General features: G+C 42.3%; 67 protein-coding genes, 1 pseudogene and 2 riboswitches. Of the genes and pseudogenes, 9 read left to right on the forward strand and 59 right to left on the reverse strand.

The window, feature by feature from the left end; genetic code table 11:
* Window positions 1-175 precede the first annotated feature (175 nt).
* The 8 genes and pseudogenes from ACXADE_RS12100 to ACXADE_RS12135 all read right to left on the reverse strand — a co-directional run bounded on the left by ACXADE_RS12100 (window position 176) and on the right by ACXADE_RS12135 (window position 5,459).
* Window positions 176-826, reverse strand: a complete 651-nt coding sequence (locus tag ACXADE_RS12100) for a hypothetical protein (RefSeq protein WP_474980720.1) — start codon at window positions 824-826, stop codon at window positions 176-178.
* A gap of 47 nt (window positions 827-873) precedes the next feature.
* Window positions 874-1,362, reverse strand: a complete 489-nt coding sequence (locus ACXADE_RS12105; RefSeq protein WP_474980721.1) for a GNAT family N-acetyltransferase — start codon at window positions 1,360-1,362, stop codon at window positions 874-876.
* A gap of 71 nt (window positions 1,363-1,433) precedes the next feature.
* The gene (locus ACXADE_RS12110; RefSeq protein WP_474980722.1) at window positions 1,434-2,318 is read right to left on the reverse strand and encodes an NAD(P)-dependent oxidoreductase; all 885 of its coding nucleotides are present in this window, start codon (window positions 2,316-2,318) and stop codon (window positions 1,434-1,436) included.
* A 100-nt stretch (window positions 2,319-2,418) separates the two neighbouring features.
* Entirely contained in the window at window positions 2,419-3,225 is an 807-nt protein-coding gene (locus ACXADE_RS12115; protein ID WP_474980723.1) for an MBL fold metallo-hydrolase, read from the reverse strand.
* A 49-nt stretch (window positions 3,226-3,274) separates the two neighbouring features.
* Window positions 3,275-3,604, reverse strand: coding sequence for an HIT domain-containing protein (locus ACXADE_RS12120; RefSeq protein WP_474980724.1), 330 nt, complete (start codon window positions 3,602-3,604; stop codon window positions 3,275-3,277).
* A gap of 66 nt (window positions 3,605-3,670) precedes the next feature.
* Window positions 3,671-4,044, reverse strand: a pseudogene (locus ACXADE_RS12125) (glyoxalase superfamily protein).
* A gap of 153 nt (window positions 4,045-4,197) precedes the next feature.
* Window positions 4,198-4,638 (reverse strand): NUDIX domain-containing protein, encoded by a 441-nt coding sequence (locus tag ACXADE_RS12130; protein WP_474980725.1) that lies wholly within the window; start codon window positions 4,636-4,638, stop codon window positions 4,198-4,200.
* A gap of 542 nt (window positions 4,639-5,180) precedes the next feature.
* A complete protein-coding gene (locus tag ACXADE_RS12135) occupies window positions 5,181-5,459 on the reverse strand; it encodes a hypothetical protein (protein ID WP_474980726.1) in 279 nt (92 codons plus the stop codon).
* 18 nt (window positions 5,460-5,477) lie between these two features.
* On the opposite strand from ACXADE_RS12135, the gene ACXADE_RS12140 reads away from it, so the two are divergent.
* On the forward strand, window positions 5,478-5,711 hold the full coding sequence (locus ACXADE_RS12140; protein ID WP_474980727.1) for a hypothetical protein: 234 nt from the start codon (window positions 5,478-5,480) through the stop codon (window positions 5,709-5,711).
* Between the two features lie 9 nt (window positions 5,712-5,720).
* On the opposite strand, the gene ACXADE_RS12145 is transcribed toward ACXADE_RS12140, so the two are convergent.
* The 9 genes from ACXADE_RS12145 to ACXADE_RS12185 all read right to left on the reverse strand — a co-directional run bounded on the left by ACXADE_RS12145 (window position 5,721) and on the right by ACXADE_RS12185 (window position 12,978).
* Window positions 5,721-6,227 carry a GNAT family N-acetyltransferase gene (locus ACXADE_RS12145; protein ID WP_474980728.1) on the reverse strand — a complete coding sequence of 169 codons (507 nt, stop codon included), beginning with the start codon at window positions 6,225-6,227 and terminating at the stop codon, window positions 5,721-5,723.
* 115 nt (window positions 6,228-6,342) lie between these two features.
* Entirely contained in the window at window positions 6,343-6,720 is a 378-nt protein-coding gene (locus ACXADE_RS12150) for a DUF1761 domain-containing protein (RefSeq protein ID WP_474980729.1), read from the reverse strand.
* A 15-nt stretch (window positions 6,721-6,735) separates the two neighbouring features.
* Entirely contained in the window at window positions 6,736-7,680 is a 945-nt protein-coding gene (locus ACXADE_RS12155) for an AraC family transcriptional regulator (RefSeq protein WP_474980730.1), read from the reverse strand.
* Between the two features lie 363 nt (window positions 7,681-8,043).
* Window positions 8,044-8,565 (reverse strand): NUDIX hydrolase, encoded by a 522-nt coding sequence (locus ACXADE_RS12160; RefSeq protein WP_474980731.1) that lies wholly within the window; start codon window positions 8,563-8,565, stop codon window positions 8,044-8,046.
* A 157-nt stretch (window positions 8,566-8,722) separates the two neighbouring features.
* Window positions 8,723-9,460, reverse strand: a complete 738-nt coding sequence (locus ACXADE_RS12165; protein ID WP_474980732.1) for an ABC transporter permease — start codon at window positions 9,458-9,460, stop codon at window positions 8,723-8,725.
* On the reverse strand, window positions 9,457-10,197 hold the full coding sequence (locus ACXADE_RS12170; RefSeq protein ID WP_474980733.1) for an ABC transporter ATP-binding protein: 741 nt from the start codon (window positions 10,195-10,197) through the stop codon (window positions 9,457-9,459). The genes ACXADE_RS12165 and ACXADE_RS12170 overlap by 4 nt, the downstream gene beginning before the upstream one ends.
* A 195-nt stretch (window positions 10,198-10,392) precedes the next feature.
* The gene (gene ytxJ / locus ACXADE_RS12175) at window positions 10,393-10,746 is read right to left on the reverse strand and encodes a bacillithiol system redox-active protein YtxJ (protein ID WP_474980734.1); all 354 of its coding nucleotides are present in this window, start codon (window positions 10,744-10,746) and stop codon (window positions 10,393-10,395) included.
* 42 nt (window positions 10,747-10,788) lie between these two features.
* On the reverse strand, window positions 10,789-10,938 hold the full coding sequence (locus ACXADE_RS12180) for a glycine zipper domain-containing protein (protein WP_474980735.1): 150 nt from the start codon (window positions 10,936-10,938) through the stop codon (window positions 10,789-10,791).
* 1,167 nt (window positions 10,939-12,105) lie between these two features.
* On the reverse strand, window positions 12,106-12,978 hold the full coding sequence (locus ACXADE_RS12185) for an AraC family transcriptional regulator (RefSeq protein ID WP_474980736.1): 873 nt from the start codon (window positions 12,976-12,978) through the stop codon (window positions 12,106-12,108).
* 269 nt (window positions 12,979-13,247) lie between these two features.
* Here ACXADE_RS12185 and ACXADE_RS12190 point away from each other — a divergent pair, with 269 nt between their 5' ends.
* Entirely contained in the window at window positions 13,248-13,448 is a 201-nt protein-coding gene (locus ACXADE_RS12190; RefSeq protein WP_474980737.1) for a hypothetical protein, read from the forward strand.
* Window positions 13,449-13,511: 63 nt separating this feature from the next.
* Here the strand turns inward: ACXADE_RS12190 and ACXADE_RS12195 are convergent, their stop codons facing one another.
* From ACXADE_RS12195 to ACXADE_RS12285, 19 genes are all read right to left on the reverse strand, one after another.
* Entirely contained in the window at window positions 13,512-14,423 is a 912-nt protein-coding gene (locus ACXADE_RS12195) for a branched-chain amino acid transaminase (protein WP_474982223.1), read from the reverse strand.
* 139 nt (window positions 14,424-14,562) lie between these two features.
* Window positions 14,563-14,823 (reverse strand): hypothetical protein, encoded by a 261-nt coding sequence (locus tag ACXADE_RS12200; protein ID WP_474980738.1) that lies wholly within the window; start codon window positions 14,821-14,823, stop codon window positions 14,563-14,565.
* Between the two features lie 202 nt (window positions 14,824-15,025).
* Entirely contained in the window at window positions 15,026-16,582 is a 1,557-nt protein-coding gene (locus ACXADE_RS12205) for a sodium:solute symporter family protein (protein WP_474980739.1), read from the reverse strand.
* Between the two features lie 293 nt (window positions 16,583-16,875).
* Window positions 16,876-16,984: riboswitch (SAM riboswitch) on the reverse strand.
* 55 nt (window positions 16,985-17,039) lie between these two features.
* Window positions 17,040-17,564, reverse strand: coding sequence for a DUF2268 domain-containing putative Zn-dependent protease (locus ACXADE_RS12210; protein ID WP_474980740.1), 525 nt, complete (start codon window positions 17,562-17,564; stop codon window positions 17,040-17,042).
* 292 nt (window positions 17,565-17,856) lie between these two features.
* Window positions 17,857-18,495: a hypothetical protein gene (locus ACXADE_RS12215; RefSeq protein WP_474980741.1), complete on the reverse strand. Its 639-nt coding sequence runs from the start codon at window positions 18,493-18,495 to the stop codon at window positions 17,857-17,859.
* A complete protein-coding gene (locus ACXADE_RS12220) occupies window positions 18,492-19,535 on the reverse strand; it encodes a FecCD family ABC transporter permease (protein ID WP_474980742.1) in 1,044 nt (347 codons plus the stop codon). The genes ACXADE_RS12215 and ACXADE_RS12220 overlap by 4 nt, the downstream gene beginning before the upstream one ends.
* Window positions 19,528-20,544 (reverse strand): FecCD family ABC transporter permease, encoded by a 1,017-nt coding sequence (locus ACXADE_RS12225; protein ID WP_474980743.1) that lies wholly within the window; start codon window positions 20,542-20,544, stop codon window positions 19,528-19,530. Before ACXADE_RS12225 ends, ACXADE_RS12220 begins: the two co-directional genes overlap by 8 nt.
* Before the next feature lie 53 nt (window positions 20,545-20,597).
* Window positions 20,598-21,581: an ABC transporter substrate-binding protein gene (locus ACXADE_RS12230; RefSeq protein WP_474980744.1), complete on the reverse strand. Its 984-nt coding sequence runs from the start codon at window positions 21,579-21,581 to the stop codon at window positions 20,598-20,600.
* A 587-nt stretch (window positions 21,582-22,168) separates the two neighbouring features.
* Entirely contained in the window at window positions 22,169-23,053 is an 885-nt protein-coding gene (locus ACXADE_RS12235) for an EamA family transporter (protein WP_474980745.1), read from the reverse strand.
* Window positions 23,054-23,220: 167 nt separating this feature from the next.
* A complete protein-coding gene (locus ACXADE_RS12240) occupies window positions 23,221-23,592 on the reverse strand; it encodes a hypothetical protein (protein WP_474980746.1) in 372 nt (123 codons plus the stop codon).
* On the reverse strand, window positions 23,567-24,121 hold the full coding sequence (locus ACXADE_RS12245) for an acyl-CoA thioesterase (protein ID WP_474980747.1): 555 nt from the start codon (window positions 24,119-24,121) through the stop codon (window positions 23,567-23,569). Before ACXADE_RS12245 ends, ACXADE_RS12240 begins: the two co-directional genes overlap by 26 nt.
* A gap of 205 nt (window positions 24,122-24,326) precedes the next feature.
* A complete protein-coding gene (cidR, locus tag ACXADE_RS12250) occupies window positions 24,327-25,211 on the reverse strand; it encodes a cidABC operon transcriptional activator CidR (protein WP_474980748.1) in 885 nt (294 codons plus the stop codon).
* Between the two features lie 400 nt (window positions 25,212-25,611).
* The gene (locus ACXADE_RS12255) at window positions 25,612-25,809 is read right to left on the reverse strand and encodes a hypothetical protein (protein WP_474980749.1); all 198 of its coding nucleotides are present in this window, start codon (window positions 25,807-25,809) and stop codon (window positions 25,612-25,614) included.
* A 203-nt stretch (window positions 25,810-26,012) separates the two neighbouring features.
* Window positions 26,013-26,384, reverse strand: a complete 372-nt coding sequence (locus ACXADE_RS12260; RefSeq protein WP_474980750.1) for a SecDF P1 head subdomain-containing protein — start codon at window positions 26,382-26,384, stop codon at window positions 26,013-26,015.
* 135 nt (window positions 26,385-26,519) lie between these two features.
* On the reverse strand, window positions 26,520-27,362 hold the full coding sequence (locus ACXADE_RS12265) for a nucleotidyltransferase domain-containing protein (protein WP_474980751.1): 843 nt from the start codon (window positions 27,360-27,362) through the stop codon (window positions 26,520-26,522).
* Window positions 27,363-27,686: 324 nt separating this feature from the next.
* Window positions 27,687-28,787 carry an NADH:flavin oxidoreductase gene (locus ACXADE_RS12270; protein ID WP_474980752.1) on the reverse strand — a complete coding sequence of 367 codons (1,101 nt, stop codon included), beginning with the start codon at window positions 28,785-28,787 and terminating at the stop codon, window positions 27,687-27,689.
* 178 nt (window positions 28,788-28,965) lie between these two features.
* Window positions 28,966-30,510, reverse strand: a complete 1,545-nt coding sequence (locus ACXADE_RS12275; RefSeq protein ID WP_474980753.1) for a bifunctional metallophosphatase/5'-nucleotidase — start codon at window positions 30,508-30,510, stop codon at window positions 28,966-28,968.
* 183 nt (window positions 30,511-30,693) lie between these two features.
* Window positions 30,694-31,902, reverse strand: a complete 1,209-nt coding sequence (locus ACXADE_RS12280) for a Bcr/CflA family efflux MFS transporter (protein WP_474980754.1) — start codon at window positions 31,900-31,902, stop codon at window positions 30,694-30,696.
* A 156-nt stretch (window positions 31,903-32,058) separates the two neighbouring features.
* Window positions 32,059-33,045 carry a Gfo/Idh/MocA family protein gene (locus ACXADE_RS12285; RefSeq protein WP_474980755.1) on the reverse strand — a complete coding sequence of 329 codons (987 nt, stop codon included), beginning with the start codon at window positions 33,043-33,045 and terminating at the stop codon, window positions 32,059-32,061.
* 246 nt (window positions 33,046-33,291) lie between these two features.
* A riboswitch (SAM riboswitch) is annotated at window positions 33,292-33,395 on the forward strand.
* A 157-nt stretch (window positions 33,396-33,552) separates the two neighbouring features.
* On the opposite strand from ACXADE_RS12285, the gene ACXADE_RS12290 reads away from it, so the two are divergent.
* Window positions 33,553-34,602 carry a homocysteine S-methyltransferase family protein gene (locus ACXADE_RS12290; protein ID WP_474980756.1) on the forward strand — a complete coding sequence of 350 codons (1,050 nt, stop codon included), beginning with the start codon at window positions 33,553-33,555 and terminating at the stop codon, window positions 34,600-34,602.
* 70 nt (window positions 34,603-34,672) lie between these two features.
* On the opposite strand, the gene ACXADE_RS12295 is transcribed toward ACXADE_RS12290, so the two are convergent.
* Complete coding sequence (locus tag ACXADE_RS12295) at window positions 34,673-34,933, reverse strand: hypothetical protein (protein WP_474980757.1); 261 nt, start codon at window positions 34,931-34,933, stop codon at window positions 34,673-34,675.
* Window positions 34,934-35,080: 147 nt separating this feature from the next.
* Window positions 35,081-35,539: a nucleoside deaminase gene (locus tag ACXADE_RS12300; protein WP_474980758.1), complete on the reverse strand. Its 459-nt coding sequence runs from the start codon at window positions 35,537-35,539 to the stop codon at window positions 35,081-35,083.
* A 206-nt stretch (window positions 35,540-35,745) separates the two neighbouring features.
* Between ACXADE_RS12300 and ACXADE_RS12305 the strand changes: the two genes are divergently transcribed.
* Window positions 35,746-36,132 (forward strand): DoxX family protein, encoded by a 387-nt coding sequence (locus ACXADE_RS12305; RefSeq protein ID WP_474980759.1) that lies wholly within the window; start codon window positions 35,746-35,748, stop codon window positions 36,130-36,132.
* Between the two features lie 627 nt (window positions 36,133-36,759).
* Here the strand turns inward: ACXADE_RS12305 and ACXADE_RS12310 are convergent.
* A complete protein-coding gene (locus ACXADE_RS12310) occupies window positions 36,760-37,089 on the reverse strand; it encodes a DUF4257 domain-containing protein (RefSeq protein ID WP_474980760.1) in 330 nt (109 codons plus the stop codon).
* A gap of 219 nt (window positions 37,090-37,308) precedes the next feature.
* A complete protein-coding gene (locus tag ACXADE_RS12315; protein WP_474980761.1) occupies window positions 37,309-37,587 on the reverse strand; it encodes a hypothetical protein in 279 nt (92 codons plus the stop codon).
* Window positions 37,588-37,948: 361 nt separating this feature from the next.
* On the opposite strand from ACXADE_RS12315, the gene ACXADE_RS12320 reads away from it, so the two are divergent.
* A complete protein-coding gene (locus ACXADE_RS12320) occupies window positions 37,949-38,656 on the forward strand; it encodes a GntR family transcriptional regulator (protein WP_474980762.1) in 708 nt (235 codons plus the stop codon).
* An 88-nt stretch (window positions 38,657-38,744) separates the two neighbouring features.
* Entirely contained in the window at window positions 38,745-39,959 is a 1,215-nt protein-coding gene (locus tag ACXADE_RS12325) for a M24 family metallopeptidase (RefSeq protein WP_474980763.1), read from the forward strand.
* A 163-nt stretch (window positions 39,960-40,122) separates the two neighbouring features.
* On the opposite strand, the gene ACXADE_RS12330 is transcribed toward ACXADE_RS12325, so the two are convergent.
* The 13 genes from ACXADE_RS12330 to ACXADE_RS12390 form a co-directional block, all read right to left on the reverse strand.
* Window positions 40,123-41,160 (reverse strand): HAAS signaling domain-containing protein, encoded by a 1,038-nt coding sequence (locus ACXADE_RS12330; RefSeq protein WP_474980764.1) that lies wholly within the window; start codon window positions 41,158-41,160, stop codon window positions 40,123-40,125.
* Entirely contained in the window at window positions 41,147-41,491 is a 345-nt protein-coding gene (locus ACXADE_RS12335; RefSeq protein WP_474980765.1) for a PadR family transcriptional regulator, read from the reverse strand. The genes ACXADE_RS12330 and ACXADE_RS12335 overlap by 14 nt, the downstream gene beginning before the upstream one ends.
* Window positions 41,492-41,643: 152 nt before the next feature.
* Complete coding sequence (locus tag ACXADE_RS12340) at window positions 41,644-42,588, reverse strand: ribose-phosphate diphosphokinase (RefSeq protein WP_474980766.1); 945 nt, start codon at window positions 42,586-42,588, stop codon at window positions 41,644-41,646.
* Between the two features lie 67 nt (window positions 42,589-42,655).
* Window positions 42,656-43,441 carry a putative hydro-lyase gene (locus ACXADE_RS12345; RefSeq protein ID WP_474980767.1) on the reverse strand — a complete coding sequence of 262 codons (786 nt, stop codon included), beginning with the start codon at window positions 43,439-43,441 and terminating at the stop codon, window positions 42,656-42,658.
* Window positions 43,442-43,525: 84 nt separating this feature from the next.
* Window positions 43,526-44,179, reverse strand: coding sequence for a DUF429 domain-containing protein (locus tag ACXADE_RS12350; RefSeq protein WP_474980768.1), 654 nt, complete (start codon window positions 44,177-44,179; stop codon window positions 43,526-43,528).
* Between the two features lie 122 nt (window positions 44,180-44,301).
* Window positions 44,302-44,958 (reverse strand): class F sortase, encoded by a 657-nt coding sequence (locus ACXADE_RS12355; protein ID WP_474980769.1) that lies wholly within the window; start codon window positions 44,956-44,958, stop codon window positions 44,302-44,304.
* A 78-nt stretch (window positions 44,959-45,036) separates the two neighbouring features.
* Window positions 45,037-46,398, reverse strand: coding sequence for a copper amine oxidase (locus ACXADE_RS12360; protein WP_474982224.1), 1,362 nt, complete (start codon window positions 46,396-46,398; stop codon window positions 45,037-45,039).
* 188 nt (window positions 46,399-46,586) lie between these two features.
* Entirely contained in the window at window positions 46,587-47,117 is a 531-nt protein-coding gene (locus tag ACXADE_RS12365; protein WP_474980770.1) for a P-loop NTPase family protein, read from the reverse strand.
* A 16-nt stretch (window positions 47,118-47,133) separates the two neighbouring features.
* A complete protein-coding gene (locus ACXADE_RS12370; protein ID WP_474980771.1) occupies window positions 47,134-47,949 on the reverse strand; it encodes a lipid II flippase Amj family protein in 816 nt (271 codons plus the stop codon).
* A 137-nt stretch (window positions 47,950-48,086) separates the two neighbouring features.
* The gene (locus ACXADE_RS12375) at window positions 48,087-48,584 is read right to left on the reverse strand and encodes a GNAT family N-acetyltransferase (protein ID WP_474980772.1); all 498 of its coding nucleotides are present in this window, start codon (window positions 48,582-48,584) and stop codon (window positions 48,087-48,089) included.
* Between the two features lie 188 nt (window positions 48,585-48,772).
* Entirely contained in the window at window positions 48,773-49,153 is a 381-nt protein-coding gene (locus ACXADE_RS12380) for a VOC family protein (RefSeq protein WP_474982225.1), read from the reverse strand.
* Window positions 49,154-49,284: 131 nt separating this feature from the next.
* Window positions 49,285-50,088, reverse strand: a complete 804-nt coding sequence (locus ACXADE_RS12385; protein ID WP_474980773.1) for an anti-sigma factor — start codon at window positions 50,086-50,088, stop codon at window positions 49,285-49,287.
* Window positions 50,081-50,647 (reverse strand): RNA polymerase sigma factor, encoded by a 567-nt coding sequence (locus ACXADE_RS12390; RefSeq protein WP_474980774.1) that lies wholly within the window; start codon window positions 50,645-50,647, stop codon window positions 50,081-50,083. The genes ACXADE_RS12385 and ACXADE_RS12390 overlap by 8 nt, the downstream gene beginning before the upstream one ends.
* 206 nt (window positions 50,648-50,853) lie before the next feature.
* On the opposite strand from ACXADE_RS12390, the gene ACXADE_RS12395 reads away from it, so the two are divergent.
* Both ACXADE_RS12395 and ACXADE_RS12400 read left to right on the forward strand, forming a co-directional pair.
* Entirely contained in the window at window positions 50,854-51,843 is a 990-nt protein-coding gene (locus tag ACXADE_RS12395) for a glutathione S-transferase family protein (protein WP_474980775.1), read from the forward strand.
* Window positions 51,840-52,346, forward strand: coding sequence for a GNAT family N-acetyltransferase (locus ACXADE_RS12400; protein ID WP_474980776.1), 507 nt, complete (start codon window positions 51,840-51,842; stop codon window positions 52,344-52,346). Before ACXADE_RS12395 ends, ACXADE_RS12400 begins: the two co-directional genes overlap by 4 nt.
* Before the next feature lie 44 nt (window positions 52,347-52,390).
* On the opposite strand, the gene ACXADE_RS12405 is transcribed toward ACXADE_RS12400, so the two are convergent.
* Window positions 52,391-52,708, reverse strand: coding sequence for a hypothetical protein (locus tag ACXADE_RS12405; protein ID WP_474980777.1), 318 nt, complete (start codon window positions 52,706-52,708; stop codon window positions 52,391-52,393).
* Between the two features lie 13 nt (window positions 52,709-52,721).
* Entirely contained in the window at window positions 52,722-53,051 is a 330-nt protein-coding gene (locus ACXADE_RS12410; protein ID WP_474980778.1) for a hypothetical protein, read from the reverse strand.
* Window positions 53,052-53,356: 305 nt separating this feature from the next.
* Between ACXADE_RS12410 and ACXADE_RS12415 the strand changes: the two genes are divergently transcribed.
* Window positions 53,357-53,542 (forward strand): hypothetical protein, encoded by a 186-nt coding sequence (locus tag ACXADE_RS12415; RefSeq protein ID WP_474980779.1) that lies wholly within the window; start codon window positions 53,357-53,359, stop codon window positions 53,540-53,542.
* A gap of 38 nt (window positions 53,543-53,580) precedes the next feature.
* Here ACXADE_RS12415 and ACXADE_RS12420 read toward each other — a convergent pair whose 3' ends face one another.
* The 4 genes from ACXADE_RS12420 to ACXADE_RS12435 all read right to left on the reverse strand — a co-directional run bounded on the left by ACXADE_RS12420 (window position 53,581) and on the right by ACXADE_RS12435 (window position 56,218).
* Window positions 53,581-53,973, reverse strand: a complete 393-nt coding sequence (locus ACXADE_RS12420; protein ID WP_474980780.1) for a hypothetical protein — start codon at window positions 53,971-53,973, stop codon at window positions 53,581-53,583.
* A 103-nt stretch (window positions 53,974-54,076) separates the two neighbouring features.
* Entirely contained in the window at window positions 54,077-54,805 is a 729-nt protein-coding gene (locus tag ACXADE_RS12425; protein WP_474980781.1) for a P-II family nitrogen regulator, read from the reverse strand.
* The gene (locus ACXADE_RS12430) at window positions 54,759-55,529 is read right to left on the reverse strand and encodes a DUF1538 domain-containing protein (protein WP_474980782.1); all 771 of its coding nucleotides are present in this window, start codon (window positions 55,527-55,529) and stop codon (window positions 54,759-54,761) included. Before ACXADE_RS12430 ends, ACXADE_RS12425 begins: the two co-directional genes overlap by 47 nt.
* Complete coding sequence (locus tag ACXADE_RS12435; RefSeq protein ID WP_474980783.1) at window positions 55,526-56,218, reverse strand: DUF1538 domain-containing protein; 693 nt, start codon at window positions 56,216-56,218, stop codon at window positions 55,526-55,528. Before ACXADE_RS12435 ends, ACXADE_RS12430 begins: the two co-directional genes overlap by 4 nt.
* Window positions 56,219-56,600 lie beyond the last annotated feature (382 nt).

Consider the following 56,600-nt stretch of genomic DNA (forward strand, 5'->3'; position numbering starts at 1 on the left):
AAACAAAAACTTAAAAAGACGGATCTATCTTTTTTCCTGTCTCACGTTCTCCATAAACAGCAACCGTTGCTTCACTAACCAAAGCTACATCTATTAACATGATCGTCCAAACACTCATCTAATCTACATCCTTTTCCTATATCCCTCCAAACCACTAGTACACCCATTCATCCAACTACTTTTCTTCACAGGCATCAACCATTAGACAAAGGTTTTGTATTTTGACCAGACGTATCACTTCCTGATCCTCACCCTTCTCAATTTCTACGTGTTTGGTTTGTTGAATCATTTCATTGTAGAAGCCTTTTCCAGCAGGATATTGTCCGTCCCATCGTAAAGGAACGTTATAAACATTAATCGAACCATCTCCGTTGCTACTGTAGGTTACAGAACCATCCACTAAGCGAGTCCCGGACAATTGGATGACATCTTCGGGATACCCGATGCTGGTCGTATCCTCTGGATTCAATTTCTCTCCAGCCGGAATACGCCTCACATTCAATACATCGATATCCTGATGAGGACCAAGCTGCAGCCATACGCGGGCATACTCGATTTGACGGTTTGTAAAATCCGAAAGATCCTGTGAGTCCGCTGGCTGTTGGGTTTCTTCCGCCGGCTCAATATCCGACTGCTGATCTTCTGCAGCTTCCTCTGGTTCTGAAGGCTGTGTTTCGTCTTCTTCTCCTTCAAAGGGTTCCGATGAGGTTTGTTTAACATTCCCCTCTGTTTCCTGGGGTTCCTTTGCCATTTCCGACTCTGAACAGCCGGAAATCATCGCTATCATCAACGCTAAGATAATACCAATCATCCATTCTCTTTTCATCGACTATCCCTCCTTAATATAAAAATCCTTACTGAAGCTCAAGGCTTCTACTCTTGAATCGTGTCTAAAATGGCCATATAGTGGACGAACTTCAGCGTTTCACCATTCATAACAGATGTTTCATAATTACCAGCCAGCTGTTGAAACCCATTTCTCTCTAAGACTTTTCGAGAAGCGATGTAATGATCCGTAGTTTTCGCCATGGCTCTTGTAAAACCCTCTTTCTTCAAATCTACCAGCATGTTATGTAAAGCTTGGTGTGCAATCCCCTGCCCGGTTCGCTTTGCTCGGTCTATATCTATGAAGTTCATTCTACCCAACAACTCGTCCGCCTCATTTCTGATTAAATAGAAATAGGAAATCCCTCTAAACTGTTCATCTAGTAAATTTTTGTGGACTTTTAAAAAATGTTCGAGGTTATAGTAATTGGATCCGCGACTCGGAACCACCTTTTCAAAGTAGGCTCGATTTTCTTTTTCGAACGCAAATAGATCCTCCGCATCTTTTTCCTTTAAACGATTAATAGTAACTTTCATTTCCTCCCACCTTTTCTTCTCCATTTACCATTAAAAAACCTTGAGAACGTTGAACGCTCTCAAGGCTTACTTTACGAAACCGGCGTCATCATTTGATAATACTTGTACAACGCTTGTGTTCCATCATTCTCTCCGCCCGACTCACTCAGTTGATCATATAACTGCTTGGCAAGTTTCAATCCCGGTACTGGAATTTGCATATTTTCAGCAGAATCGATAGCGATTCTCATATCTTTAATGAAATGTTTAACATAAAAACCAGGATCAAAGTTTCCGTCAATCATTCTCGGCCCAAGATTCGACAGGGACCAGCTGCCTGCAGCGCCGAATTCGATGCTGCTCAGTACCTTTTTCGGATCCAGCCCGGCCTTTTCAGCATATGTAATTGCTTCACATACACCCATCATACCAGAGGCTATCGCGATTTGATTGCTCATTTTCGTATGCTGCCCTGCTCCTGCTTCTCCTTGTAAAACGATGTTTCCGCCCATTGCTTGAAAAACAGGCATCAACTCATCAAACTGTTGAGCATCACCACCAACCATAATCGTAAGCTCTCCATTTCTAGCGCCGACATCCCCGCCGGATACTGGAGCATCGTAGGCATAAAGATGATGCTCCTCTGCTTTATTGGCAATTTCAACTGCTAATTCAGGAGATGAAGTAGTCATATCCAATACATAAGATCCTGGTTTGGCATTTTCTAAAATCCCGCCTGCACCAAAATAAACTTCTTCTACATCCCTTGGATAACCGACGATTGTAATGATGATATCGGAAGCTGCAGATAAAGAAGCCACACTTGGCTGCCAGTCTGCTCCTTCAGCTAAAAGATCATCCGCTTTTTCCTTTGTGCGTGTGAATACGTTCAGCTTATAGCCAGCTTTCATCAAATGGCGTGCCATGCTTTTCCCCATAACACCTGCACCAATGAAACCAATGGATTTGCCTGTCATATAAAACATCCTTCCTTGAATGAATTTGTCCCCAGTATAACAATTGCAGCACTATATATTGTTAAATGAATAATATTTCCCCTTGAATAAAAACAGTCTTTCAGCCATTTCCCTGTTCAATGTTTTCTACAATGCTACGGATCATGTGCTTCGAATCATACTCATACTTGGATAAATGTATAATGGCAGGTTTTTTAGGGAACAAGTGATGATCCATTTCTTCTACTGAGAAACCTTTCTCAAATAATCGAGTCACTTGTCCGCTCAACTCTTCTAAATAATCCAGCTTCATCTTCATCGCCTTTTTCCCGTCTTCGATGAAACCTGCATGCTGGCAGAACATTTCCTGAAAATCGAGCGAAAGAATACTCTTTATCGATTTCATCATTGTGGGTATGGATTCTTGTTCCATGATGACTTTCGGTTTGGGATGAATAAAAAGGTCGCCTGAAAATAGCCTTCCGTTATCTTCATCATATAGGACGATGTGATTTTCCTCATGTCCCGGAGTGTGAAGCGGTTTATATGTGTAATGGTTGGATTGGATCGTGTCACGATAAGGTAACGGAGTAAAAGGTTTTCGTGCTCCCCATAACTTTCCCCTATACATGGGCAGGTCAGCTTCCCTTTCACATGAGGGGATAGATTCTTTCTTTATGTAAACAGGTAGCTGTCTTTCTCCGTGAAGCCAATAGGCTGTTCCTGTATGATCCTCATGAAGATGAGTCAAACTTACCAGTTCTATAGGAGTTTGATTATAGAAAGGTATAAGATCCTCAAGCATGCGTGAAGACCCGGTGTCGATCAGCATCCCATCAAGATAAAAGACATAAACGGACATCGAAAAGCCCCCGTAACTCACTTCTCCCAAAGCCGAGGTGACAGGGCCATGTTGAATCAAATTCATTCACAAACGTCCTTCCTATGATAGCGGGGGGACCAACCTCCAACCCATTCTATCTTAACTTATTACCTGAAACGATATGCCAATGCAGATGCTTCGAATCCTGGTACTCTCCTAGATTGGTAAGCACTCGGCACGCTCCCTCTTCTTCCGTAACTAAAGCTGCCACTTTCTTTATGACGTGCATCAATTCAAGGAGCAAGCCTTCATCGTGATCACCTAAAGTGATCAAGGAAGTGATATGCTTCTTTGGAATGGCAACAATATGGGTGGGCCAAAAAGGTCTTGTATGATGATAAGCGAGCACATTTTCGGTCTCCAATACTTTTTTAACCAGCGTTTTTCCACTTAGTACTTCCTCGCAATAGAAATCTTCTGACATATGGATTCTCCTTCCGCCTACTCATTTCGACAAAAGGTATGATTTTCCTTCCAAAGGCTTTTATTCCTAACGATTGTTCTTGCTGCTATTATTCTCAAAAAACACGAGCCGATTGGCAAAGGGGTCCACAACCGTTATTTCTTTTGTTTCCCAAGGCGTATGTTCAAGGATTGGTCGCGAGTGTTTATATAGTTTTGAACGCAAGAAATCCTCGAGTTCCTCCACATTCTCCATTTCAATTCGAAGCGCTGCACCAGGACTGCAATCCCCGTGATGTTCTGAAAGGTGGATGCTGATCCCCCATATGATACCTGCATGTAAAGTGGAAGACCGTCTTCAAACTGATATTCCCAATCTAACGTGAATCCTAAGTAGGACAAATAAAACTCCTTAGCTTTCTCCTCATCAAATATACGGAAAATAGGTGTAGGGTTTTTCATAGGAAATTCTTCTTTCATTAAATGACTCTCCTTCCAATAACTATTATTCATTACAAAAGCTTTTATTTACAAGGAAAACGTATATCCATGTAACTAAATGACGAGATTACGACTGGTTATATTTTACATTAAATAGAATTTCATGAACATCTTTTAGCGTATAAAAGCCCTTCCCCTCTCCGATAAGGCATCATCCAGCCACTTCGGATGCATATTCAATAAAGGTTGAGGTAAGTTTTCTTGTTCGAAGAAGGCAATTTCCACAGATTCTTCTGAACGGCACTTCAATTCTCCCCCGATCCGTTCAGCTAAAAAATAGGTCGTAATAAAGTGCACGTTTTTGCCATTAGGATATTGGAACACTTGAGACTCAGGATCCGAGTAAACGCCAATCAATTGCTTAATGCTAATCTCTAGATTGGTTTCCTCTTTCATTTCCCTGACAGCCGTGTCAGCCACCGTTTCTCCTCTTTCCACATGACCGGATGGTAGTCCCCAGAGTCCCACATCCGCCCTCTTCTGTAGAAGGATTTGACCTTTCTCGTTGAATAAGATAATAGCGACTCCTGCTTTTACTTCATCAATCTTCACCATCATTTGGTTCTCCTTTCCATTAAAAAAAGCCCGAGGGGGAAAATTCAGCGCATCACGAATACACTGAACCTTTCCCCTCGGACCTTTTATGTCAATAGGTGCCTTTTACAGTTATAAAAGATGCAGCCCTCGGTCACAGACCTGTAGATAGCGGAACCCTAGCTGCAGTTTTCCAGTTCAAAACAAAGATATTTTCTTTTATATATACTAAACTAACATATCACAATGAGAATAAGAAGCTTCCTCTTGCATTAATCCCGATAGCGGAAAAAATTCTTGATTGCATCCATACGGATCTGATGTTTACAATCCTCACAGCAAAAAGCACGGGTTTTACTTTCAATATAGTGTCGATATTCTTTGGTTCCTTCATACACACTAAACTCTTGCTTGCAATAGATACAGTGGACTTTATATGTAAGGATGATCAACAGCTCCTAATTACTAATCTATCATAACTTAGAAAGTTCTTTAATGGCTTGAACGATTACTTCGGGTTCTTTTAACTGGGGGAAATGTCCGCTGTTTTCAGCGATGATAGGTTAACTTTCCGAAGACAAGGATAATAAACCCCATTGATTTTCACGTCTTTTCAGGCGAGCCCCCTCACGCATCATTCGGCTTTGCTTTCCACCAGTAATGACATAAACCGGTACCTCAGGAAAGGAATCCACTCGTTCAATTTGCCTTATCGTTTCATCCACATCATTCACTTCATTAAAAGACTGGCTGGATGACCGTTTATCAAAAATGGACAAAATCTTATGTAAAGCTTTTACTACTGGCCCTTGATAATGATTCAGCTCCCGGTCCTTTGACATAAAATTTCCAGGAGTTTCATGCGATTATTCATGTTCTTGTTGAGCATAGCTACAATTGGTATATCGGTTTACAGTCTGATGAATAGAACATTTGCTAATCAGTACGGAGAAATAATATTGGTCCTGCTTGGGGTCCTTTTATCACTTTCAGCCGTTGAACGTTTCAAGGATCGTAGAGGGACATCAGGATTTTTGCATATCGGTGTAGCGATCATCGTTTTCACCTTGGCCTGCATCCTTTTCTTTCGATGAGTCATTCACCTAACCAATTATTCGTGAGTATCGAATCGAAACATAAGATTCATCATCCGAATTGGAATAGGCGGCTCTTTCACTAACCCTCTTAAACCCGGCCTTCTCATAGAAAGGAATCCCCTTCAGATTCCCTTTCTGTACAGAGACCCATTGTTCCCGCGAACCCTTCTCGCGTTGAATTTCGGTTAAATAGCGCAGAAGTCTTGTCCCAATCCCTTCTCCTCGCCTTTTAGGATCCATATAAAATACAAACACTTCACTTTGATGAGAACCGGTCATCCCCCCACCAATAGCTCCAATAACACCTTGTTCGTCCACGGCGACGATGTAACCATCCCATCCATCTCCTTCCTTCAACTCTTTGGATATACGGTCATAGTTATAAAATCGTTTATTATTCCTTGATATATTCTCCAATGTACGAATCCCTTTGTAAGTATCCATGCAACCTTCACGGCACACCCTGGATATCCCCTCAATATCTTCACCCGCTGCTCTTCTAATGACAACCACCTATGCCACCTCCTCTTTTACTTAAATTATATCAATCTCCTCATGAGGCATAAATCTTCTTCGGAGACAAAAAAGGAGAATCATAGATTCCCCGTGATGGTTCATTTCCTTGCTGCTACAAGATGCCGTGAAGGGCACCAAGAATAGTGAAAATAATGAAGTGGTCGCCAATCGCCATTAGAAATGATGATTTAGGCATTAATCCGAACAAGTAATTTTTCCAATAGACAAGTGAAATAAGAGCGCCCACAATCATACCGATGCCTGTTCCCGATAAAAACGAATCGGCATTCACATACTGCGTCAGAACTCCAATGAAAAAAGAACTGATGAAAGCAATGGTAACCGCTGCTATATATTTCGTGGTTCCTCCCGTTTTCACTCCGTCAGCTTCCTGACTCTTTTTTCCTGATAATAAAATGGAATAGTAAACAGAACCGTAGATGATATAAAGCAGGCCACCAACGATGATTGCTGTCCAATTCAATGACATAAACCTCCTCCTCTCTTACATAGGTTCTATCGCAAGTGCAATTGCCCGGATTTTAAAATCCGGGACTAAACTCAACCCTTGCTTATGCGTTTCGATCCATTCGAACGGGTGATTCAAATAACGATAACCGCTTCTCGGAAGCCAATAACTGTATAGTTCAGAGTAGCTCTCGATCAACAGATTCCGGTCTTCATAAGCGACAGGCTTTTCAAACTCATACATCACATGTCTCCCACCTTTGAATGGATAGATTACCTCCTGTTCAGGAACAGGCAAATCAGGATCTATGGCTATCCTGCAGTCATACCGGCTTTTGTCTGGAGGGGTAATGTACGGGTTATTTCTAGGTACACCGAACAGAATGGAACTTTCCGTCATGAGGTCCCTGGCATTCGCCCACTGATAAACATCCTCCCAGGCTTGTTCGACGCCATCTGTATAAGAGCCGATATGCTGGATGTTCACCGTTTGACAAGCCGGCAGATCTTCCACTCTCACCCGACTGAGGTCCAACCACCTGAAATCATTATAAGCTTCCGCACCTCCTCTGTCTTTCTGGATATTGCGTTTAAGTTTAGATTTCTTGCGGTCTTCGTATTTTCGTGGAAAATGGTCCAAGTAGCCGCCATCCCGCCAGTTCTTGGGACTCATTCGAAACGTTTGGTTAAAAGCTTGGGTAAAATAAGAAACCGAAGAAAAACCTGAGAGCGCTGCAATTTCTGTAATACTCCTCTCTCTTTCATATATGATCATATGAGCGGCTTTCTCCATTCGGTTTCGTTTCACGTAAGCGCTAGGACTTTCTCCTACAAGCGCTTTGAATGTCCTTTGAAAATGGTAAATCGAATACGTCGATTCAGCTGCTAAAGTTTCAAGGCTTAACGATTCCATGAGATGATCATCTATGTAATCAAGCACGCTGCTTATTAAAGTTCGTTGTCTTCTTTCATGGTCTTTCATAACATTCATCCTTCGCTTCATATATTCCAATCTTCATTACTAAAACGGTAAACTTCACTATCCATTATCGATCCCCGCTTTCTTACTAAAACGTCCGCTATATTCATTGTAACCTTTCTGTCTATCAATTCTTCAGAAAACAAAAATACCTGCCCTCAAAAATTTGAGGAACAAGTATAGACAAATGACAAAGAGAACAGAAAATCCTTAAAAGATTCCCCAGCTTTTCAAAAGATAATATTGTTTGATATACCTACATTCTTCTATTTCTTAATATCTCCATTCACGTATAAACATGGAGTGCATTTTCCTTCTATGGACCGGAGCGTTCATCCTTATTTTCTTATCGCAAGGGGTGTCTTTTCATGTCTGTTTATGGGCACCTATGGCGTTTCTCATTTCAAATAGTAACGCAATCAAAGATTGATGATAGGGAATGAAAATTCCTTCAGAAATCATCCTGATCATGTCCCCCTCGGTGGCCCATTTCACTTGTTTCACTTCTTTTGTCGGAACACGCAGAGTAGTGATGTCCAGTTCCGTTGTCAGAAGGTAATAATCATCAAATCCTTTATCAAAATTGACAGTTAAGGAGGGACGCGTGTTTTGAAGGTGCAGGGTGTAACCAATCTCTTCTTTAACTTCTCGTTCAGCTGCCTGATGACTCCTTTCACCGGCGATCGCGCTGCCTCCTACGGTGATATCCCACATGTTTTTCCAATCTTCTTTATCCGGATGACGTTGCTGGATGAGCATTTCTCCCTGATTATTGAAAAGACATACGTGTACAACTAAATGATAAGAATCGTGTTCCATCACATTTCCCCGAATCATTTGTTTCCCTGTTAATTTTCTTTCTTTATCGTATATATCCCATGTCTCCATGCACACACTCCTGTCGAAATATTCTACTTCATACTTAAGAAATATATTTCACAGTTCCAGAACTTTTTTCTGAAGAAGCATTGAAAAACTACACTTGTCATATTCAACTGGTGGCATAAACAATTACAGACCCCTCTTCTTAAATTTTCCTTTCCTCTTATTCCCACCTAAAGAAACGATTTGCGATTAAAATTGAGAGACTTGCAAATAAAAAAAGAATGCCGATTTGAGCTATGTCAGAAAAAGAAAATACCCCTCTCCAAACCAACTGTAGAGTATCATGGACATAGTACAACGGTATAAACTTCGCCAGAACTTGAATGGAATCCGGATAGATTTCCATAGGAAGGGTGACTCCTGATAAAAACAACATCATATACATGAGTACGAAAGATAGTCCAAGTCCAGCCCCGATAGTTTTTGATAAACTTGATAGAATAAGACAGAAACTGCAAAAGCCTATAGTTGTAATCCCTACCATTACAAAATAAGTGAAAAGATGAGTGGTTATAGAAACATCAAAAAGAAAATAGGCGATCATTATGATTTCTAATGCACCAACAAAAGCCGCAACCAGAGACTTTAAAATAATGCTTGTGAACATGACCCATGGTCGCAAAGGGGTTCCTTTTAACCTTCGCAACACACCTTTTTCCCGGTCAACCACAAGTTGAAGCCCCACAGTAAATAAACCAATATTCAGGATCATAATAGCTACCATGGCCGATATGTATAATTCAAAATAATCCACCCCCCCATAAGATTCCCCTCCAAAAATATTACCGAAAATGATAAACAGAACAGCGGGTAATAGGAATGTGAATCCCATAGCCATGGGATCCCGGATAAATAATTTTAGATCTGCCTTTAAATGGGAGGAGATCATACTGGTCATGCTCTCAACTCCTCTCTCATTACACCGGTCATATTCATATAAACGTCTTCAAGGGTTCCTTTGTGACCTGGCAGTTTATGTATCAACTCGTTTTGTGTTCCACAGGCAATCAAGCTGCCTTTGTTAAAAATGCCGATACGATCACACAGATATTGTGCTTCTTCCATGAAATGGGTGGTTAAAATGATTGTTTTCCCTTCAGATTTAATAGACTGGATAAGATTCCAAATCTCCCGTCTCACCTCTGGATCCAATCCGGCAGTCGGTTCATCTAGGATGATAATATCCGGGTCATTGATCAAAGCTAAAGCAAAGGAAATACGCTGTTTCCATCCACCAGATAGATGCTTAATAGGCGTATGTATATATTCTTCTAAATGAAGCATGGTGATTAATTCTTCCAAAGGCCGCTTTTTCGTGTAATAAGAAGCAAATAGTTCCAGGACTTCTTTCACCTTGAGTTTTTCATATAAACTGGAATGTTGAAGTTGTACGCCAATTCTTTCTCGTATCTGATAGAAGTCTTTTTGAGAATCTAAACCCAAAACTTTCACAATTCCACTATCCGGTTTCCTAAAGGTTGTAATCATTTCAATTGATGTAGTTTTTCCAGCTCCATTCGGACCTATGATTCCGAAAATTTCTCCTTCTAATAATTTTAAAGATAACTCATTAACTACTTTTTTCTTTCCGTATGTTTTCGTCAATCTATCAGCCTCTACTACTACTCTGGACATCTGATCCCTCCATCTCATATATCTAGGTTCATTTCTAACCTTTCACAATCTGATTGCTTCCAATTATTTCAAAACAACAAAAATCAATCAACCATTTTTTTACATGTAAAATATATTCGTAGATCGAACACTTCTCCATCGTAATGAAGAAAGAGAGCAGTTCAAGAAATTAACCGCTCCCTTTCTATTTAAGTACTAACCCGAAGGTTGACGCCCCGCTTTCTTTAATTGACGCACAGATATTTTAAAATGGGACGTATGCCAAACCACTTGCTGCTGATCGATGAGGAGAATCTGTGGAGATTTATGAGGAATATTCGTAACCTTTGCAATCTGATGGGAAAGGGATCTGTTTTCTATAACCTTTACGAGATAACAATCATATGGCTTTTCCGAATTCTTTTGGAAAGTTCTCAACTGTCTCAAGGCTCTTGTGCTGATCATACAGGAAGTACTGTGCTTATAGACGAAAACCGGCGCCACCTTGGAGCGTTTCCAAATCTCCTGCCAATCCTCTATGGTTGTCATTTCATTAATCCTCTCCATCATAAAACCCTCTCTTTGAAATGTTTTCGACGCATTCTTTAGAACTCATCGCCCGCCAAAGCTCGAAGCAATGACCAAACCTAACACAATGCCAAGCGGAAGAAAAATGGCTAATTGATCCAAAGCTACCCCGACACTTGTTCCAATGGCTACCCCAAGGACGATGCCGACACCACGTGCTTTTGTATGTTTCATAAAGGACTCCTCTCCTGTATCAGCGACTTCAGCCATAACCTTCTTAACCTTTATATTACTTACGAGTCTAATTGGGAAACGTTTCATATTACTCCTTTTAGTTTTGGCTCTGTTAAAGTTTAGTGTTGATATTACTTCAAAAAAGGAACTTCCAATTTTATGGAAGTTCCTTTTTTTATAGTTGGCTTATTCAACGAAAGCTCCCTTTTCTTGAAGACTCAGCTTCGAGATGTTTGTGTGATTCTAGGGGCTCCGGGAAAAGGTTCGCTTTCCATGGGGCGGGCGGTGAGCCTCCTCAGGCTACGCCTTCCGGGGTCTCACCTGTCCCACACGTCCCATAGGAGTCTCACCGTTTCCCTCCGCCCCCTTTCCCTTATAAGTGTCTCGAAGCCACTTTAAAAAGGGTGAGCTTGAATGGTTGAGGTTCGAACATCTGTATGGATTCGTAAGTTTCCAATTCTTCTCCCCTAGGCGGGCAGATCGTGCGTAGTATCAAGCATTTGCGTATGCTAAACGTTAATAGGGTAGAGATGATATCATTCACTTCTCTTACCCATACAAGCTGATTTTTCAAGTAGTGGTTTCGAGATACTTATATGGCAAAGGGCGGAGGGGGATGGCGAGACTCCTATCTTAAGTGTGCAGGCGCCTCGTTCAGCGGCGTATGGACTGGACTGAGCTGGAGGAGATAAAGGAAACACGAAGAACGAAGAGATTCGATGTTGACTTATCGTACAGAAGCGAGGGAAGTCACACTAGCCGCTAGGCGCAGAAACCGGATATCTACGAGGAAAAAAGTGCAGGGTGAGACCCCGCAAGGCGTTAGCCTGAGGAGGCTCACCGCGCTCCCGCGGAAAGCGAGCGATTCCCCTTAGCCCCATACACTCAAAAAACATCTCGAAATCTAGTCTTCAACAATCCTGCCATTTAGGGAAAGGCTCCGTTTCGAAATCATAATCCAGCAAGATTCAATGGTTGGATCGTGGAAGGAGATCATCTAAAGGTTTCAACACTAGGAAATAAATTCCCTTTCACCATCCTATCATTCATTGTCACTTCCATCCGTTGAAGCAAATATCAACACTGAACTTTAATAGAGCCTTATTTTTAAAACCATAATGAATAAACAGAAACTAAAAAGAGCTGCCGAAACAGCTCCTTTATATGTTAGCTTTTCACAACCGGTATCCAAATTTCACAACTTACGGAGGGGGAAGTTAAATCTTTATCTTTAATCGACAAAATCTCAGGTCCTTCGGTTACCTGGTAGGTGGAAGAAGGGAACCATTCCGAATAAATCCTGCCCCAAGTTTCCTGTAGGCTTTCCGGGAATGGACCTGTGGTTTCAAATACGGCCCATGTCAAAGCAGAGACTTCAAGCTTTGAAAAGCCTTTCACTCCTTCCTTGGTGGACGCAACACCAATGTAATGATCCAGCTCCCCTTTCTCCTCCATCCTTTCTTCCGGGAAGTTGGTGGATGCTTGAAGCATCCCTATTGGTTCGACGTTCGAGAGTTTCTTTAATTGATTGATCTTCTCCATCGTTAAGGATTTCCACATTGCGGTTATTTCCGGATTTTCTCCTTCAAATATAATGGGTACCCTTTTCATAATCCCTACGATTGTAAATGCTTCTTTTTGTTCCACACGATAATTCATTGCATTTCCTCCCTTTATTGATAGTTGGAAGGTCATACATGGATAGGCTTTAAAACACCGGCCATTATTTTTTGCTTCTGATGGGGTCACCCCATGCAATTGAAGAAAGGCTTTGGCAAAAGAGTCCGGAGATTGGTACCCGTATTTCATAGCAGCATCAATGACCTTTAGGTTACTATTTTGAAGATCTATAGCAGCCAAGCTCAGTCTCCTGCGCCGTATATACTCCGACACAGGGATTCCAGCCAGAAATGAAAACATTCGTTTAAAATGGTATTCAGAACAACAAGCGAAACGAGCGACTACCTTAAGGTCGATTTCGCTTGTAAGATTTTCCTCGATATACTTCATCGCCTTATTCATATTCTTAAGTGAATCCATGAATATGACCTCCTTTCATCATTAGAATAGCATCGGTAATCTTCATGAACCCGACTTTTCCTGCACCACTTTTCATGGGAAGCGTCCATATGTTTCCTTTTCTATTTAGTCATTATAAAAAGAAAGTAGATTCCAGCGACATTTTTCCAAATTTAAACAAACAGGGTTTACCCAGCTTAAATAAGGTTATTGTTAAGTAGATCGAAACGAAGAATCTGTCGAAGAGGAAGCACCTATGAATAATGGATCATTGTAAAGGTAGGTGGCAAATGAATAAAATACAGAGCTTCATCGTTTTCATCTTTATATTAGCTTTTATGGGATTTGAGGAAAAAATCATCACTTTCATCCAAACCTATATTACCGATCATTATGTATGGACAGGTGTTATTTACTGTATTTTGGGTGGTTTTACTGTTTTTATTCCCTTAGCGCTCTATAAGAAATTCGGCAACGATAAAAATATATAAAAAAGGGGGGCAAACGAAACGCCCCCTCTTTCCTGTGGTAATCTTCACATGATTTCAGCCCTTTCACATTTCTTTCCATTCGTACAATGGCGTACAAAAAGAATGATAAGCTTCCCTGCCCCCACGAACGATTTCGTTGTAAATCTTATATACCTCCAACGTCATTTTTCCCGGTTTTCCATTTCCTATCGGCCTCCGATCGACCTCTACCACTGGTTTGATCCCTATAGCCGTTCCTGTTAAAAACACTTCATCCGCTTCATATAACTCCATTCTCGTTATACTTTTTTCATAAACAGGTAAATGCCACTCTTTCCTGATTATTTCTGTAACTGTCTGCCGAGTGATTCCGGGTAAAATATCATCAGATATAGGTGGTGTAATGATGCTGCCTCTTTTAACAAGGAAGAGATTTTCAGCAGCACCCTCACTGACATACCCTTCTCTAGTCAGGAAAAGAGCTTCATCAAATCCGTTAGAGGCTGCTTCCAAAATGGCTAATGCGGAGTTCATATAACCTGCTGTAGGTTTGGCTTGAGGAGGAATCATATTGCTACCTATTCTTGTCCAGGAAGAGATTCCGACCTTTAAGTATGGTTTAGGTTCATAATCCGTTACGTCGGTATAGATGGCTAAATGGTTGAAAGTGTCTTGTAATGTTGGACGTAAAGTATCTGCCCCCTTGAAGCATATAAGACGAATATAGACATCTTCAGTCACCTGGTTTATCAAAAGCAGCTGCTTGACGATCGCTGTTAATTGCTCGATCGTATAGGGGATATGAATAAAGAGACTGTTTCCCGACTGATGGAATCTTCTCAAGTGGTCATTTAATCTGAAAATGAACAATTGCTTCTGATCCTCGTTCCAAAAAGCACGGATCCCATCTATACAACCCAGCCCATAATTCAGGCCTTTGTTTTTAACACTTATACTCAACGAATGCTCATCCACATACCGATCTTTATCAAACATATAGGCCAAAGCATTCACACCTTTTTAAAACACTATATGCTTCATAAAGTCGACTATACTCATTCGCCAAAAGTACCTGTGACGAAGTCCTGGATACGGAGTGATTTTCCATGGAGACCAGAACGGTCACGCTGACCGATTACGAATGATCATCATCACTTATGAAGCTGTCATCAGAGGAAAAACCATCATGATCCACATCAAATGTATTGTAATAATGGGCATCAGGATTCCCAAGTACAGCTCTTTTTCTCTTATCATAAGTGCGAATGAAATGTAAAATGGAGAATCCAATACCTCCAAACAAAGCTATGTATACTAGAAAATCGGCTTGGTAAAAAAGATAGGTACATATACCTGCCATAGCGATCATCAATAACAAATACTCAACGACTTTCATATCCTCGCCCCTTCCCTTGGAGTTGCTCGGTTTCTCCTAAGTATACGTGCCAGGAAGAAATATGTTTCAGTCGATAAGAACCTCTAGTGATTCAGCCCCCAGAATATTATTTCCTGCCAGAAGCGTTGGATTATTGCTATGCCCATATAAAAAGCAGCAGCCTGTTAAGAGGCTGCCGCTATAAGAAAAAAGTCTATATTCCCTAGCCTATGTTAGATTGACCCTTTTTCACTCCAGGATGATCCTGGGTAGCTCTCATTCTATTCAGCGCTTGTTGTGTTGATTCACTGATGTCTGCTTCGAAATAAGGTTCATATGCTTCCAGAGGCGTTCGCTTTGTAAAGTAAACAGCGAGCAACACACCAATTAATGAGCAGACTACCGCAATGACGAATGGCAATTCATAGCCCAAAGCCTTTGCTGTCACATAAACAACAGAACCTATAATGATTCCTGCATAAGCTCCGGCTCTGTTCATCCTCTTCCAGTACAATCCTAAGAAGACCACAAGGAAGAACGCCGCACCAAAACCTCCATACACATAGACAAATCCCATAGCTAAAAACCACGGTGGATTTATAGCTAGAAGTACGGCTGCCGTTGCTATAGCAAATATACTCAAACGGAGCCAGTTTTTGAACTTACGTTCACTAATCCTTCTTGGTGCTATATTCAAGTATACGTCGTAATACAAAGAAGTCGCGCAGTGCAGGAGCATTGAATTGGCCGTGGAAATAGCAGCGGCACAAATGGCGACCAGTGTAATGCCACCGATGATCGGCGGTGTGTACTCCTGAATCACCAAAGGGATAATATAATCTGTTGTCTTTCCTACAGGGATGCTTGGAACAAGTACTTTTGCTCCTAATCCGATAATGATAAGCGGCCCCATAATGAAAATCAATACGAGGATCGTTCCCATCACCTGCATAATTGCAACCTTCACGTTCTGGGGGGCCAACATTCTAGTCACCCAGTGAGGAGAAGAAGGAGTCCCCAGGGAATTCGATATAAATATGGAGACAAGGGCACCAATCCCGAATGTTCCAAAAGGAGAAAGCAGAATCCCTTCCTCCAGCTCGGGGCCACCTACGTTCGTCGGAGCTGTAGTCGTTGCCAGCGTATCCAGGATGTTTCCTATTCCGCCAGTCAGTGACCAAACCACTCCACTCGCCAGCAGTACTCCGATGGCGATTAAAATCGTATTCAATGTATCTGTTGCTGCCACAGACCAAAACCCACCAACGCTTGTAATTAATATAAAAAGTAAAAAACCAAAAATTGCAATCTTATAATCAATGCCTGTAATACTTGAAAAGACGATTCCGAACCCTGTCACTTGAATGTTGACTAAAAGCAGATAACCGATGAACATGAGAATGCCGACAATCGCCTGTAATATACTCTTATTCTGAAAAGGCTCGAACCTTTGTCGGATAAATTCAGGAAAAGTTCGTGCAGGCTTTTCAGGTCGTCGGATTTTATAGGCGACGATTGGAATCAATGCCCCTCCAAAACACCAGCCGGCGACCCAGCCGATGACTGCCGCTACACCTGAACTATATAAATACCCAGGAACACCGATGACTGACGCCACACTTACCCACGTTGCTGATGTGGTACCGATTCCAAGCAGGAGCCCCATCCGGTGACCACCCGTTGTATAATCATCGATCGATTCTGCTTTTTTTAAGCTTTTAATGTTTGCCCAAATGAGAAAGAGGACATAAAAACTGAATACAACAACATACCAAATCATTCGTTAAACAACTTCCTTCCTAAATCTTATTTGTACTTAAAAAGACGCCCGGTAGCTCCCCAACGCTTAACGCCGGACTTTTCCACTTTGTAGCAGAGGTATGTACCTAACAGGAAGGAAAAAATCATGACTCCCACCCAAACCATCATTGCTAAGACCAATATCATTCACCTCTCCTCACTACTTGTTCATCCAATCGTTCCCTATATCCGGCCTCCTTATTTAAAATAAAAAACCCTTCTCTCAATAAGAGAGAAGGGTTTTAGGCAAACGTTCGATTGCTGTTAAACACTCTCTCATCTCCGGATCCGCTTTTGCGATCCTCTGAAATTGGCACCGTACATGAATCAGCCGGTTGCCGAGGCTTCATAGGGTCAGTCCCTCTGCCTCTCTGGATAAGAAAATTCCAAATATTCAAATGTTCATGGCTTTTATTCTACCATACACTTTCAGGACGTCAATCGGTCTCGGAAAATACCTGGGGGATTTTAAATGACAATAAATAGTATAGCGACGTCCACGTGCTATGATGATACTCATGGCCAACCGTATGTTTCAATCGTTGGTTGTTAAAACACGGAAAGTAGAAAATCGATATCTTCCCTGCTCCTACATTTACTCCTGAAAACTCCATCTCTCCACTTGGAAGAAGACAAACGGTCGTATCTGGGCCAAGCAGGGCATCTGAAGATTTTATCAAAGCTTCAAGAACTGCTTCCTCTGATTCCGAAGCTCTCAGCAATTTGATTTCCTCTTCGACCTTTTCCAACTTTTCTGGTGGAGAATTTATATACCCCTCCACCAGATGAGAGTACTTTCCACTCAAACAACGATCCTTTATCTGGTCCATTACGACCTCATTCCACAACGTCTTCCGTTCCTCGGCACCCCCTATGTCCTTAGCCTTTTTTACAAACTGATCCACGTATTCATAAGCAGAAAATATCTGCATGGATTGCCCGTTGATACTCGTTTCCATCATGTACATTTTTTCTTGGTCTACAGGTTCTTTTTTAAGCTCCTTTTTTTCAGAAGGAACAATACCCGTTGCACCCGGTCAAAATAATGAACAGCGAAACTCCAAAGATCGATAATCGTCGCATAATTCCTCCTTTATCATCATTCGTAAATTTCCATGTCTTTCATTTTCATACGAGATCGTGAAGAATCGGTTTCAAAGCGAACGTAATTTACAGAATAATAAAAGGTGCGATAGATTCTCTGAATCAATCGCACCTTTTAATCACTCCACTTAGAGTCATCTTTCATTTCTGTTAAGAACAACGGTTTGAGCTTTGAAGTGGACAAACCAAACAATGAGTAAGACTTTCCGACTTCTTGTCTAATTTATGAAAGTAACAACAAGTTTGACGAACTTTATGTTCACCCAGGACCCTATGATCCAAAAGATACGCAGCCATCGGATGCTTTTCACAATTAAAATAGCCGCCATCCAATTGATTCAGTTCTTTCGCCAAATGAATGATTTTTTCCTGGTAGTCTGGATATTTTTCCATAGCTTTTCTAAAAAATGAATTGATTCGAACGGCTACATTTTCCCATAAAATTATCGTCGGCAAGTTCGTTCGATCATGAAAGGATTGTAATACCAGTCTCAGGTGATGATTGAATAACTGCCTCCATGCTTCTTCCCTTGTATCAACATAATAAATTTGGTCTTCATCTACGCTAATCTCCAACTTTTCGCTAATCCTGCACGCCGTAATAGGAATGATTTTGGGTTTGTCTTCCCATAACATAGACTCTAATATTTTCGCAGGTAGAATTTGTGCGTATTTTTTCATCATCATAGAAGCCGTGACCTTCAGATTGGGCGCACTGATGCGCTTTTGTTGATGGCGTAGAAACTCAAGGCATTCCGTCTCTTCAAGTAAAGAGGATATGGAATTCATTCACTCATCACCTTTCGATTTCGATATAATAAATAGATGAAAAATGGAGCTCCGATACCAGCCGTGAATACGCCTGCCGGGATATCAGAAGGTAAGAAGGCTGTACGTGCAATAATATCAGCCGACATAACGATCAATGCTCCAATTAAAGCAGTACCGAAAACTAAGTAGGCAAAGGATCTCTGCAATAACAACCTTGCCATATGCGGGGCGATTAGGCCAACGAACGCAATCCCTCCTGCAAAAGCAACCGCTGCTCCAGCTAAACCAACACTTAATGAAATTAATAGAAATCGGAAAAACTGGACACGCACCCCCATCCCGGTAGCTACATCGTCGCCCAGCTGTTTAACATCCACCACCCCTGCAAAGAAAAGGGAAAAGAAAATCAGTAGAACTATAATCGGAATGAGAATGGTAACCTCTTGCCAGTTCGCGCCATATAAACTACCGGTCAACCACAAATATACTTTCGAAGCAATCGTCGATTCACTTGAAACCATAAACATGGTCACGACAGCATTCGTTAAAGCTGATATTCCAATACCGATCAAAATCAACCGCATAGGGGTAACGCCATCTTTCCAAGATAATAGATATATAATGATTGTCGTAATGGCCGCTCCTGAGATTGAGGCCAGCGGTAGCCAATGGATACTTATTTCGCCTAATAGAAAAACGATAAAAATGACTGCTCCTACTGATGCTCCTCCTGTAACCCCAACAATATCAGGGGAACCTAGCGGGTTCCTGATCATCCCCTGTAAAATTAAACCGGACACCCCCAGACCAGCACCTACAAACAAGCCCATGAGCACACGTGGGAGTCGTAACTCATTCAAAATGAAAGCCTGTTCACTTTCACCCATTAGTTCATCGATTACTGTAGTTAGGGGGATGTAACTGCTGCCTGCTGATAGACTGATTAAAAAAACAGCGGCTGTAACTCCAAGCAATACAAACAGAGCCAATAAAGATCGCTTATGAACTTGCATCGATACTTTCCCAGCTCTACTTCGAAGTGTGAAATGATCACTCACTTTTCTTCACTCCTTTTCTGGCAATATAAATAAAGAATGGAGTTCCAAAAATGGCAGTCATCACACCGATCGGCATTTCCTGGGGAGCAATGACAAGTCTTGCCGCTACATCAGCCAATAACAATAACGTAGCACCGCACAGACCACTCATTGGTAAAATCCATTGATAATCAGGTCCTGTTAATCCCTTAACAATATGAGGAACGACTAAACCGATAAACCCGACAGAACCAGCGACTGCTACTGATCCGCCTGCTAAGAAAACGACGATAACACCAATCGTTAATTTCAAAAGTCCTGTATTCTGGCCGAGGTTTTTAGCTACATCGTCCCCCGTCATCAAAATATTCAATGGTTTTCCGATTAGAAAGGAAAGAATAATCGCTCCTCCGATAAATGGAAGAACCGGAAGAAGGATGCTGAGCTCTCTACCCGCTACCGAACCGGAAAGCCAAAATAAAACGCTTTGCATCCGTTGTTCGTCCAATACAAGCATTCCTTGCGTAAAGGAAATGAACAATGCACTGATCGCCGCCCCCGCTAAAACAATCCGGATAGGGGATAAACCATCTCCTCCCATCGAACCAAGCAGATAGACAATTGTACCTGCTACAGCAGCACCAAGAAATCCAATCCACATGTATCCACTCAAAGATTCCACAGAAAAGAAGGTAGCAGAAGTTACAATGAAAAATAAAGCCCCGGCATTCACTCCGAATATATCGGGTGCTGCCAGCGGATTACGGGTGAGCGCCTGCATCAATGCACCTGCAATTGACAGGCTGGCACCAATGGTAATAGCGATCAACGTTCTTGTCAGGCGCGATGTACGAATAATGATTTGGTTCGTATTCGAAGCGTCAAAATGGAAGAAGGCATCCCAAGCCGTAGATAAAGCAATCGGTGTCTTACCCACTAAAATACTTAAAGTCATAGACATAAAAAATAAAAGCAACAGCGCAAAAAATATGTACAACCGAAAAGGTCCGGTTATGAATCGTTTAGTCATTACGGTTCTCCTCAAAGAAACAAAGATAGGAGGAAACCTCCTATCTTTGGGGTTTATTTCTCTAAATCAAATCGGTCATATAAATCATCAAGCATTAAATGAGCGGAACGAATTCCCCCGGCCATATTCCATGTTACTTCGTCTACCATGTGAACTTCATCATTTTTAACAGCATCCAGGTTTGCCCAAAGCGGGTGATTTGTCCACTCTTCATAGTTATCTTTAATCGCCGGTTCATCACTCATGAAGATGTAAAAAACATCTGCATTCATTTCGGTTATGCTTTCTTTATCCGTTAATTTCATGCCCCATTCATCCGCCTGCTGATTTTCAGGCCTGGTGAATCCAGCTTCTCTTAGAATCGATCCGGCGAAACTATCAAAGTAAATTCTGGCATGATCGCTTCTGAAGTTAAGAATGGATACGTTTAACGGCCAATCTTCTCCTAATTTATCTGATGCCTTTTGATTAAAGTCCTCGATTCGCGTATTCCATTGATCAATGATTTCGTCCGCTTCATCCTCTTGATTCATCGCCTGCCCTATCAATTCTACTGTTCCTTTAAAATCATATAACTCCTCGATCGCTACAGTCGGGGCGATTTTATTCAGCTTTTCATAAATTTCTTCGTGTCTTGTTTTAGAAGCAAAAATAACATCCGGATTCAATTTAGCGATTTCTTCTAAGTTCGGTTGCGTTTCTTCCCCAACGATCGTCGAACCTTCTAAATCTTCTTTCAAATAATCATAGATTGGTTGGTCAACCCAGGACTCCACAATCCCTACAGGTTCGAGGTCAAAAGCTGTTACACCATCGTTTGCACCCTGATAAAGCGTGACGACTCTTTCAGGCGTACCTTCGATCGTTGAGGTCCCCAATGCGTGTTCCACTTCCCGTGATTCTTTATCTTCAGTCGAGTCATCGGCACTCGAATCCCCCGTGGAAGAATCTTCACTGCCACAGGCAGCAAGAAATGTTGTCATAACCAGAGCGCATAAGAGCAGCCCCCATTTTTTATGTAATTGAAAATTAGACATGTGATTTCCTCCCCATTGATATTGATTCTCATTTTCAACATTTTAATCGTACTGTAAATAAAAAAACTTGTCAAACAACGTTTGGGAGGCTTTCAAAATTCAGGAGTTGAGGTGGGAGAACTGCTACGGGTAGAAATTAAAAAAAGACTTATTTTTCACAATGGCTCTGTTAAAGTTCAGTGTTGATATTTCCATCAACGGAGGGAAACGGTGAGACTCCTATGGGACGTGTGGGACAGGTGACGCCCCGGAAGGCGTAGCCTGAGGAGGCTCGCCGCCCGCCCCATGGAAAGCGAACCTTTTCCCGGAGCCCCTAGCATCACACAAACATCTCGAAGCTGAGTCTTCAAGAAAAGGGAGCTTTCGTTGAATAAGCCAACTATAAAAAAAGGAACTTCCATAAAATTGGAAGTTCCTTTTTTGCAGGAATATCAACATTAAACTTTAACAGAGCCTTCACAATAAGTCTCTGGATGAGAACACAGTCTCCTATGGATTTTCTAACCTTCAACTATAATGAAGCTCTTGAATAGTATCCATTCTCACTTCCTGCATTTCAAAGTCTACTACCCTCACGTCCGTTGAATTCATGTATGACGGATGGCGGTGTTTTTAAACTCATTAATAAAGATAGCTGCAATGATCAATAAAACACCGGCCCACTGGGTTAGACTTACCGTTTCTGAAAGAATGATCATAGATGATATGATGGCTACCGGTAATTCTATGGAACTTAATACATTCGCAAGTCTTCCTGAAATAAGAGGCGCTCCTCCAGCAAAGAATAAGGATGGAATTACCGCTCCAACCAATGCCACCCCTGCCCCTATCGACCATAACCGACCATCCCATGGATGAACCGATAGGAGGTCTTGATAGAAAACGATGCATACTAAAATAAATGAACCCGTAACCATCCAACTGCTTTTAATAAGAGGATGCTGATCAGTCGCAACCTGTCCACTGAAAAATATAAACCCTGCATAGGAAACTCCGGCTAACAATCCTAGAAAAAAGCCAGTAGAAGAGATATCTGATATACCGCCACCTATGACATCAGAAGCAAACAACACACCTAACAATGTAACCAGTAATGAAAGGATATTCATTTGATTTGGCTTCGTTCCCTTGAAAATCCGTTCATAAATCATACCGATCCAAACGAATTGAAAGAGAAGAATAATCGCGAGGGAAGCTGTTAAATATTGTAATGCTCCATAATAAAAGATACTCGTAAGTCCTACCGTTGTTCCGGTAGCCATGATTTTAAAGGTTTCTCTTTTGGACAGCCTAGAGATTTTCACTCGCTTTATTAAAGTAATCATCCATAACAGCAAAAAAGCGACGACCATTTGAACAATGTTTATTTGACCCAGCGAGTAGCCGTATTCAAAACCCTTTTTCACAAAAATTGGCGTGAATCCGAAACTGGCAGCTCCAATGGATACGAATACCATCCCTCTCATTTTCATACGAAACCCCTCCATTTATCTAACGCTAGCGTAACATAATCGAACGGAAGATTATGGGATTCAATCGAAAGCCTGATATGTACATGAGGTTCACACCTTTTTCAAAGACCGTGGAACAGGAAAAGAACGATCCCCTAGAGTGTGGATCGCCCTTTTTCCAATACATTTTATTTCATAAACGTTGATCCTTTTAACAGCTCCGGTTTTGCTCCTAAAATTAATAAAAATAATTTCGCGTCTCCCACTTCCCTGTATTCGTTCAAGATGTTCTTAACGACAGGGAAGTCCTCGTGTTTTTTCAGCTTGTCCACTTCTTTTTTGTAAAGGGAGAGTATCGAACCTTTGATGAAAGCTGGGTACGTACTTGTTAATTCCTCTTCCATCAACATCGCTCCCATGTATCCATATTTAATTTGAAGCTGCCTTGTGAAGCTGACAACATGCGTCAACGTTTCATAAACGTCCGGGTAGCGGCGGCTGATATCTTCTAATCCTTCTTTAGCTTCATACAATTCATCCAGACTGGCTAACTTCAACATGTTTGTCCACTCCTTCTTCCCATGGTTTTTCAAGCCCGATAATTTCCGTAAGCTGCGCGCTGTGCTCTCTCCGTATGCGCCGAGTTTTGGCACGTTCTTCACCAGATTGGTATAGAAACTTTTCCTCTTCCGTTTCAGGAATCACTCGTGGTACTTTGACCGCTTCTTTATTTTCATCCAAAGCAACGAAGGTTAGAAATGCCGTCGCAGCCATCCGTCGGTGACCGGTAATCATGTCTTCGGCTATAACTTTGCAGAAGATCTCCATCGATTTGTTTCCTGTATAAGAAACAAACGATTCCACACAAACCGAATCTGTCTGATGGATTGGGTGAAGGAAATCGATGGAGTCCGTTGAAGCCGTGACACATTCTTTCACTCGTGCATGACGCCTCGCTGATAATGTGGCATTATTGTCTAGTTTTTTCATAAGAACTCCACCGAACAACGTGTTGTAATTATTTAGATCGTTAATCATTACTTGATCTGTATTGATGACCAGGCTCTCCTTGGTGCGCTTCGCTTGCATGTATAGGCCTCCCTTTTGTGTTTTCAACCTTTCAACTTGATCAAGACATGTCTTTGTATTCGTTGATATATCCAGTGTACGAGCGATACCTTCTGAAGTGAAATAGCAAATCATCATATTTTGGATAGCTTTTATCTATGGAAGTGTTTTCAACCATTGATAGACGGCATAAAAAAGACCAGCTCTTAAACAAGCTGGTCAAACATTATTCCATACTCAAGCGATCCTGGGTGTAGGTGAGCCATTCTTTCGTGGCATAAGAAATGTATTGGTTTTTCGGCCAGATCATCGCAAGTTCCCAACCCATTGTCGGTTTTATGATCTTCAGACGTTTAACGTCCTGTGTCAGCAAATGGGCAACACTTTTAGGTAAAATGGAAATACCTAAATTAGAAGCAATCATTTTACCAATAAAGTTCCACTGAGAGCTCTCAGAAATGACTTGCGGGATGAAACCAGCTTCCTTACAGGAAGAGACGATCCGATCATTCAATACGAAATCTTTACTGAATAGAATGAAAGCGTCGTCTTTGAGTTCTTCCAACCGTATCTGCCTTCGATTAGCAAGTGCATGTTCAGGAGGCAGGATTACTTCGAGCTCTTCCTTCAACAGAAAGAAGTGATCGAACTTATCCTCCTGCGTGGGCAGAACGGTTATGCCAACATCCAGTTCTTCCTGCAGAATATTCTCTTCGATTCTTTTCGCGCCATCTTCCACGAGTTGATAAGTGATGTGGGGATACTTCGCATGAAACCCCCCGATGATATTAATAATCTGACCTGCGTCCATAATGGGGGGAAGCCCTACTCGAATGTGACCCTTTTTAAGACCGAGTAAATCATTGAGTTGCGTGTTAAGATTTTCAAAGGCTTTATCAATGGTCTTCGCCTGCATCAAAATCAGGCGCCCCGCATCTGTGAGGATCACCTTTTTCCTTGTACGTTCAAACAACTCCACGCCAAGGTCCTCTTCCAGTGTCTTAATCATTTTACTTATTGTTGGTTGGGATATATATAAATGTTCAGCTGCTTTCGTGAAACTTTGGAAACGAGCGACCTCAATGAAATATTGCAAATGGCGGATGTCCATCATGAAAACCCCTTTAGTCTCTGATCAAATTGGATATGTACCATCATATAAAGAAGGTTCAATCTTATCAATGGAGAAGGTCCAGCGAAGACTAGGAAAAATAATAAGCATTGCCTTTTCAGACAGATGAGTGCTCCCTGAAAAGAGGCTGGAACAGACGTTATCATTCCCTATATAAAAACGAAGGAAAGACAAGGTTTAATGGCTTTCCTATTTACGAAAGGACGAGGATATAGCGATTGTAATAAGAATGAAGAATACGACACCAACACCTAACATGATAGAAATCACACTCATAACATCCCTCCCTGCGGGGTATAGATACGAATTTCATCTGTTCCAAAGTCCCCCATTAAAAATGTTGGTTACACTCTAAAAATCACTCCACTTTCTACATTTCCTACAGAACATACCTCAGCAATAGGAAACTTCCAATCCAACATAGGATTGCTGTCTGGGTGACCAGCTTCAAGGTTATTTCAAAACGAGAGAGGTTTCTTTCCTTTCTAATCTTTTTAAGGTGCCCTACAAATAACAAGGAGCATAAAAGTAGAAGAGCTATCGAAATTTCATAGATGTTTTCTAGAAGATTCAGCATCGACAATCCTCCTTTGTTAAATAAGATTCAAAAGATATGAGTGTGATACGTTATTCTCTACTCTTCTCGTTTCCATCCTTACCGAGAACGAGCAAAATCCAAGGCAGACCGAGCTCTGGGAGTACATTATTTGAACTTCAGGGAGCTTAAAATGTAAAAATGGAAGGTCAACATATGACCTTCCATTCATGTACACTTGGAGATTACTGGTTAATAACATTTACAAAAGTTTCGGCTTCCTCTTTCGTGTAATCTCCCTCAATTTGGATGGATCCATTCTTTATGACGCTTCGGATGGTAGGCGATGCTATTTCTTTGTCTCCTAAATAAATAGAAACCTTTTCATTCAAGTATTCTTCCGTAACTTCTTCGGAATAAACTTGATCTGTGACGTTCACACGGACGAGTGTCCGCCCATCCTGTTCCTGCAGACTGGCTGATTCCAAATCTGAGGTACTCATGATCACATGATTGTCCTCATCTTTGATCGTTACTTCACCATACTCTTCACTGGTACCTTGTTGACAACCAACGAGTAGAAAAAGAGCTGTCAATACTGAAAAGATGACCTTCATTCTATCCCTCCTTTCTTTGTGGGATCGTTTTTGATTAGTTGTTTCCAATACGAATGAAGTTGGGGAAATTTTCAAATTATATGGATTTTATTCTCTTTTTCAAATGACTACTTTACATGTGTAAGAAGATTTTGTTTAAAGTGGGAGATGCGCTTCCCTTGTTGGATTATGTATGTTCAACCACGTATCTGTTTCAGCTATCATCCATCCACCAAAATGGTTCAAGAATATCAATATTTCTTCTGAATTTGATGAAGGATTAATGGCATGATCCATCGCTTTCCACATTTCTTGCTCTTTGTGCGGATAATGCTTCGAAAACAGTTGATATGCCGGGTACAAATCCCTTGTATACGACTTTTCTTGAACCATGACAAGCGCCAGACCAGATCTCACAATAATTCGCATGATCCATGAGCAGCAATCGATAATGTCCTCAACATCTCCATTTCCAGTTAAATCATGACTTGCCCGTTCAATTAGTGATGATAAGTGTATGAGATGTTCATTCGCTAAGGAGCTGTCAGGTTTGTACTCAGGAAGCTTATGCGTGAGGTTTTCGCCATACACACAAACTCCATATATTTTTAGTATAAAAGGAATCATGGAGCAATAATCGAACTCTTCAATCTCATTTAAAGGACTGAAGCCTAAATCCACACCATTAATAAAAGCGAACTTTCGATTGATCATTTGCTCGGTTTCCTCTACCCATTCCAAAAAAAGTTCTTCGGGATTGTCATAAGTAACAATGATGACGTCTACATCCGAGACGCCTTCAATGTCCAAGCCTCTGGGCACAGATCCTCTCAAATAAATGCTGTGAATGTCTTTCGGCAACTGTGATCGACTGCTGTCAATAATGATTCGGATGACTTCATGAAATTTACCATTGATTTTTCGGGAATCCGAAACATTTATGATACATCCGTTTTCATCAAGTGGACATAAAGATCCAATTTCCTTAATCTCAGCCATACATTCCCTCATTTCCTTTTACTTTTTAATTCCACGATCTGATAGGGCTATTCGTTTGAACGCAAGATCGAAAAGCAGTCTCTTAATATGTACTTCATGCTAACTTTCCCTTTCCACCATCGTGTGAGACTGTTGTCAGCGGTCTGTTAACAAGTATTAACTCTTAGACCTTATCCCATTTTCTTTTTGCCGGGATAATTCTTACATTATTGCAAACATTCATTCCATTTTCAACCAAATCTATCATCTTAGGAGTACGACATTTCACGCTCCTCCTGTTCATTTTAAAAAAAGACGCCCTGATCACAAGGGCGTCTTTCACAATTAATATAGCTTTTGCAAAGCTTCTTTATTGAAAGCTAAAAGATCGTTCACTCTACCCTCATGGACTTTCTTCACCCACTCAGGATCCATTAGTAGCGAACGCCCGATGGCAACGAGATCAAACTCATCGTTTTCAAGTTTGTCCACTAATCCATCCAGTTTCGTCGTCCCAGCCTCGGAGAAATCTGTGAACACACCATCCAATCCGACCGAACCGACGGAAATGACTGGTTTCCCTGACAACTTTTTCGTCCAGCCTGCAAGGTTCAAGTCGGAACCCTCAAATTCAGGCTCCCAGAACCTACGAGTGGAACAGTGGAAGATGTCTACGCCAGCTTCTACCAGTGGTTGTAAAAAGCGCTCCAGTTCATCAGGGTTTTCCACCAATTTCGCTTGGAAATCATTCATTTTCCATTGGGAAAATCGGAAGATGATTGGAAATTCTCCGCCTACTTCACGTCGGCATGCTTTTACGATTTCCACAGCAAACTGGGTACGCTGGACGAAATCGCCGCCAAAGCGGTCGGTACGTTTATTTGTGTTCCCCCAGAAGAACTGGTCGATTAAATAACCATGGGCTCCATGGATTTCAATGGCATCAAAACCCAGTTGTTTCGCATTCTTGGCGGCTTGGGCATAGGATTCAACCAATGCTTCAACTTCTTTTGTGGAAAGTGGTTCATTCACTTTCTCTCCATCCAAGCTCAAGCCTGAAGGACCTACAGGCTCAGCCTCTTCGTTCGGTAAATCCCCTTTCCTTCGTGTCATTCCGACATGCCATAACTGTGGAGCAATTTTTCCGCCGGCCTCATGGACTTCTTTCACGACTTCAGCCCATCCTTCCAGTGCTCGGTCTCCATGAAAAACTGGAATATTTTCTCCTGATACTGAAGCAGGGTGATCGATCCCTGTGCCTTCAGTAATGATTAACCCGACCTCATTCTCCGCACGCCTACGGTAATAGGCAGCTACTTCTTCATTAGGAATGTTTCCTGGTGAAAAGCCTCGTGTCATCGGTGCCATCACGGTACGGTTCGGGAGATGTAATTTATCACTAGTGAAATTTTCAAATAAAGATTTCGTCGTTGTTTGGTTTGTCATTGATCTGCCTCCTTATGAAACGGTGGTTGTCATTATTACAGATATAAGAAGGAAACGAAAGAAATCTGTTTATCGACAGCACATTCCCCCTTGTAAGATAGCAGATTTGTAGTAGGTATTAGATGTGGTCCCCAGTCATCAATGTGAGTGGAACAAACTTCTCTCCAAGAAGCCCTGGCTATTCTGTAGCTTCTAAACCTTTTTCTTTAATATATTTTGTGTAGATATCTACCAAAAGGGGACCCTCGGCGATCTGCTCTCCTTTGCCAAAGCCTGAAAAACCGTCTCCACCGTTTGCTAAATAATGACTGACTGCTACAGTATACTCCCGATTTAATTGGATGGGCTGACCCTCATTCGTTTTTAAATTGTATACCTGGACACCTTTTTCTGTATCTTTCCAGTCATAATCCAAACCAGCAGCTTGCAGAATATTCGTCCGTTCAGCCGTCCATTGTTCTGCTAATACTCCTTTTATGTCTTCACCAGTCATGGACAAAGCCACCCCGTAATGTTTGAATGGCAGCACAGTATGAAGGTCTAGTTTACGTATAAGACCTTTATCAATGCTTTCACGAATGCCTCCATGGTGGACAAAGGCTATATCTGTGTTCATCCTTTCTTTGAGTGATTGAGATATGGACTGAGCGAGCGGGGATTCTCCTTTGCTGTCTCTTTTTCTGGAAATGCTCTCCACTGTTTCAGCAATCACCTCTTTGTATCCATCATCCACCTCCTCATCATAGCCTTTCAACAGATCCTGAGTTTGTGCATCAGGAATGATATCATCCTGGTAGGTATAAACAATGTCCGCTTCTTTGGCCGTAATATCATTCGTAGCCGGATTGATGGTAAGATCAACTTTTGAAAATGCCTTTCCGTAAGAGTAGGACTGAACAATTAACTTTCCATCCACAACTGTGTTTGCGTAAGTATGATTGTGACCGGCAAACATAACATCCACTTCATCATCAATCCTGGAAGCCATTTCTACGAATTCACTTTTTTGATGGGACCCACTTTTATCCGACTTAGCTGATACGTGACCTAGGACGACGATGGCCTCTACCCCTTTCTCCTTCAATTGTCCAACTGCTTTGTTGATAGATTTCACTTCATCCGTGATCCTCACGTCTTGTAAGTTCTCAGAGAGGACAAAATCGTTTGTGTCTGTGGTTACAACGCCTATAAATCCGATTTGAACGCCACGTACTTTTTTAATGATATAGGGCGGCAGCAACGGTTGGTCCGTGTTCTCATCGATTACGTTTGCTGTAGTGTACGGGGTCGTTGCCCCGGAAAAATACCCCGTTGCTTCATGATAGCCGCCTTTCAACAGACGCTTCATCTCCGTAACACCTTCATCAAATTCATGATTACCGAGCGTTCCAATATCAAAATTCATATGATTCATGAACTTCACCGTTGGTTCATCCTGGAAGATGGAAGAGATTGGAGAACTTGCACCCACCATGTCACCAGCATGCACGAGGAATGTATCAGGATTTTCCGCCTCAAAAGCCTTAAGATATGCAGCTAAATATTCTGCTCCTCCGACTTTTCTCCCTTTATATGTTCCTTCGTAATTTAATTGCCCATGCAAATCATTAACCCCCAAAAGCTGCACTTCGATTTCTTCTTTTGAGTCAAGCTTTTCAGACCCTAATGTAAAAACAAGAACAAACAATAGTGTGAAGCATAAGACCTGCAGTTTATGAAGCATTCAACAATCCCTCCCTTTACTTTCACAATAGCAAGGAAAATTGAATACAACTTTAAGCCCTCATTAATAATGGTTAAAACCTTGAAAAGAGAAAATGAAACAGCCCTCTGAGTTTACGATCACTAAGAGGGCTGCTTCTACTTTGGTAATGAAATTTGATCTGTCTTATTTAAGATGAAAGGATCACACAGACTCATGCTGTTTTTTAGAAGTCAACGTGAAAAAGATAACTCCCCCAATGGAAGCCGTTGCAAACAAGATCGCCCCCATCGGTACAGCTGTCGTTTCATCAAGGCCCACTAGTGGAGATACGGTTGCCCCAAACAATAGTGGCAGCATCCCTAAAACCGCACTTGCACTCCCTGCCCGGTGCCCTTGATGTTCCATTGCCAGGGTGAACGTACTGGTCAACACCATTCCCATTGCTGTCATATAAATAAAGATGGGAATGACAATAGAATACAAGGGACCTTCCATTATGGTCATTACTAATAAGAAGCCAGTAGCACTGACAGCGGTGATCACGGCTGTGCGCAGCAGACTTCTTTCATGGAAGATCCCTCCGAGCCGACCGACTAAAAAGCTTCCGGTTATAATGGCTAAACCATTGATACCAAATAAGACGCTAAAGACTTGAGGAGATACATTGTATATCCCTTGATATACGAATGGTGTGCCCGAAACATAAGCAAAACTCCCCCCATGAACGAAACCAATGGTCAGGGCGTATCCGATAAAAGAGCGGTCTCTTAACAGACGTCCGATCGTCAGAATCGATTCTTTTACTGAACTCGGAATTCTTTTCTCTATTGGCAGGGTCTCCGGCAATTTCCCAGCTACAGTTAATACGATGGCTATTCCTACAATACTTAAAAAGAAGAAGATCGTTTCCCAGGTTGCGAATGGGAGAAGGAGAATGGCACCTCCTGTCATTGGAGCAATCATGGGGGCCGTCGCATTGATCACCATCAGTAAAGCGAAGAATTTCGTGAGCTCCCTTCCTGAAAATACATCACGTACTACTGCCCTGGACAGAACGACCCCTGCGGAGGCAGTGAAACCTTGCAGAAAACGGGCAACAACCAGGATAAGAATATTAGGCGCAAGCGCACAAAGGAGGGAAGCCAGGGCGAAAAGAGAGAGGAAGATGATCAGTGGTTTCTTCCTTCCTTGCGAATCACTTACCGGACCGACGACAATCTGTCCGACGGCAAGACCGATGAGACAGGTCGTTAAACTAAGCTGGACGAGTGATGCGTTCGTCTCTAGGTCAGATGCGATCCCCGGAAAACTGGGCAGGTACATATCGATATTTAATGGCCCCAGAATCCCGAGCATACCGAGAAGGAAAGCAAGACCTATTCTCTCTTTCCCTGTTGGATTATGTAACATAAATAAACACCTTCTTCTATTCAATCTTCAATTTACAATCCCTTGAATATAGTCCCCAAGTTTTCGAAACTGTTAAACTTTGATTTTATCTTCATTTTCTCCGTAAGTCTATCCATATGCACAGGAAAACCGTTCCTGAACGGAACGGCTGGAGTATCACCCAAAATCTTGATAGTACTCTTTGACAAGCTCCCCCATTACCCTGTTGGTCCGAAGAGCGGATTTACCAGTACTTGGACTGGTACCTCTCCCTAGCAGCTCATCCACAATCGTTTGAATATGGGCTTGTTGGATGTGTTTGGGCCGCTCGAAATAATATGATTCTTCCCCTGAATCGTTGATAAGGACGACCGGTTTATCATCGAACGTGGAGAATTGTATTTCTCCTCTGGTTCCAACAATCCGATTATCGTCCTCATTTTTATAAGAAGAAAAATTCCACACTCCCGTCCCCACAGCACCACTCTCAAACCTCCAAACCCCGCTAACCGTGTCCTCTGCTGGATAACAATCAGCAAGATTAACCCCGAACCCTCGGACATCACCCAACGAACCCAGTAAATAGTCGAACAGATCTAACGTATGAGACCCGACATCATAAAACAACCCTGCCCCACTTTTTTCCGGCATCACCCGCCACGGCCAATTCCCATGCTCATCCTTTGATATGATCTGCTGCGTCTGCTGGATAGAGGCAAACCGTACCTTTCCAATCGCCCCTGTTCCAAGCAAATCTTTCACCTTTAAGAACTTCGGAAGAGATCTCCGATAATAAGCTGTAAATAATGGGACATCACTTTCCTCACATATACGTACCATTTCTTCACATTCCTCGAGGCTCGAAGCCATAGGTTTTTCAACATAGACAGGCTTCCCTGCTTTAGCGGCCATGATGACATATTCTTTATGTGACGAAGGTGGTGTAGCAATATACACAGCGTCAACCTTTTCATCGCAAATTAAATCCTCTGCCTTGTCATACCATGCAGGTACTCCATGACGTTCGGCATAATCTTTCGCTTTTTCCCCATTCCGCCTCATTACAGCTTGAAGAGAGCTTTGCCTGATTTTTTGGAAAGCAGGTCCGCTTTTAACTTCTGTTACATCCCCGCACCCAATAATTCCCCATCTGATGGTTTTCATCTGTATTCCTCCCCGCATTTTTCTTGATATTCCATCCATGATTAATTTAGGATACCACTTATACATACTAGTTCCCCCTACCGTAACAAACGAAAATATTTTTTGAAAATTCTATTGATTCCTTATATGATTTCCTGTATTGTAATACGCAAGCGAAAAGATGAACTTCCAATTTTGATCATTCATTCTTCTTCGACACGGAAGAAAGCATCCGTAAAGGAATCATTTACAAATAAATAATAGTAGAACTTATCCAGAGAGGTGTAGGGACTGGCCCGTAGATACCTCAGCAACCAGCCATCGGCATGGTGCTAAATCCAGAAGGTAGTTTTTTACCTTGAAGATAAGGAGATGCTTTATTCACTAAAGGACCCCTTATTCAAGGAGGTCCTTTATTTTTTCTGGAAATGTTCACAATCGCAAAGCTACTTGAAGAAGTCAGCTTGTCCTCCTAGTTGGACATTAGCTTTCTAATAAATATTAATAAGTGGAAAGGATGTTGTTAAAATGAAACGATCACTGGAACAAAGGCTGCAGGATGGACCTGTCATCTGTGGAGAAGGTTACTTATTTGAATTAGAACGTCGGGGATATTTGCAGGCCGGCTCATTCGTGCCTGAAGTAGCGCTAGATAACCCCCAGGCATTGAAACAGACGTACAGGGATTATATGCTCGCAGGCTCTGATATCGTCTTAGCCTTCACATATAATGGCCACCGTGAAAAAATGAGGATCATAGGCAAAGAAGATTTGTTAGAACCGCTCAATCGTCAGGCCATCCGCTTAGCCAAGGAAGTTGCAAGGGAACACCCTGAGGAAGAAGCACTCGTAGCTGGAAACATTTCCAACACAAACTTATTCAACCCTGATGACCCTGAAGCGGTCGAAAAAACAAGAAGCATGTTCGCCGAAATGATTGGCTGGTGCAAGGAAGAGGGCGTAGACTTTGTGAACGGCGAGACCTTCTACTATTATGAAGAAGCTTTAATCGCTCTTGAAGAAATCAAAAAACAAGACCTTCCAGCTGTCATCACTTTCGGTTTGATGGGCGAAAACATTTTGCGGGACGGGTATGAAGTAGAAGAAGCCTGTCGGTTATTAGAAGAAAAAGGTGCTCTTGTCGTGGGGATGAACTGTTTCCGTGGACCGGCGACGATGCAACCGTATGTTGAAAAAATACGGAATTCGGTAAATGGTTATGTAGGCGCTCTTCCCATACCTTACCGTACAACAGAAGAACACCCTACTTTCTTCAACCTGCCCGACGGTGGCTGCGCCTGTACATTACCAACAGAGACAACATTCCCAACATCATTGGATCCGCTTTACACGAATCGCTATGAGCTTGCGGAATGGGCCAAAAAAGCCCATCAGATTGGCGTAAACTACCTGGGACTCTGCTGCGGAGCCTCTCCGGCGATGCTTCGTGAAGTGGCAGAAACTGTGGGACGTAAAGCCGTTAACTCCACCTATTCACCGGATATGGAGAAACACTTCCTATTCGGCAGTGACGATACGCTTCAGGATCACATAACTTCCTATAAGACAAAAGCATAAGGAATAACGCCTGTCCCATATGAGGGCAGGCGTTTCTCTTCCATCCAGTCCTTCTACTAATGGTCTCCTCCTAGAGATCCTTTCTCCTCAGCGTGAATTTCATCCCGGCTTCGCCTGAAAAATCGACAAAGAGCTTTGTAGCTCCTCCAGCATCAAGGGCCCCTGTCACGTGTAACTCAATCGTATCAAGTTCAAACCCATGAAAAGAATTGACCAATTCTGTCAGTTCATCAGGTAGAAATTCAAGGTATTTATCGTTTGAAGTATCTGCGACTGAAGCTTCTTTTTGGTGGTGGGGCAGCATAAATGTCACTCTTTTCTCTTCACTCATTTCTACACCTCCATGTTTTGGTCATTGTACCATCCTCTTCCAAAGATTTGTATAAAGATCCCGTTGTGATACAAAAAGTAACTCAATAAACGGAAAGAAGGCCAAAAAAATACCCCAGACAAAAGTGGTGCTGTCTGGGGATCTCGGTTATCCAAATGTGTACCCATCAAAGACTTTCAAACCTTCTTCATTTAAAACTTGTTCTACAACCTTAGGCTTCAGCGGGCTTTTAGAAAATACTTCTTTACAGGAGATCATAATGTTGTCTCCTGCAATATGAGCCAACTGATCGTGAGTGACGCTGTATACCATTTTCCCAAGATTAGCCCATACCATAGCACCTGAACACATCACGCAAGGCTCGCAGCTTGTGTAAAGGGTATATTCTGCTAAGTCAAACAGCCGGTTCTCTGAACAAAAATCTCTGATCAGCCCTATTTCTGCATGGTAGGTGGGATCTGAGTCAGTATGTACTTTATTCTCAGCAATCTTAACTATTTCATTGCCTTTAACCAGGATAGCACCAAAGGGTTCGTTTCCTTCCGCCCTGGATTTTGTTGCCTGTTCAATTGCTAGTTTCATGAAATATTCATCGTTGTAAGTCATAGAGGCACTCCATTCCCTGTTGAATTCCCTTACATTATAAAGGATAACTCCCTCACAAGCTATGATTGATCCTAAGATCTTATACGAATGCTTTCGTCCCTTTTTCTCGGGAACGTCCTTCATTGATTCGTGCGAAATTATGAATCCAGTGATCCACCTCCTTTTTTCTTACGTTAACTAGGAAAACCATGAAAGAGGTGCTCATTATGAATCACAAAATGGAGTGGGGGTTATTCGGGGGAAGAATTGTACTTGGTGTAATCATGCTGGCCCATGGCATTCAGAAACTTGGAGCAATCGGTGAGACGGTTGCTATGTTTGAAAAGATCGGTCAGCCGGCTTGGCTGGCATACACCACTGTATTCATTGAAGGAGTAGGTGGACTGTTCCTACTTCTTGGAATATTCGTAGTACCCTCAGCTATTTTACTTGGACTAACAATGATCGGAGCTATTGTGCTTGTAAAACTTCCGATGGGCTTAATCGGAGGATTTGAATTTCCACTGTCCTTACTAGGTTTATCCCTGATACTAGCTTTAACAGGAAGCAAGAAGCTTGCCATGTCTCAATGGATTTCTAATAAAAGTACCTGATTCTGCAAATTGGATGTGGTTCTCCACATCCTCGGGTCCGCCCCGAATGACTCCCCTATTTTCCTCTCACGATCCATTCAATGCTCGTTATTAGTCAAACTATTCCTCTTCAAACGTGTTTAAGATTTTGTAAACAAGGATTTGAAAAAGCACAAAAGCTAGAAGTGAGACTATATTCCCCAGGCGGTAAAACGTGCTTGGAATATCCAGGTTAAGAAAAGCTCCGATGACCACAGTAGGAAAGATGAAACTGTAAATGAGACTCATAACGAAAAATATGTATTTGCTTACCTAATTATAATAAATGACTCTTCCAAAATAATGGAGAGGACCAAATCCACTACAGCTACGATTAAAAACAGGACAATCATAAAAATGAGACCTGAATATCAGTAAATGTTATTTCCAAAAAAATCCTTCCTTTAACACACACCGTATCACATGCGTTGACTTTAATGGAAGGAAAGCTAAAATAAAGAAGAAGAGAGGAATCCTTTGTTTTGTATTCAAAGTACAGGAAGAAAAACTATTCAACGATCAAAGGAGAGCGATATGTAGTATGGAAAGAAGGAGAGATTCGCGAGGGTTTCAACTGCAAAGAAAAATAAGGATTGAATCAGCAAAAGTTTATTTTAACCTTTGATTAATACGATCCAATCCTTCTACTTTCGCTTTTTCAACATTTAATTCTCTCTTCAATAAGACATTCTCTGCTGTCATTCCTGCTAATATAGAAATTCCTATCAGCGATCGTAATACATCAGGTTCAGGGATGATATAAGTAACGGCAAAAACGGAAGCGGCCGCTCCGATAAGAAAGTCTGCCAGGAATCCTAAATAAATCCCTTTGGGACGCGATCTCTTCTTAGGGAAAATCAGCACTTTCCCATTTCTCATTAAATGAGAGACAATGCCTGTCATCCCTCCAATACACCCAGCAATGATTAGCGTATTCATAAGAAATTTTCCCCCTAGACAAAAATAAGCAGCCCTTGGTAGAAACTTAGAAACATAAGCTACTATGCACTAAATCCTCACCAAGCTGGCCGCTCCGTTTACGTCCATTATTTTTTTCAAATACAGGTGTCCCACTATAATGAACACTGTAATAATAGTGTACACTATTATTATCAGAAAATAAATACTATTTTGCAAAATAATACCTGCCATAACAACTTATGTCAGTTGAGACTTATAAATTTTGTTTATCCATTTATGAATCTGCTCTTCATAATATCGGACTTCTTTTTTTGAAGTAGAATCTACTAATTCCTTCCTCAATCGTAGATACTCTTCTAGTTGTGGGTCCGCTATCGATCGCTCATGATTTGATTGAAGACTGTCCAAATACAACTGTATTTCTAAGAAATAATGGCGGCTTTCCTCTATCGATTCAGCATTTTTAAATGATTTCATAAGATGGTCATAGGTTTCTTTTTCTTCTTTATTCATCATAATCAGTCGTCGGCACCTCCTCTTAATTTTATTGGACGGCCAAATTACATGAATATTAAATGCTTTCTAGCACACCATTTTTTGACACCGATTTATTTCTCATACCCATTATACAAGAATTTCTAACGGATATAGTTAGTCCCTTTTCATTCATACTATAGTCTTACTGTTTTTTATAATACTCTCGTAAGGTTTGGCTTTGTTAAAATCATAGGTAGTTTTTTCCTCTCTCACCTTTTATAATGACCTGCTGATTCATTTTTTTCAGTTCTCACCTTATTTCCTCCCGTACTTAAGGTTGTAAAGGTAGCAAACTTATATAAAATAAGGGTTAGTAATCATGATGAAGGAGAATCAAACCTTGAGTAATAAACAAAAGAAATTACCCTTATACGTCCAAATAAAAAATAAAATAGTGTTAAATATAAAAGAAGGCATTTGGAAACCAGGTGAATCTATTCCTTCTGAAAGTCAATTGATCGAACAGTACAATGTAAGCCGTACCACAATTAGACAAGCAATCCGGGAGCTCGTGCAAAATGGAACTCTTGAAACAAGTCGTGGTGCGCCTACAAAAGTAAAAGAGATACCAGACGAAGGGATTGGCAATCCCGGAATCATTCATCATGAGATGGGGACAAACATGGGAGTTGTTCTCTTGCGTATGGAAAAAGGCCAAAATCATTATCATGCCAAATACCAGCTGTCCCTCCCGGAAAAAGCCGATTTATTCTTCATGGAGCGTGTACGGATGGCCGATGGTAAGCCGATCGCCCTTCAACAATCGTATCTTCCTATAGAGATCGGCCATGTCATTGAGCCCGTCGCCGAAAAGGAATTCGACTTATTCCCTACATTAGGGATGCAAAGTATCCATCATACTAATATTAAAGAACATGTGACCGCCAGTAACGCCACTCAGTATGAAGCAGATATATTAGGTGTTTCTACCGGGGAGGCTTTAATTACCATCGAAAGAATCACTCTCGGTTTAAATCAGGAACCTATGGAATACAGTACGACCAAATATACAACGAATGCCTTCAGATACACGATTGAAATAGAATAAATTCGAACACTTAACTTATTGCAATAAGATAAATCTTATTATAACATGTGAGTAGTTATGAAAGTAGAATTTGAAACGGAGGCTAAATGTGAGTAAATTAACGAGTATCCGTCATGCTAAAACACAAATTGATATTGTTAAAATGAGACAGTACCGCTTAGGGAGAGTCCGTGAACAATTAAAGAAACTCGGATATGGGGGCATTGTCATTTTCGACCCTGTGAATTTGAGATATGCCACTGGAAGTCGGAACATGCAGGTATTCATGTTAAGAAACCCTGCCCGCTATGCTTTTATCCCTACAGAAGGTCCAGTAACATTATTTGATTTTCCAAACTGCGAACACCTTTCTGAAGGAATTGAAACCATTGATGAAGTAAGGCCGGCTATAACACTTTCTTATGTTGCATCAGGCGATAACCTCTATGATCATGCTAGAGAATGGGCTAAAGAAATTGCTGATTTGTTCCGTACACATGCAGGAGAAAACGAAAAATTAGCCATTGACTATGTCCCTTCAGTCGGAGCGATCGAGCTTGCGAAAGAAGGCATTGATGTCGTTGACGGACAAGAACCGATTGAACATGCGAGAAGTATTAAAAACGACCAGGAAATCGAAGCCATGAAAATATCCGTTCGAACAGCAGAAGAAGGCATGATTCGTATGCAACAGGCATTACAACCTGGTATCACAGAAAATGAATTGTGGGCACACCTTCACAATGTAAACATTTCACAAGGCGGGGATTATGTAGAAACGAGACTCCTCAGTTCCGGATCGCGCACGAATCCCTGGTTCCAGGAATGCAGTGATAAAATCATTAATGACGGGGAGTTAGTGGCATTCGATACAGATATGAATGGTCCTTTTGGATACTTCACAGATATCAGCCGGACGTTTTACTGCGGAAAGGGCGAACCTACTAAGGAACAAAAAAGGTTGTATCAAACGGCTTATGAACAAATACAATACAACATTGATCTTTTAAAGCCAGGCATGTCCTTCCGAGAATATGCTGATAAAAGCTGGCGAATTCCAGATGAATTTTTCCCTAACCGATATTTCACTGTCGCTCATGGAACGGGCCTAAGTGGAGAGTACCCTTATATCGTCTATCCACAGGATTTCGAAGAAAAAGGCTATGATGGCATTATTCAGCCCAATATGGTCCTTTCCGTAGAAAGTTATATTGGCTCACCTGGTGGCAAAGAAGGGGTTAAACTAGAAGAACAGCTTCTTGTAACTGAAAATGGTGTAGAGAATTTCTCAGATTTCCCCTTTGAAGATCGACTGTTGAAATAATATTCGTTAAACGAGGAGTAGTGGGTATAGCCGACAACGGTTATTTACCCACTGTTTTTTTAGCCGTTCATAAACAAAAAATTCCCACCAACATCGGACAGCTGTTTAATCCTATACAAAAACAATGCAAATGCCCCCCATACGGGCGACATTTGCATTACTTTTATAGCTTATTGAATTCTGGGTTCCATTTCGGACGCTTTAACCCTTTTCTGTACTTAAGGATTCCATCAATAATATTCCATATAGAAATGATGATGAAAATTACTGCTATCCTCCAAACTAGACCCGCCTCCACGTCTCCTGGGTTTAGGTTGAAAAGATCGGCGATGTATTGAAGAAACGCTGGATGAAACAATCTTTCCGCTGTTATGACCCATATAAATACACAGACTGAGAGCACTTCCAAAACGATATTGAATCCTAAGACACCTTTGGTCCATTCATTTTTCAGCAATTTATATAAGGCCAATACGATTTCCAGTCCTATAATCAGAACAACTGCCGGCCAGAAGCTCATCAATACCCCCTGGTCCATTGCCGGAGCAATAAACGTGAGTCCTTCACTCTGATTCTCATAGATGCCGATTAGCTGATCCGCGTGAAAGTAGATGGTGGACCAAACGGCTGTCCAAAGCAAACCGGCATAGATTTCCCAACGAGGGATGGTACGTTTAATAGGGGCGTGGGCTTTTTTCTTCAAGTCATCCGGGGTCCATGATTGTCGAGGGGCCCCCGGAGGTTCATCCTCTAAATCAAGGTCGACACGTTCAATGAGCGCAAAGATGAGAGTTACCCAGAAGAAAACCTGCATGCCTACGGAAAGGCAGCGCCAGATCCCCTCAGCAAGAACCGAGAAAATGACGGAGAACAAGCCGCCTTCCTGGACAGACCCCAAAATATTTTCAGCTGCGAGGGTAATCAGTGAAATCGTGATCGCAATCGGGATGATCATTTTTATCAAGGAAACATATGTGTCATAATAACGGGGGCCGATCAGATGCTTAGGTTTCTCTCGGTACCCTTCCGCTAACTGAGCAGGGTCGCCCATTTCCTCAAGGACAGACTTAATATCCTCTTCCGTAGGATCTTCAGGCATCATATCTTCGATCGTTGATCGGATCTCCAATAGGATATCTTCACGATTTTTTTCGGGAAGCCTTCGTCCAACCTCTTGTAGATAGACCTCAATCCACTTCATTGTTCTCCTCCTCTAATAAGCGGGTCAATTCGTCCGTCGCTTTTTTCCATTCTTCCTTCAACGTTTGATAGACCTCTTCTCCATAATCCGTTAAAACATAATACTTCCTGGGCCTTGACTCTGTAGTGTCCCACCTGCTTGTCACCAGATCTTTTTTTTCCAATCGGCGGAGTAAAGGGTACAGGGTGCTTTGTTCAATGCTGATTCCTGAATCCTCCAACCGTTTGACGAGAGAATACCCATACTGTGGTGACCTTAGCTGACTTAGCACAGCTAAGGTCAGGTTTCCCCTGCGCTGCTCTGTTAACAGTGAGTTCAACAATTGACTCAACCTCTTCACTCCTTTTCATACTGTACGACAAACACTATCCACATATAGTATACGTCATACACTATTGGATGTGCAACTCTATTGTCGTTCAATCCCCCTTTCCCCATAAAAAAAGCACCTCTTTAAAAGAGGTGCTTAAGCATAAACACTTACTAATCGAACAAAACGCTCACGGAATGTTCATGTTGGACGCGGAGCAGTGCATCCGATAATAATGGAGCAACAGACAGGATCGTCATTTTGTCGATTTGTTTTTCTTCCGGTTGGAAAATTGAATTTGTAATCACCAATTCTTTAATCGGGGACTGTTCAATTTTGATGACGGCAGGGTCCGATAAAACGGCATGCGTCCCGCAGGCATATATATCATTGACCCCATTTTCATGAAGGATGTCAGCTGCTACAGTCACCGTATCTGCGGTATCCATCATATCATCAACGATAATGACATTCTTTCCTTTAACGTCACCAACGACATCACGGATTTCCGGCATACCTGGTTCAGCTTTACGCTTATCAATGAAAGCAAGCGGTGCATCAAGGATATTTGCCATTTTCCTTACCCGGTTCAATCCATTCGTATTAGGAGCGACAACCACAGGGGCCTCGATATCTTTTGTCTTGAAATGCTCACCCAGGATCGGGATTCCCTGAAGTTGATCTACTGGGATGTTAAAGAATCCTTGAATTTGTGGCGCGTGCAGATCCAAAGAAATAACTCTGGAAGCCCCCGCCTTTTCCAATAGGTTAGCAATTAATTTCGCTGTAATCGGTTCACGGGAACGGGCCTTCCTGTCCTGACGAGCATACCCGTAATAAGGGATAACTACATTGATGGTTTTAGCTGAAGCCCTCTTTAAGGCATCAACCATGATCAACATTTCCATAACATGCTCATTAACAGGCTGGGAAGTGGACTGGATCAGATAAATATCGTCGCCACGAACACTTTCTTCTATATTGATCTGCACTTCTCCATCACTGAATCGTACAACCTTGCTTTTTCCTAAAGGTACGTCAAGGTTTTCCGCTATTTCCTGCGCCAGTGGTTCATTGGAGTTTAACGTAAAAAGCTTCATCTGTGATTGTGTATCCATATGTATCGCTCCTGTTTGTAAAGGTTGTGTTAAGAAAAACTTATCACTCCCAGGAGCATGTTGCAAGTTAAGGCTTTTGGATACCACTATTTGCATAAATCGGATCCAGCTGATCAGTAATCAGCATGTGTCCAGGAGCATGTGTAATCATAATGGATGGTTTTGCTTGCAGCGCTGCATTTTGTGGGGTAACACCACAGGCCCAAAATAAAGGAGTAGCTTCCTCTGAATCGAACTCCACAGCTTCCCCGTAATCAGGCGTATGGATATCTCTGATTCCAATTTCTTCGGGGTCCCCCATATGGACGGGCCCACCATGAGATTGACCGAACTGTTCGGATATTTCAAGGGCCCGGTCAATTAAATGATTGGGAACTGCTCGCATACTGACTACCATGTTTCCTTTAAATATGCCCGCAGATTCTAAAGGAATACTGGTGTCGAACATAGGAACGACTTTTTGCTGTTCTTGATGAAGCAGAGGTATACCACCATCCAGCAACGCTTTTTCAAACGTAAAGCTGCATCCGATTAGGAACGTTACAAAATCCTCCTGCCATACATCAGATATGTTCAACACTTCTTCTGAAAACTCCCCTTCCCGGTATATTCTATACCGCGGCAGGTCTGTCCGTATGTCGGCATCCGCTGCTTTCGGAATTGTCTGTCCCGCCTCCATCACTTCTACCAGAGGACAAGGTTTCGGATTTCTCATACAGAACAATAGAAAATCGAAAGCATAGGCCTGAGGCAGCGTGACAAGATTTGTTTGGATGAATCGTTCACACATACCCGAAGTCGTCCCGGATCCTTCTTCTGTTCTGAAAAAACGCCGTTGTTCTTTTGGATTCATGAATGGAACACTCCTTTTTTATCTTGAAGAATTATGGTCACTGAAGTCTTGCCTAGTCTCATATAGGCAATGAACGTTTCATGTTCAACAGCAAAAGTCATAAGGATGAAGGGGAGGAGAAGCTTTATAAAGCCATTTCGGATCTTGATCATCATCTCGCCAATGCCAAGCAGCCAGGGCAGCGGCACATGCATCCATCCTATGAGACTCATTGGCCATCGTATTTGGAACACCTTTTAATTGCTGAGAACCAAACCACCTGCAGATTTTTTCTCTTGTTGATAAATCTTTTTTATAACGAAGGACATCGTCAACACTATTCACTCGTGCTCCAAGGGCAGCCCCAGGGTGAACTTCAACGATGTTTATGTCTTGAAGATTGGTCAAGCTTCCGATTTCTCTTGATAAGCGGATCCCTCTCAACGTTAAATAGACCATCCGCATCATCGTTGGTGGCATGATGGAAGATCCATTCATGCCGATCTTACGGATGAAGCGTCTCAAGTCACGGTCTCTTTCTCTATCACCTCCACCATCTTCATAGGAAAGCGGCGCGTCCATCCCGATGGTCACAGGATTTGTTTGGGCGAGCTTCTGGATGTAGGTAATCAACTGCTTGTCATTCAATGGACTCATATGGTCAATAAACTGAAGGGTACTCTTTTCCTTTTTAAAATGAACGAGTACTGTATCTTTGGGGTTACTTGGTCCCGATAAATCGATGCCAATATAATGCATCCGCTTTAACCTCCTGTCTATTAACAGCATACATCATTTATGACTCTTGAAAAGCCTGATCTGTTTCCATGGATTCTTTGACACAATAACAAACAGACATCTATAGAAAAATAGATGTCTGTTTATCCTGCAGGGTTTACATCGTTTTCATGGACGGCATAAACGACCAGTCGTTTATCATGTGTACCTGCTTCTGTATTGAACTCCCCCGTACACGTAATCAGATTCAACTGCCTTCGATAGGAGAAACCGAAGACTTTACTCAATGGAGCACTTTTCCGGTCATAAGCGGCTGATTTTTGTACGATGAATGTCTGTTCTTTCCCTTGTACATCCGTTACGATGACCTCATCCCCTTGTTCCAACTGCTTCAAATCATAAAACACGGCTGGTCCTGTGGTACTTTTTACATGACCGGCGAGCACAGCACTTCCTTTTTCACCGGGTTGATAACCGTCTTTGTACCACCCGACACCTTCAACACTTTCCGGCTCCCCCATTTGTCCCGTGTCATAACGTCCAACCTCTTCAACATCTGCCTCGACACCAATGGCGGGAATCGTGAGCCCGCTCGGTTGAACAGCAGTCTCGTCTTTATGCTCCCCTGACGAAGTTGCCTTTTCTTTCTGTTCATCATACATTTCTCTTAAACTTTTCTTTTCTTCTGTCTTCTCGGTTTGATCTGCACCATTCTGATCATCGCCACTCTCTTCCGTCATCTTCCCACTTGAGCAGGCGATCAGAAAGCATAGGATCAGCATAGGAATCCATCTGAACATATTCATTCACCTTCAATCTATATAAACTACCCCTGGTAATAATTGTATGACCAGGGGTAGGAATTTTTGGTAATTTTCTTATGCATTATTTTTAGTTTTGCGGATACCTATAACGGCCGCGAATAGTACGGCTGCCATACTGGCAAATGCGATCATCCATGCATTCAGCCCTTGATCAGCTGTTCCACCAAGACCTGTTTTCGGCATTTCTGACGGCATGTCAGACGCGAACATGTCAGGGTTTTGAGCTACAATGGCTCCAGATAGGCCTTCCCCTACTCCGTACATGTGAGCGTATGCTTCACGCAGCTGATTGTACGCTTCATCAAAGTCACCTTCCACGTAGCTGTCAAAGGACCCTGTCAATTGGTTGACGTGCATTTGAAGTCCTTCAGCTGTCGCCTCTGCTTCCAATCCGCCTTCCGTTGCCGTATCAAGGAATTCAGAGAAGTCTGCGCGATAGCCGTCAAGAGCTGTCAGCGCCTGTTCTTTTGCTTCTTCATCTTCTGCGCCGGTCGCTTCTACATAGTCAACAAAGTAACCGATATGCTCAGACCACATGTCCTCAAATTGCTGTCCCGCTTCTTCACCATATACTGAAGTGATCGCGGCTGTCAGATCTTCTGTGTTATTACTAAGGGCACCAGCAGCATTTTCAAAGTCTTCAGCACCATCGCCGCCTTTCTGCATGGCAAGAACAGCAAGTGCCGCATGCTCTGATAGCAGGTGGTTAAGGTCAGCACGAAGGTCAGAGGCAGGTGTTGCCGGATTCGTGTTTTCGAACTTTTCAGGGAATTGATCTGTAATTGCTGTAGATAGACCTTTTCCGACCCCATACATATGATCGATACTCATGCGGAGTTTTTCATAGGCTTCATCGAAGTCGCCTTCTTCATAGTTATCAAAAGCTCCAACGAGTTGATTCACGTGCATTTGAAGTCCCTCAGCAAGTGCGGAAGCTTCCAAGCGTTCATCTGTTGCAGACTCAAGGAACATGGAGAAATCTTCACGATAGTTGTCCAAGTTGCTCAAAGCTTCTTCCCGACCTGCTTCATCATCTTCAGCCGTCGCTTTTACATAATCGACGAAATATCCAATATGTTCTGACCACATGGATTCGAACTGTTCACCAGCTTCTTCTCCGTATACGGAAGAAATCGCTGCGGTCAAATCTTGTGTATTCCCTTCAAGGGCTGCGGCTGCTGCATCGAAATCATCAGCACCTTCGATCCCTTTCTGCATCGTTACTACGGCCAGATAGGCGTGCTCGGAAAGCGACTGATCCAGAGTAGCGCGTAAATCAGCTGCCGGTGTAGATACCGTTACATCTGACATTTTTTTATCGTGATCCCCGTGATCATCTGCGAATGCAACCGTGGCTGTCGGCAGCATCAGTGCTGCAGACATCGGCAAAGCGATCAAAGACTTTTTCCAATTGATTTGTTTTTTCATTTTCCACCACTCCTCTTTAATTGATTTCACTAAGCTAACGAGAGGAGTTTCTGTTTGGATCACAAAAAAGCAAAAAAAGTTTTAAAAAGTCGAAAAAACGGATCATAACAGGCTTTCTCACCACATAAAAAATAACCCTCCCACAGAACCCTCTATGGTCGAGCGTATATAATCGTCTATTCCTGACCCTTCTGCAGCTCAGGTATCTTTCTGTACAATTCTCTTTCCCCGTTCACTTTCACAACCTTCCCGTGGACATTCTCATGTTCACGAAAGAAATTCGGCTTCCCATTCTTCTCGAAATATTTATTCCATTTGAACATCTTGAAGAAGATGCGAATCGTAGGATCATAGTTGGACGTCTCCAATCGCAGCTTCTGGAATAAGAACCGCTTGATGATCCTGTAAGTTCGGACAGAATAGAACGTATCCAGAAATATGATGATATCTGCCTTTAGGAAACTTTCTTCCACCCACCATTCATTATGAACACCTTCAATAATCCATCGATCTTCAGTTGTGATTTTATTCAGGTACTGCGCACGTTCCTGTTCCGTTCTCCTTATATCGACTGGTTCTTTTCTGTTCCACACGACATTATCCAGCTCGTAAAAAGGAATCCGAAGTCTATCTGAAAGTTTGCTTGCAAGCGTAGTTTTCCCGCTTCCAACTGAACCGATGATATGAATCTTTTTCATATCTCCCATAGGAATCCTCCTTTATTCAAACGATGAATTGAGTGAACCAGGCGATATACTGAGCCCCAGGAACGAAGACCAGTTGAGCGAGAATCGTGCCAAAAAGTCTCGAGGTGACCATCATTAAAGACACGTTTTTCAATTTTAAGTAATCTCCCTTTTTATTGATCACATCATCAGCCATAACCGAAATCTTCGGGTCTACGAAAACTACGAGTAGGATGGTAGCTATCCCATTGATCAATCCAGAAGCCATAATGGCTGTCGATCCTCGATCTGGGACAAGAAGAGCGGCATAAAGGGCTGATAATACTCCTACTGTATAAATCGAAGTTACAAGCATGTTAATGAAAAACAATCGCTTCGGAATATGAGTCAATGAGAAATCCTTCAAATGAGTCCGGTTAGGCAGGTGAACTTGGTGCAGCCCTCTCTTTATGTATTCGATGGAAAACAGCATCCGAAATAATGAAGGGATGGACCCTGCTTGTTCGGATAACCGAATGATCGATCGTGAAAATAATGCAGTGAACGTGGGAAGCAGTATGATTCCGAGCAGCGTACCCAGTGTGGATGCTCCGAGAATCGCTCTGAATTGACTTTCTACAAAAGGAAGGGGACTCGTTGATGGCGCAGTGTCTATGAGACTTCCTGTAAACGGCTGCTGCATCATATTGGCCATCCTTGAGAAGATCACCATCAAATTGAACAGCGATAATGCAGAAGCGATCAATCCTACTCTTGCACCCGAGAGCCTGACCGCATAGGCGAGTGTTTCTATTGTATGAATGATTAAAATAAATAAAGCGATATAGATGACTTTTTCAGTAATAAATTCCATAACGGGAACTCCTTTTGCACATCCTTACATAAAAGATGTTCTTAGGCTTTTAACATATAAGACTCCTTTCCAATAAGACGCCTATGGTTCCTCTTACATGTGCTATGATAACTTCCTATCATTCCCTACTTCAGCGTTTAGCGAGAAAGTGAATCACGACTTAAAGAATAAATATATTGCTTCTCCCCAAACCGATAGATGGACCGTTCAAATTCCATTCCTATTTTCTTCAAAAGTTTAATTGAAGGAATATTGGCCGCCTGAGTTTCTGCCAAAAGGTTTGGAACCTCCCGTACATCAAAAGTATAACCAGCCACTTCCCTAACCACTTCAGCACCGATCCCTTTCCCCCACCACTTGGGGAAAGTTTGATAAGAAATCTCGAGATTTTTCTGATCATGATGTGAATCAACTGTAACCAAACCGATGCATTGGCAGGACCTTTTTTCACGTGCGACAAAACTTAGAGAGGATTCTTGAGGATGGAGCAAGTCGTCCAAAACACTGCTCATTTTGCTTTCTTGACGAACTCCTCCGAGATATTTTCTAACTAATGGATCCAAGTAAAGCCCGATTACATCAGATTCATCAGTATGTTGAAATTCTGTAATAAACGTCCTGGATGTTCGCAACATAACCGCTGCCGCTCCCCCCCTTTATTCTCCATAAAAAATTTTAGTTCTAACCAATCACAATGAAAATCTTGTCAATAAACCTCCTTTCATTATTAGACGTCCAATATTTGTAAATGTTACCTCATGTCGAAAAAAATGATTATTCCAAATGGAAATAATCATCGCCGAAGCACCAAGTCTATATTTAACTATTTATTTCTCTCCATGACGGCAAAATAGTTCTCTTCATCGTCAGCAAAATTAAAGACTCTGCCACCCGGCATTTGAACAACCTCTCCTACTGTTATGTTCTGATCGCTTAGCTTACGATGAAGCTGGTCTAAGTTGTGTGCGAAGAACATCAAGGAAGGCGTATCCAGATTCACACCGGGAGACATTTTCGCAACTACTTCTTTATCATGAAGAACAAGAGTCGTTTCTGAATGTTCATCCGGGGCGATTTCAAACCATTTCATTTCCCCCTCTCCTTCTTCAGACACGAGTATAAATCCCACTTTCTCCGTCCAAAAATGGAGGGCTTGTTCTTGATCTTCCACGTACACCATAACCTGCCCCACTTGATTGATCATCATCGTCCACCTCCACTATACGTCCTTATTAAATATTCGCCCAGGAAGAAGCGATTCCTCCCTTTTGTATTCTATTCACTGATTGAATATAAAAGAGACCGACTCTTCTGAGCCGGTCTCTTTCATCACTTTTAAAGTTCTGCTTGAAGAACAACGTCGCCTTCTGGTAGATCATTATTCGGCTGCGGCTCTTTCGTTATAGCAATCGCATCCCAGGATTTCCGGTTTTCTTCATCAATCCTGAACGTGACAGCTCCATGCCCTTCCTCATCTGTTGTGAAAGCACCAGCAGGTTCTGGTGTTTCACCTTCAATCAACCAAACTTGATACACTTGTTCACCTTCCAAAGCAGACATTTCATCTACTTGGACAAGCAGCTCAGAACCGATGCTGCGATTGACGAATGTCGCGACTCCGGACCCTGTCTGCCCTGTGGAGGCAAGCTGTGTCCGCTGAGCTGGCGTCATCGTATCCCCATCCCCGCTTTCACGATCTTCCAGTTCTGATAGGGCGACCTGAAGATCAGTAAGATCCGACTCCAGGTTATCATTTTGTGAAGAAAGTTCTTGCAATTGCAATCCTGCAAAGATGTTTCCTCCAACGGATAAGAGGAGACCAGCGGCAAGCGCACCTGCCCAGGCTTTCCAACGGTTCGGTTTCTTCGGTTGAATCACCTTTCCAAACGACTCACCTTCATCCGCTTCTTCCGTTTCCTCAGCAGCGAAAACACCATCCAGGACGCGCTCCCTCATACCGGCAGGAGGTGTTATCTGTTTCATATGGGTAGGAAACTCTCCCATTAAGTCTTCCAACTCCTGTACTTCTTCCCTGCAGTCGGAACACGTTTTCAAATGCTGCTCGAACTTTTCTTTTTCTATTTCTGAGAGCTGGTCATTCAAATAGTCCAGGACATTTTCACACTGTTTGTCATTCATTGTTGGTCCCCCCTTTCTCATCCAAGTGCTCGCGTAATTTTTTCAAAGCGAGCCGGACCCGTCCTTTAACCGTTCCAAGGGGAATGTCGCACTTTTCAGCGATTTCCCTTTGAGAGAAACCCTGAAAATAAAAAAGGCAGATCATCCGTTGTTGTTCATCAGGCAAGGTGTCGATCGCTTGGCGCAGCTGATCACGATCTTCTTTATCTGTAACGACTTCTTCGACACCCGGCATTTCTTCATGCATGGAATCCCTCTGATCCCATTCCACTTCCTGTACTTTCTTCTTTCTGATGAGATCGATGGAAGCATTCCTTGTGATGGTCAGCAGCCAACTTGAAAACTTCCCGCGTTCCTTCACATATTGACCTGCTCCTTTGCCTCTCCACAACTTTATGAAAACATCCTGCATTACTTCTTCTGCTGCCTGTTGATCCTTCATCATACGAAAGGCAAATGAATATAGTAATTTCTCGTAACGGTTGTAGAGGGTTTCAAGAGCAGCTTTGTCTTGATTGCGGATTTGTTCGTACAATTCAAAGTCCGTCGGTTTGCTCATTTAATTTCCCCTTTTTTGCCATGGTCTCTCTAGTATATCGTTTAAAAGGAGATCTTTCATGTTTCATGAAGAATACGCAAAACTTTTATGGATAGATCACTTTTCATCTAAGATTTCCTCAAATTTTTTCCTTTTCATTTGACCAGCCTTTGCAAACATGCGATAAAAGGATGAAGAGCCATTATCTTGAAAGTGAGGGATTTTTAATGAGTCCAACTGGAAAACCTGCAGAAATCCATAAAGACGGGTCCTTTAAAAGACAACAAAATCAGTTTACAGCTGCTTTTGGGAAAGATCTTCCTGTCAATTCAGGAAAATATCGGCTCCTGTGGTCTCCTGCCTGCCCCTGGGCACACCGGGCCGTCATTGTTCGGAAAATTCTCGGACTTGATACATCCATCAGCCTAGGGACCGCTAGCCCCCTACGTCCCCAGGTCGGCCGGGTGGATTGGGAATTTTCATTAGATAAAGGTCACAGAGACCCTGAACTGGGTATCCAATATGTGAGTGAAGTCTACTACAATGCGGATGCTGGCTATACTGGACGCCCAACAGTCCCCGTGATGGTCGATATTGATAAGAAAAAAGCGGTGAACAATGATTATTTCACTTTGACAACGGATTTCGAAACCGTCTGGTCTCCTTACCATAAAGACGGTGCGCCTGACCTCTATCCCGGGCAACTGAGAGAAAACATCGATCAATGGAGCGATGCCATCTTCCATGACATCAATAACGGTGTATATAAATGTGGCTTTGCCCAATCACAAGAGGCTTATGAACAGGCCTATGATCGACTTTTTGCGCGTCTTGATGAACTTGAATACCACTTGGCTAAGAGCCGCTTTCTACTCGGAGACTTCATCATGGACGCTGACGTAAGGTTATATACAACCCTTGCCCGCTTTGATATCGCTTACTATAACGCATTCAATACAAATCGGAACCTGATTCGTGAGTTTCCGAACCTATGGGGTTATGCCCGTGACTTGTATCAGACAGAAGGATTTGGTGAGACCACTGATTTTCATGCCATTAAACAGCATTATCATTTATCCATTACCATTAACCCTGATGATACGGAGGAAAAGATCCTTCCGAAAGGTCCTGACCTTACAGTATGGGACACCCCTCATCACCGGGAACAATTAAGCAGCACGAAAGAAAAGTTCCACTACCAAAGGAGCACGCCATGACCATTACGATTCGAAATGCGAAAGAAGAAGAAATTCTTGAAATACGGGAACTGAGAATCGCTGCCTATGAAGATCATATTGCCTCTATCCCCAAAGAACATTGGCAGGCCTTGAAAAAAGCGATTTCTTCTGAGGCTGATCAACAGCCGGGCGTGGATTTATTAGTGGCAGTAGTGAACGGAAACATTCTCGGAAGTGTTGCCCTTTTCCCAGCGAAAACAGATGCCTATGAAGGATTCGTAGATGAACTAGACTACCCTGAGATTCGAGTACTGGCTGTTATCCCTCAGGCACGAGGAAAAGGCGTTGCTTCTGCTTTGATTGAAGAATGTATACAAAGGGCAAAAGCTAAAGGCTACTCTGAGATCGGTCTACATACGGGTGACTTTATGAAAGATGCCATTGCCTTGTATGAGCGCTTCGGATTCGAGCGTTTACCGGAACATGACTTTGAACCTGCGAATGATGGTATCATCGTTAAAGCTTTCCGACGATCTATCTAAAATAATGAAAAAGGTTCACTCTAACTAAAAGTGAACCTTTTTTATCATTCGTATTTAATATAGTTATAATAATCTGTAGGCACTTCCTCTACAATTTGACCATCTCGATTCTTATATATCTCATATTCACGGTACGCTTCCACTTTAGATCCATCCACGAATTTCGTTCCCTCGTGTTTGAGCTCCAACTCCATTGTTGCCCGTGACCCCCCCTTCCCTTTAGTGTTCACCACTTCTGTTTTAATCTCTTCTGTACCAACAGGGACCCGGAAATGGTTTTCCAGTTTCATCTTGGGAGATTCCATGTAACCGATGATCAAAAAGACACCTAAGAGCAGCATGATAGGATAAAACTTTTTCAAGTAGTCGCCCTCCTCAAAAGTCCTGTACAAGCATCTTATGCGTACGCGCATAAAAAAAGGAACTATTCCCATAGGAGAGTTCCTTTTTTAATGATCCATTAATAATACCCTCCATGGCCGTGATGATACCCACCATACCAAGGATCATAACTTCCATGCCCTTGGTGGTACCCATAACCTGGCACATATGTGCTGTGCCCGTGCTCGTATCCAATTCCAGGAGAATATGTTCCTTGTCCATGGTGATATCCATAGCCAGGGACATACGTGCCATGACCATGATGGTACCCATATCCAGGAATATAAGTGCCGTGTCCGTGATGATACACTCGATCCAACCCAAGCTCCCCTTCCTTTACCTCTCCTTAACCTATGTGCATGGAAAGAAATTGGTCTGGGCGCTCTTATAAAAGGCTGTATAAGTTCTCTGATACAAAAATGAGAGATCAGGGAGGATTTTTCATGAAAGACAAGATTGGAACGGGATCGCTTTCTTTTTTTACAATTTTTGAATGAACAAGTAAAGAATTTAAAATGTTTATTACATGAAGCAGTTCCTTAGATGCATTTCATGTCATAAACAGCATGAAAACTCTATGAAGGGGAATAGAGCTAGTATAAGCCAAAAACAATGAGGAGGAACGATTCATGTTATGGCTCTTGCTCTTGATACCAATTGTGCTGATTACTCTCTCCATTTACTATGACCGCAAAAGGAAAAGCCAGGCAACATCCAAAGCAGCTGCTCAGACCAAAGAAGCCTATGAAGAAATTTATTATGATGAAGGAGCTGCCAAAAAATCACAGGACCCTAAACATACAAAACCGTTTTAATTAGAAGAGCGGAAGCATAGAGCTTCCGCTTTTTTCTGTTACTCAGAGGAGTGATGATGACCGTCTACGATTAAAAAATGTTCCAATTCCGTAAGCTTATCAGAACGGAAAATGATTCCTTCTGTATCTAAAACGATAAAAAATGGCTGCTTCTCTATATCCAGAAGCCTCTCATAATCATAGGGATGTGTCGGAATCTTAGAATAAATCTGAAAGGAAAAGAGCCTGCTCTCCCACACTTCGGGATCATTGAAAACCTGATTGATTTTCGTTTGAAATGATTCTGCAGACTCGTTTTCACTTTTGAAGGCTAAGACACTATATCGATCTTCCACTTCCGATTTCAACTCATTTATTAAATCTTTTTTTTCAGATCCACATCCCGCAAGAACAACCATCGCGCCAAACATTAAAAGGATCAGCTTTCGCACACGTACTCCCCCTGCCCACCGTTTCTTCTAAATTTATTTTCCTGACTTAGCATCAAGGATCATTTTTTGGATTTGCACTGGATTTCTCTTGATGAATAGCCTTTTATTCCTTCATTTCGTCCCGCATTTTTTCGTTGAGCAGGTGATTAATTCCTACTGTCCTCTCGACGTCCAGGACAAAAGCAATTCCCCTGCCCGGCTCTCCTAACCGTGCTCCCTGTTCAATAGCTTGCAGAACCGCATCACTTTTGTCTTTCGCAATTAACGTCAACACTACTTCCTTTTCCGGTTCGATCAGGATATTGAATAACTTCGCTTTTTCATGGATGCCCGTGCCACGCCCTGTGATGATAGTTCCTCCTTCGGCTCCAGCATCTTTGGAAGCATCCACTACTTTTTCCGCATCACCTTTGTTTACAATGGTCACAATTAAATCATAAGAGACTTTCTGCTTCTCCATTTGAATTCCATCCTCTCCTTCGTGAGTACCGGAATTTAGCCCCAACCCTATCATATGATTGATTCCACTTAGCTTTTTCGTATCAATAACAAACCCTATTCCTTGTCTTGGTCTGTTTAATTTTGCACTATGGATAATTGCATTCATAACCGTATGGAAGATGGAATCTGAGACAAGTGTAAGGATGACTTCGCGCTCCCTTTCTACAGGGATACCGAGGAAGCGTTTCTTTTCATCCATCCTGAATCCTTTCCCGAAAAATGTCGTTCCCCCTTGAGCACCTGCGAGTGTTGAGGCATGGACTACTTTTTTTGCTTTTTCCTTTTTAACGATCGTTACTATGAGCTTTTGCCCTGATTTGTTCTTTGTCATATTGCTCCTGCTCCTTTCTCCTATAGATCATGCCCAGGGTAAGTACAGAAAGGATCGGGGCCAGGGCCACGAGTGCCACCATCCCGAACCCATCTAAAAGTGGATCCCGACCTTCAGTTACAGATGCAATACCTACAAACAGACTCAATATAAAAGTGGCAGTCATCGGACCAGTCGCTACTCCACCTGAATCAAAAGCGATGGATGTAAAGGTTTTGCTGGAAAAACGAACGATGACCAGGGCGCCCACATATCCCGGAACAACAAAGAACCAGATTGGAATCCCAAGCAGAATACGTACCATTGAGAGTGCAATGGATAACCCGACACCAAAGGACAACGTATAGAGCAGGAGTTTTTGCGGGATGTAACCCCCCGACACTTTTTCCACCTGATGGGTAAGAACACTGACCGCAGGTTCTGCATAAATCGCTACAAAGCCGAGGACGAATCCGATAGGAATAAGGAGCCACACATGATCCATGGACCCAAGTTTCTCCCCCATCATCGTCCCTACCGGTAAAAAACCGATATGGACACCTTGCAAAAACAGAACCAGTCCAGCATATGTCAAAAAGAACCCGACCAAGATGTCCTGTAGCTTTTTCCATGGCAGTTTAAGAAATACTAGTTGAAAGAGAAGGAATAAGAAGAATAAGGGTATGAGGGCTGCAGCAACGTCAAATAAAACATGCCAGAATCCATCGAATATCTTAATATTCACCCATAAATCACCCCTAATAAAAGAACGGATAAAATGGGGCCGATGGATGCCAGTGCTACCAGACCGAAACCATCACTTGAGGAAGATTTACCACGCATGACAGCAGCTACGCCGACGCCTAGGGAGAGGATGAAAGGAACGGTCATAGGACCGGTCGTGACCCCTCCAGCGTCAAAGGAGATAGGGACGAACGCGCTCGGGGTAAAAGCGGCGAGCAGGAAAACAAAGGTATATCCGCCTGCAAGCAGATAAACGATATCTATATCGAAAATGATCCGGAACACAGCCAGCGCTACGAAAACACCGACGCCGATAGCTACGGACAAAATGAGAATATCCATAGGGATCTGTCCGCCGGATACTATGTCGATTTGAGAAGACAACACCCGTACATCTGGTTCTGCAATCGTCACCACAAGTCCCAGAATAAAACCGAAAAACACCACGATCCAGACTCTTTTTGTTTTGGATAAAGCCGATCCGATCATTTCTCCAACAGGTAACAGACCGATATTCACTCCAAGGAGAAAAAGGATAAGGCCGGCACCGACCATTAAAACACCTATGAGGAATTGAAAGAACATGTCCATGGGAAGCCAAACGAGCGTGAATTGAAGGATGGTGACAACAATAGTGATAGGCAGGATGGAAAGGACGACTTCCAGAAACGTTTCTTTAATATTATCCATCTAAAACCTCCTTCGAGAGATTTGAGGAGCTTCGATCTGGATGTCCATTTTTAAATCGTAGGTTATTTCCAGTATATCACTTTCATCGTTCCTTCATGATCATTCCCCTCTACTAAAAAAGGAGGCTTCCCAATCTTTTGTGAAGATTACTAGGAAGAATACAATCGTGCCACTTACCCACATCCATTTTTCTACAGCATCCTCCACAGGAAGAACATGTTTTTCAGTCCCAGTGTCCCCCCATAGGTGTACGCAACATTTTAAAAATGGCCATAAACGGAATAGGTAACAGATCCTCTGTACAATAATAACTACGATCACCCGCATTAAAGCCCCCTCTTATATAAACATGTCTCTGTTAAAGTTCAGTGTTGATATTTGC

It is taken from the genome of Halobacillus sp. ABR2_026 (genome assembly GCF_056158545.1).

Bases quoted from the DNA above. Each gene is read 5' to 3' on its own strand.
- ACXADE_RS12415 (WP_474980779.1), top strand. From the start codon at position 53,357: ATGTTATGGCTCTTGCTCTTGATACCAATTGTGCTGATTACTCTCTCC.
- ACXADE_RS12210 (WP_474980740.1), bottom strand. From the start codon at position 17,564: ATGATGGAAACGAGTATCAACGGGCAATCCATGCAGATATTTTCTGCT.
- ACXADE_RS12340 (WP_474980766.1), bottom strand. From the start codon at position 42,588: ATGGATACACAATCACAGATGAAGCTTTTTACGTTAAACTCCAATGAA.
- ACXADE_RS12165 (WP_474980732.1), bottom strand. From the start codon at position 9,460: ATGACCAGTATGATCTCCTCCCATTTAAAGGCAGATCTAAAATTATTT.
- ACXADE_RS12300 (WP_474980758.1), bottom strand. From the start codon at position 35,539: ATGACTTACAACGATGAATATTTCATGAAACTAGCAATTGAACAGGCA.
- ACXADE_RS12215 (WP_474980741.1), bottom strand. From the start codon at position 18,495: ATGAATTCCATATCCTCTTTACTTGAAGAGACGGAATGCCTTGAGTTT.
- ACXADE_RS12355 (WP_474980769.1), bottom strand. From the start codon at position 44,958: ATGTTCAGATGGATTCCTATGCTGATCCTATGCTTTCTGATCGCCTGC.
- ACXADE_RS12275 (WP_474980753.1), bottom strand. From the start codon at position 30,510: ATGCTTCATAAACTGCAGGTCTTATGCTTCACACTATTGTTTGTTCTT.
- ACXADE_RS12315 (WP_474980761.1), bottom strand. From the start codon at position 37,587: ATGATGAATAAAGAAGAAAAAGAAACCTATGACCATCTTATGAAATCA.
- ACXADE_RS12260 (WP_474980750.1), bottom strand. From the start codon at position 26,384: ATGAAGGTCATCTTTTCAGTATTGACAGCTCTTTTTCTACTCGTTGGT.
- ACXADE_RS12105 (WP_474980721.1), bottom strand. From the start codon at position 1,362: ATGAAAGTTACTATTAATCGTTTAAAGGAAAAAGATGCGGAGGATCTA.
- ACXADE_RS12185 (WP_474980736.1), bottom strand. From the start codon at position 12,978: ATGGATTCACTTAAGAATATGAATAAGGCGATGAAGTATATCGAGGAA.
- ACXADE_RS12425 (WP_474980781.1), bottom strand. From the start codon at position 54,805: ATGACAAAGAACAAATCAGGGCAAAAGCTCATAGTAACGATCGTTAAA.
- ACXADE_RS12255 (WP_474980749.1), bottom strand. From the start codon at position 25,809: ATGCTGAATCTTCTAGAAAACATCTATGAAATTTCGATAGCTCTTCTA.
- ACXADE_RS12130 (WP_474980725.1), bottom strand. From the start codon at position 4,638: ATGGTGAAGATTGATGAAGTAAAAGCAGGAGTCGCTATTATCTTATTC.
- ACXADE_RS12330 (WP_474980764.1), bottom strand. From the start codon at position 41,160: ATGAAGTGGATTGAGGTCTATCTACAAGAGGTTGGACGAAGGCTTCCC.
- ACXADE_RS12170 (WP_474980733.1), bottom strand. From the start codon at position 10,197: ATGTCCAGAGTAGTAGTAGAGGCTGATAGATTGACGAAAACATACGGA.
- ACXADE_RS12195 (WP_474982223.1), bottom strand. From the start codon at position 14,423: ATGTTTGATAAAGATCGGTATGTGGATGAGCATTCGTTGAGTATAAGT.
- ytxJ (WP_474980734.1), bottom strand. From the start codon at position 10,746: ATGATGGAGAGGATTAATGAAATGACAACCATAGAGGATTGGCAGGAG.
- ACXADE_RS12310 (WP_474980760.1), bottom strand. From the start codon at position 37,089: ATGAATACGCTAATCATTGCTGGGTGTATTGGAGGGATGACAGGCATT.
- ACXADE_RS12200 (WP_474980738.1), bottom strand. From the start codon at position 14,823: ATGAAAGTCGTTGAGTATTTGTTATTGATGATCGCTATGGCAGGTATA.
- ACXADE_RS12115 (WP_474980723.1), bottom strand. From the start codon at position 3,225: ATGAATTTGATTCAACATGGCCCTGTCACCTCGGCTTTGGGAGAAGTG.
- ACXADE_RS12280 (WP_474980754.1), bottom strand. From the start codon at position 31,902: ATGTTACATAATCCAACAGGGAAAGAGAGAATAGGTCTTGCTTTCCTT.
- ACXADE_RS12240 (WP_474980746.1), bottom strand. From the start codon at position 23,592: ATGTTGAAGTTAGCCAGTCTGGATGAATTGTATGAAGCTAAAGAAGGA.
- ACXADE_RS12380 (WP_474982225.1), bottom strand. From the start codon at position 49,153: ATGATCAATCAAGTGGGGCAGGTTATGGTGTACGTGGAAGATCAAGAA.
- ACXADE_RS12285 (WP_474980755.1), bottom strand. From the start codon at position 33,045: ATGAAAACCATCAGATGGGGAATTATTGGGTGCGGGGATGTAACAGAA.
- ACXADE_RS12305 (WP_474980759.1), top strand. From the start codon at position 35,746: ATGAATCACAAAATGGAGTGGGGGTTATTCGGGGGAAGAATTGTACTT.
- ACXADE_RS12400 (WP_474980776.1), top strand. From the start codon at position 51,840: ATGACCATTACGATTCGAAATGCGAAAGAAGAAGAAATTCTTGAAATA.
- ACXADE_RS12265 (WP_474980751.1), bottom strand. From the start codon at position 27,362: ATGGCTGAGATTAAGGAAATTGGATCTTTATGTCCACTTGATGAAAAC.
- ACXADE_RS12110 (WP_474980722.1), bottom strand. From the start codon at position 2,318: ATGACAGGCAAATCCATTGGTTTCATTGGTGCAGGTGTTATGGGGAAA.
- ACXADE_RS12140 (WP_474980727.1), top strand. From the start codon at position 5,478: ATGCGATTATTCATGTTCTTGTTGAGCATAGCTACAATTGGTATATCG.
- ACXADE_RS12395 (WP_474980775.1), top strand. From the start codon at position 50,854: ATGAGTCCAACTGGAAAACCTGCAGAAATCCATAAAGACGGGTCCTTT.
- ACXADE_RS12120 (WP_474980724.1), bottom strand. From the start codon at position 3,604: ATGTCAGAAGATTTCTATTGCGAGGAAGTACTAAGTGGAAAAACGCTG.
- ACXADE_RS12225 (WP_474980743.1), bottom strand. From the start codon at position 20,544: ATGACTAAACGATTCATAACCGGACCTTTTCGGTTGTACATATTTTTT.
- ACXADE_RS12135 (WP_474980726.1), bottom strand. From the start codon at position 5,459: ATGTCAAAGGACCGGGAGCTGAATCATTATCAAGGGCCAGTAGTAAAA.
- ACXADE_RS12150 (WP_474980729.1), bottom strand. From the start codon at position 6,720: ATGTCATTGAATTGGACAGCAATCATCGTTGGTGGCCTGCTTTATATC.
- ACXADE_RS12375 (WP_474980772.1), bottom strand. From the start codon at position 48,584: ATGTTGCGAACATCCAGGACGTTTATTACAGAATTTCAACATACTGAT.
- ACXADE_RS12190 (WP_474980737.1), top strand. From the start codon at position 13,248: ATGAATAAAATACAGAGCTTCATCGTTTTCATCTTTATATTAGCTTTT.
- ACXADE_RS12100 (WP_474980720.1), bottom strand. From the start codon at position 826: ATGAAAAGAGAATGGATGATTGGTATTATCTTAGCGTTGATGATAGCG.
- ACXADE_RS12155 (WP_474980730.1), bottom strand. From the start codon at position 7,680: ATGAAAGACCATGAAAGAAGACAACGAACTTTAATAAGCAGCGTGCTT.
- ACXADE_RS12435 (WP_474980783.1), bottom strand. From the start codon at position 56,218: ATGGATAATATTAAAGAAACGTTTCTGGAAGTCGTCCTTTCCATCCTG.
- ACXADE_RS12390 (WP_474980774.1), bottom strand. From the start codon at position 50,647: ATGAGCAAACCGACGGACTTTGAATTGTACGAACAAATCCGCAATCAA.
- ACXADE_RS12205 (WP_474980739.1), bottom strand. From the start codon at position 16,582: ATGATTTGGTATGTTGTTGTATTCAGTTTTTATGTCCTCTTTCTCATT.
- ACXADE_RS12385 (WP_474980773.1), bottom strand. From the start codon at position 50,088: ATGAATGACAAACAGTGTGAAAATGTCCTGGACTATTTGAATGACCAG.
- ACXADE_RS12345 (WP_474980767.1), bottom strand. From the start codon at position 43,441: ATGAATCCAAAAGAACAACGGCGTTTTTTCAGAACAGAAGAAGGATCC.
- cidR (WP_474980748.1), bottom strand. From the start codon at position 25,211: ATGGACATCCGCCATTTGCAATATTTCATTGAGGTCGCTCGTTTCCAA.
- ACXADE_RS12290 (WP_474980756.1), top strand. From the start codon at position 33,553: ATGAAACGATCACTGGAACAAAGGCTGCAGGATGGACCTGTCATCTGT.
- ACXADE_RS12270 (WP_474980752.1), bottom strand. From the start codon at position 28,787: ATGACAAACCAAACAACGACGAAATCTTTATTTGAAAATTTCACTAGT.
- ACXADE_RS12160 (WP_474980731.1), bottom strand. From the start codon at position 8,565: ATGGAGACATGGGATATATACGATAAAGAAAGAAAATTAACAGGGAAA.
- ACXADE_RS12245 (WP_474980747.1), bottom strand. From the start codon at position 24,121: ATGCAAGCGAAGCGCACCAAGGAGAGCCTGGTCATCAATACAGATCAA.
- ACXADE_RS12370 (WP_474980771.1), bottom strand. From the start codon at position 47,949: ATGGAATTTATTACTGAAAAAGTCATCTATATCGCTTTATTTATTTTA.
- ACXADE_RS12350 (WP_474980768.1), bottom strand. From the start codon at position 44,179: ATGCATTATATTGGCATCGATTTATCGGGACCAAGTAACCCCAAAGAT.
- ACXADE_RS12180 (WP_474980735.1), bottom strand. From the start codon at position 10,938: ATGAAACATACAAAAGCACGTGGTGTCGGCATCGTCCTTGGGGTAGCC.
- ACXADE_RS12230 (WP_474980744.1), bottom strand. From the start codon at position 21,581: ATGTCTAATTTTCAATTACATAAAAAATGGGGGCTGCTCTTATGCGCT.
- ACXADE_RS12365 (WP_474980770.1), bottom strand. From the start codon at position 47,117: ATGGGAGATATGAAAAAGATTCATATCATCGGTTCAGTTGGAAGCGGG.
- ACXADE_RS12295 (WP_474980757.1), bottom strand. From the start codon at position 34,933: ATGAGTGAAGAGAAAAGAGTGACATTTATGCTGCCCCACCACCAAAAA.
- ACXADE_RS12235 (WP_474980745.1), bottom strand. From the start codon at position 23,053: ATGAAAATGAGAGGGATGGTATTCGTATCCATTGGAGCTGCCAGTTTC.